Source organism: Streptomyces griseocarneus, assembly GCF_014655595.1.
GTDB classification, from domain to species: domain Bacteria; phylum Actinomycetota; class Actinomycetes; order Streptomycetales; family Streptomycetaceae; genus Streptomyces; species Streptomyces griseocarneus.
Genome location: NZ_BNBL01000009.1, coordinates 1 through 54,509 on the forward strand (window position 1 = coordinate 1; position 54,509 = coordinate 54,509).

The 54,509-nt window shown below is 72.6% G+C and carries 59 protein-coding genes and 1 riboswitch (1 of these 60 running past the window's edge); of the genes, 24 read left to right on the forward strand and 35 right to left on the reverse strand.

The features are described 5' to 3' along the window. Window positions 1-310 precede the first annotated feature (310 nt). Window positions 311-973, reverse strand: coding sequence for a DNA-3-methyladenine glycosylase (locus IE295_RS22020; protein WP_190065452.1), 663 nt, complete (start codon window positions 971-973; stop codon window positions 311-313). Between the two features lie 61 nt (window positions 974-1,034). Here IE295_RS22020 and IE295_RS22025 point away from each other — a divergent pair, with 61 nt between their 5' ends. After that, a complete protein-coding gene (locus tag IE295_RS22025) occupies window positions 1,035-1,817 on the forward strand; it encodes a sporulation protein (RefSeq protein ID WP_190065453.1) in 783 nt (260 codons plus the stop codon). A 92-nt stretch (window positions 1,818-1,909) separates the two neighbouring features. Here the strand turns inward: IE295_RS22025 and IE295_RS22030 are convergent, their stop codons facing one another. Together IE295_RS22030 and IE295_RS22035 are read right to left on the reverse strand one after the other, a co-directional pair. Then, complete coding sequence (locus tag IE295_RS22030) at window positions 1,910-2,338, reverse strand: barstar family protein (protein ID WP_190065454.1); 429 nt, start codon at window positions 2,336-2,338, stop codon at window positions 1,910-1,912. Then, window positions 2,335-2,745, reverse strand: coding sequence for a guanyl-specific ribonuclease (locus tag IE295_RS22035; protein WP_190065455.1), 411 nt, complete (start codon window positions 2,743-2,745; stop codon window positions 2,335-2,337). Before IE295_RS22035 ends, IE295_RS22030 begins: the two co-directional genes overlap by 4 nt. Before the next feature lie 195 nt (window positions 2,746-2,940). On the opposite strand from IE295_RS22035, the gene IE295_RS22040 reads away from it, so the two are divergent. Beyond that, window positions 2,941-3,480: a YbhB/YbcL family Raf kinase inhibitor-like protein gene (locus tag IE295_RS22040; protein WP_190065456.1), complete on the forward strand. Its 540-nt coding sequence runs from the start codon at window positions 2,941-2,943 to the stop codon at window positions 3,478-3,480. A 299-nt stretch (window positions 3,481-3,779) separates the two neighbouring features. Here the strand turns inward: IE295_RS22040 and IE295_RS22045 are convergent, their stop codons facing one another. The 4 genes from IE295_RS22045 to IE295_RS22060 form a co-directional block, all read right to left on the reverse strand. Then, on the reverse strand, window positions 3,780-4,553 hold the full coding sequence (locus tag IE295_RS22045; protein ID WP_190065457.1) for a sulfite exporter TauE/SafE family protein: 774 nt from the start codon (window positions 4,551-4,553) through the stop codon (window positions 3,780-3,782). Window positions 4,554-4,675: 122 nt separating this feature from the next. Next, window positions 4,676-5,629, reverse strand: coding sequence for an SPFH domain-containing protein (locus tag IE295_RS22050; RefSeq protein ID WP_190065458.1), 954 nt, complete (start codon window positions 5,627-5,629; stop codon window positions 4,676-4,678). A gap of 127 nt (window positions 5,630-5,756) precedes the next feature. Next, a complete protein-coding gene (locus tag IE295_RS22055) occupies window positions 5,757-6,206 on the reverse strand; it encodes an NfeD family protein (protein ID WP_190065459.1) in 450 nt (149 codons plus the stop codon). 43 nt (window positions 6,207-6,249) lie between these two features. Further along, window positions 6,250-7,059 (reverse strand): ABC transporter ATP-binding protein, encoded by an 810-nt coding sequence (locus IE295_RS22060; RefSeq protein WP_190065460.1) that lies wholly within the window; start codon window positions 7,057-7,059, stop codon window positions 6,250-6,252. A gap of 91 nt (window positions 7,060-7,150) precedes the next feature. On the opposite strand from IE295_RS22060, the gene IE295_RS22065 reads away from it, so the two are divergent. Beyond that, the gene (locus tag IE295_RS22065; protein WP_190065461.1) at window positions 7,151-7,957 is read left to right on the forward strand and encodes an Rv1486c family protein; all 807 of its coding nucleotides are present in this window, start codon (window positions 7,151-7,153) and stop codon (window positions 7,955-7,957) included. A 96-nt stretch (window positions 7,958-8,053) separates the two neighbouring features. Here the strand turns inward: IE295_RS22065 and IE295_RS34295 are convergent, their stop codons facing one another. The 4 genes from IE295_RS34295 to IE295_RS22085 all read right to left on the reverse strand — a co-directional run bounded on the left by IE295_RS34295 (window position 8,054) and on the right by IE295_RS22085 (window position 10,875). Continuing rightward, entirely contained in the window at window positions 8,054-8,452 is a 399-nt protein-coding gene (locus tag IE295_RS34295; RefSeq protein ID WP_190065462.1) for a chaplin, read from the reverse strand. Window positions 8,453-8,642: 190 nt separating this feature from the next. Continuing rightward, window positions 8,643-8,888, reverse strand: coding sequence for a chaplin (locus IE295_RS22075; protein WP_224322852.1), 246 nt, complete (start codon window positions 8,886-8,888; stop codon window positions 8,643-8,645). 177 nt (window positions 8,889-9,065) lie between these two features. After that, on the reverse strand, window positions 9,066-9,716 hold the full coding sequence (locus IE295_RS22080) for a response regulator (RefSeq protein WP_190065464.1): 651 nt from the start codon (window positions 9,714-9,716) through the stop codon (window positions 9,066-9,068). Beyond that, window positions 9,709-10,875, reverse strand: a complete 1,167-nt coding sequence (locus tag IE295_RS22085) for a GAF domain-containing sensor histidine kinase (RefSeq protein ID WP_190065465.1) — start codon at window positions 10,873-10,875, stop codon at window positions 9,709-9,711. The genes IE295_RS22080 and IE295_RS22085 overlap by 8 nt, the downstream gene beginning before the upstream one ends. Window positions 10,876-11,018: 143 nt before the next feature. Here IE295_RS22085 and IE295_RS22090 point away from each other — a divergent pair, with 143 nt between their 5' ends. Together IE295_RS22090 and IE295_RS22095 are read left to right on the forward strand one after the other, a co-directional pair. Beyond that, window positions 11,019-11,717, forward strand: a complete 699-nt coding sequence (locus IE295_RS22090) for a nitroreductase family protein (protein ID WP_190065466.1) — start codon at window positions 11,019-11,021, stop codon at window positions 11,715-11,717. Between the two features lie 374 nt (window positions 11,718-12,091). After that, on the forward strand, window positions 12,092-12,811 hold the full coding sequence (locus IE295_RS22095; RefSeq protein WP_190065467.1) for a transglycosylase SLT domain-containing protein: 720 nt from the start codon (window positions 12,092-12,094) through the stop codon (window positions 12,809-12,811). Between the two features lie 97 nt (window positions 12,812-12,908). Here IE295_RS22095 and IE295_RS22100 read toward each other — a convergent pair whose 3' ends face one another. After that, on the reverse strand, window positions 12,909-15,467 hold the full coding sequence (locus tag IE295_RS22100) for an ABC transporter ATP-binding protein/permease (protein WP_190065468.1): 2,559 nt from the start codon (window positions 15,465-15,467) through the stop codon (window positions 12,909-12,911). 240 nt (window positions 15,468-15,707) lie between these two features. Here IE295_RS22100 and IE295_RS22105 point away from each other — a divergent pair, with 240 nt between their 5' ends. Then, window positions 15,708-17,342 carry a streptophobe family protein gene (locus IE295_RS22105; RefSeq protein WP_190065469.1) on the forward strand — a complete coding sequence of 545 codons (1,635 nt, stop codon included), beginning with the start codon at window positions 15,708-15,710 and terminating at the stop codon, window positions 17,340-17,342. Between the two features lie 80 nt (window positions 17,343-17,422). After that, window positions 17,423-18,655, forward strand: coding sequence for a phosphoserine phosphatase SerB (serB, locus tag IE295_RS22110; protein ID WP_190065470.1), 1,233 nt, complete (start codon window positions 17,423-17,425; stop codon window positions 18,653-18,655). A gap of 49 nt (window positions 18,656-18,704) precedes the next feature. Here serB and IE295_RS22115 read toward each other — a convergent pair whose 3' ends face one another. The 6 genes from IE295_RS22115 to fabG form a co-directional block, all read right to left on the reverse strand. Next, on the reverse strand, window positions 18,705-19,223 hold the full coding sequence (locus tag IE295_RS22115; protein WP_190065471.1) for a SixA phosphatase family protein: 519 nt from the start codon (window positions 19,221-19,223) through the stop codon (window positions 18,705-18,707). 86 nt (window positions 19,224-19,309) lie between these two features. Next, a complete protein-coding gene (locus IE295_RS22120) occupies window positions 19,310-19,453 on the reverse strand; it encodes a hypothetical protein (RefSeq protein ID WP_190065736.1) in 144 nt (47 codons plus the stop codon). Between the two features lie 316 nt (window positions 19,454-19,769). Continuing rightward, window positions 19,770-19,892, reverse strand: coding sequence for an SGM_5486 family transporter-associated protein (locus tag IE295_RS34180; RefSeq protein WP_263453089.1), 123 nt, complete (start codon window positions 19,890-19,892; stop codon window positions 19,770-19,772). Window positions 19,893-19,925: 33 nt separating this feature from the next. Further along, window positions 19,926-20,270 (reverse strand): hypothetical protein, encoded by a 345-nt coding sequence (locus tag IE295_RS22125; RefSeq protein WP_190065472.1) that lies wholly within the window; start codon window positions 20,268-20,270, stop codon window positions 19,926-19,928. Between the two features lie 129 nt (window positions 20,271-20,399). Further along, window positions 20,400-21,170, reverse strand: coding sequence for an enoyl-ACP reductase FabI (gene fabI / locus IE295_RS22130; protein ID WP_190065473.1), 771 nt, complete (start codon window positions 21,168-21,170; stop codon window positions 20,400-20,402). A 5-nt stretch (window positions 21,171-21,175) separates the two neighbouring features. Further along, complete coding sequence (gene fabG / locus IE295_RS22135; RefSeq protein ID WP_190065474.1) at window positions 21,176-21,895, reverse strand: 3-oxoacyl-[acyl-carrier-protein] reductase; 720 nt, start codon at window positions 21,893-21,895, stop codon at window positions 21,176-21,178. A 190-nt stretch (window positions 21,896-22,085) separates the two neighbouring features. On the opposite strand from fabG, the gene IE295_RS22140 reads away from it, so the two are divergent. From IE295_RS22140 to tyrS, 3 genes are all read left to right on the forward strand, one after another. Further along, the gene (locus IE295_RS22140; RefSeq protein ID WP_190065475.1) at window positions 22,086-23,612 is read left to right on the forward strand and encodes a TldD/PmbA family protein; all 1,527 of its coding nucleotides are present in this window, start codon (window positions 22,086-22,088) and stop codon (window positions 23,610-23,612) included. Then, window positions 23,609-25,015 carry a metallopeptidase TldD-related protein gene (locus IE295_RS22145; protein WP_190065476.1) on the forward strand — a complete coding sequence of 469 codons (1,407 nt, stop codon included), beginning with the start codon at window positions 23,609-23,611 and terminating at the stop codon, window positions 25,013-25,015. Before IE295_RS22140 ends, IE295_RS22145 begins: the two co-directional genes overlap by 4 nt. A gap of 76 nt (window positions 25,016-25,091) precedes the next feature. Beyond that, entirely contained in the window at window positions 25,092-26,495 is a 1,404-nt protein-coding gene (gene tyrS / locus IE295_RS22150; protein WP_190065477.1) for a tyrosine--tRNA ligase, read from the forward strand. A 114-nt stretch (window positions 26,496-26,609) separates the two neighbouring features. On the opposite strand, the gene IE295_RS22155 is transcribed toward tyrS, so the two are convergent. Next, window positions 26,610-26,888: a GlsB/YeaQ/YmgE family stress response membrane protein gene (locus tag IE295_RS22155; protein ID WP_190065478.1), complete on the reverse strand. Its 279-nt coding sequence runs from the start codon at window positions 26,886-26,888 to the stop codon at window positions 26,610-26,612. A gap of 222 nt (window positions 26,889-27,110) precedes the next feature. Between IE295_RS22155 and IE295_RS22160 the strand changes: the two genes are divergently transcribed. Both IE295_RS22160 and IE295_RS22165 read left to right on the forward strand, forming a co-directional pair. After that, on the forward strand, window positions 27,111-27,485 hold the full coding sequence (locus tag IE295_RS22160; RefSeq protein WP_190065479.1) for a DUF3099 domain-containing protein: 375 nt from the start codon (window positions 27,111-27,113) through the stop codon (window positions 27,483-27,485). A 205-nt stretch (window positions 27,486-27,690) separates the two neighbouring features. Then, window positions 27,691-27,912, forward strand: a complete 222-nt coding sequence (locus IE295_RS22165) for a hypothetical protein (RefSeq protein ID WP_190065480.1) — start codon at window positions 27,691-27,693, stop codon at window positions 27,910-27,912. 24 nt (window positions 27,913-27,936) lie between these two features. Here the strand turns inward: IE295_RS22165 and moaA are convergent, their stop codons facing one another. From moaA to IE295_RS22180, 3 genes are all read right to left on the reverse strand, one after another. Further along, window positions 27,937-28,926 (reverse strand): GTP 3',8-cyclase MoaA, encoded by a 990-nt coding sequence (gene moaA, locus IE295_RS22170; RefSeq protein ID WP_190065481.1) that lies wholly within the window; start codon window positions 28,924-28,926, stop codon window positions 27,937-27,939. Window positions 28,927-29,040: 114 nt separating this feature from the next. Then, window positions 29,041-30,690, reverse strand: a complete 1,650-nt coding sequence (locus IE295_RS22175) for a monocarboxylic acid transporter (protein ID WP_190065482.1) — start codon at window positions 30,688-30,690, stop codon at window positions 29,041-29,043. Continuing rightward, complete coding sequence (locus tag IE295_RS22180; protein WP_224322902.1) at window positions 30,687-31,004, reverse strand: DUF485 domain-containing protein; 318 nt, start codon at window positions 31,002-31,004, stop codon at window positions 30,687-30,689. Before IE295_RS22180 ends, IE295_RS22175 begins: the two co-directional genes overlap by 4 nt. A gap of 618 nt (window positions 31,005-31,622) precedes the next feature. On the opposite strand from IE295_RS22180, the gene IE295_RS22185 reads away from it, so the two are divergent. After that, complete coding sequence (locus tag IE295_RS22185; RefSeq protein ID WP_190065484.1) at window positions 31,623-33,176, forward strand: S8 family serine peptidase; 1,554 nt, start codon at window positions 31,623-31,625, stop codon at window positions 33,174-33,176. Here IE295_RS22185 and IE295_RS22190 read toward each other — a convergent pair. Then, entirely contained in the window at window positions 33,137-33,877 is a 741-nt protein-coding gene (locus tag IE295_RS22190) for a lysoplasmalogenase (RefSeq protein WP_190065485.1), read from the reverse strand. The genes IE295_RS22185 and IE295_RS22190 overlap by 40 nt on opposite strands. Continuing rightward, a complete protein-coding gene (locus tag IE295_RS22195) occupies window positions 33,874-34,782 on the reverse strand; it encodes a sterol desaturase family protein (protein WP_190065486.1) in 909 nt (302 codons plus the stop codon). Before IE295_RS22195 ends, IE295_RS22190 begins: the two co-directional genes overlap by 4 nt. 222 nt (window positions 34,783-35,004) lie before the next feature. Here IE295_RS22195 and IE295_RS22200 point away from each other — a divergent pair, with 222 nt between their 5' ends. The 4 genes from IE295_RS22200 (at window position 35,005) to IE295_RS22215 (ending at window position 39,539) form a co-directional block, all read left to right on the forward strand. Next, window positions 35,005-36,003 carry a DEDDh family exonuclease gene (locus tag IE295_RS22200; RefSeq protein ID WP_190065487.1) on the forward strand — a complete coding sequence of 333 codons (999 nt, stop codon included), beginning with the start codon at window positions 35,005-35,007 and terminating at the stop codon, window positions 36,001-36,003. Window positions 36,004-36,067: 64 nt separating this feature from the next. Next, window positions 36,068-36,955, forward strand: coding sequence for an SURF1 family cytochrome oxidase biogenesis protein (locus IE295_RS22205; RefSeq protein ID WP_190065488.1), 888 nt, complete (start codon window positions 36,068-36,070; stop codon window positions 36,953-36,955). Between the two features lie 29 nt (window positions 36,956-36,984). Further along, window positions 36,985-38,778, forward strand: coding sequence for a glycoside hydrolase family 15 protein (locus IE295_RS22210; RefSeq protein WP_190065489.1), 1,794 nt, complete (start codon window positions 36,985-36,987; stop codon window positions 38,776-38,778). A gap of 5 nt (window positions 38,779-38,783) precedes the next feature. After that, window positions 38,784-39,539: an SDR family oxidoreductase gene (locus IE295_RS22215; protein WP_190065490.1), complete on the forward strand. Its 756-nt coding sequence runs from the start codon at window positions 38,784-38,786 to the stop codon at window positions 39,537-39,539. Between the two features lie 9 nt (window positions 39,540-39,548). Here the strand turns inward: IE295_RS22215 and amaP are convergent, their stop codons facing one another. The 8 genes from amaP to IE295_RS22255 form a co-directional block, all read right to left on the reverse strand. After that, a complete protein-coding gene (amaP, locus tag IE295_RS22220; RefSeq protein ID WP_190065491.1) occupies window positions 39,549-40,145 on the reverse strand; it encodes an alkaline shock response membrane anchor protein AmaP in 597 nt (198 codons plus the stop codon). Window positions 40,146-40,152: 7 nt separating this feature from the next. After that, window positions 40,153-40,779: a DUF6286 domain-containing protein gene (locus tag IE295_RS22225; protein WP_190065492.1), complete on the reverse strand. Its 627-nt coding sequence runs from the start codon at window positions 40,777-40,779 to the stop codon at window positions 40,153-40,155. Further along, window positions 40,776-41,129 (reverse strand): Asp23/Gls24 family envelope stress response protein, encoded by a 354-nt coding sequence (locus IE295_RS22230; protein ID WP_224322853.1) that lies wholly within the window; start codon window positions 41,127-41,129, stop codon window positions 40,776-40,778. Before IE295_RS22230 ends, IE295_RS22225 begins: the two co-directional genes overlap by 4 nt. A 4-nt stretch (window positions 41,130-41,133) precedes the next feature. Beyond that, entirely contained in the window at window positions 41,134-41,319 is a 186-nt protein-coding gene (locus tag IE295_RS22235) for a hypothetical protein (RefSeq protein ID WP_190065493.1), read from the reverse strand. 28 nt (window positions 41,320-41,347) lie between these two features. Beyond that, on the reverse strand, window positions 41,348-41,815 hold the full coding sequence (locus IE295_RS22240) for an Asp23/Gls24 family envelope stress response protein (RefSeq protein ID WP_190065494.1): 468 nt from the start codon (window positions 41,813-41,815) through the stop codon (window positions 41,348-41,350). 90 nt (window positions 41,816-41,905) lie between these two features. Beyond that, the gene (locus tag IE295_RS22245; protein ID WP_190065495.1) at window positions 41,906-42,697 is read right to left on the reverse strand and encodes an enoyl-CoA hydratase/isomerase family protein; all 792 of its coding nucleotides are present in this window, start codon (window positions 42,695-42,697) and stop codon (window positions 41,906-41,908) included. Window positions 42,698-42,811: 114 nt separating this feature from the next. Next, window positions 42,812-43,033 carry a helix-turn-helix domain-containing protein gene (locus IE295_RS22250; protein WP_030366669.1) on the reverse strand — a complete coding sequence of 74 codons (222 nt, stop codon included), beginning with the start codon at window positions 43,031-43,033 and terminating at the stop codon, window positions 42,812-42,814. 369 nt (window positions 43,034-43,402) lie between these two features. Beyond that, the gene (locus tag IE295_RS22255; RefSeq protein ID WP_190065496.1) at window positions 43,403-45,001 is read right to left on the reverse strand and encodes an ABC-F family ATP-binding cassette domain-containing protein; all 1,599 of its coding nucleotides are present in this window, start codon (window positions 44,999-45,001) and stop codon (window positions 43,403-43,405) included. Between the two features lie 191 nt (window positions 45,002-45,192). Here IE295_RS22255 and IE295_RS22260 point away from each other — a divergent pair, with 191 nt between their 5' ends. Next, the gene (locus tag IE295_RS22260) at window positions 45,193-45,336 is read left to right on the forward strand and encodes a hypothetical protein (RefSeq protein WP_190065497.1); all 144 of its coding nucleotides are present in this window, start codon (window positions 45,193-45,195) and stop codon (window positions 45,334-45,336) included. A 19-nt stretch (window positions 45,337-45,355) separates the two neighbouring features. Beyond that, a complete protein-coding gene (locus IE295_RS22265; RefSeq protein ID WP_190065498.1) occupies window positions 45,356-45,778 on the forward strand; it encodes a VOC family protein in 423 nt (140 codons plus the stop codon). A 27-nt stretch (window positions 45,779-45,805) separates the two neighbouring features. On the opposite strand, the gene IE295_RS22270 is transcribed toward IE295_RS22265, so the two are convergent. The 3 genes from IE295_RS22270 to IE295_RS22280 form a co-directional block, all read right to left on the reverse strand. Next, entirely contained in the window at window positions 45,806-47,194 is a 1,389-nt protein-coding gene (locus IE295_RS22270; RefSeq protein WP_190065499.1) for a hypothetical protein, read from the reverse strand. A 111-nt stretch (window positions 47,195-47,305) separates the two neighbouring features. Next, window positions 47,306-48,430 (reverse strand): alpha/beta hydrolase, encoded by a 1,125-nt coding sequence (locus IE295_RS22275; protein WP_190065500.1) that lies wholly within the window; start codon window positions 48,428-48,430, stop codon window positions 47,306-47,308. Window positions 48,431-48,524: 94 nt separating this feature from the next. Continuing rightward, window positions 48,525-49,223: a class II aldolase/adducin family protein gene (locus tag IE295_RS22280; RefSeq protein WP_190065501.1), complete on the reverse strand. Its 699-nt coding sequence runs from the start codon at window positions 49,221-49,223 to the stop codon at window positions 48,525-48,527. 112 nt (window positions 49,224-49,335) lie between these two features. Between IE295_RS22280 and IE295_RS22285 the strand changes: the two genes are divergently transcribed. From IE295_RS22285 to IE295_RS22305, 5 genes are all read left to right on the forward strand, one after another. Beyond that, entirely contained in the window at window positions 49,336-50,589 is a 1,254-nt protein-coding gene (locus tag IE295_RS22285; RefSeq protein ID WP_190065502.1) for an inorganic phosphate transporter, read from the forward strand. Between the two features lie 18 nt (window positions 50,590-50,607). Then, window positions 50,608-50,850, forward strand: a complete 243-nt coding sequence (locus IE295_RS22290) for a hypothetical protein (protein WP_190065503.1) — start codon at window positions 50,608-50,610, stop codon at window positions 50,848-50,850. A 138-nt stretch (window positions 50,851-50,988) separates the two neighbouring features. After that, window positions 50,989-51,112: riboswitch (cobalamin riboswitch) on the forward strand. A 128-nt stretch (window positions 51,113-51,240) separates the two neighbouring features. Continuing rightward, window positions 51,241-52,200: a cobalamin biosynthesis protein gene (locus IE295_RS22295; RefSeq protein ID WP_190065504.1), complete on the forward strand. Its 960-nt coding sequence runs from the start codon at window positions 51,241-51,243 to the stop codon at window positions 52,198-52,200. Next, window positions 52,197-53,717: a cobyric acid synthase gene (locus tag IE295_RS22300; RefSeq protein WP_372478770.1), complete on the forward strand. Its 1,521-nt coding sequence runs from the start codon at window positions 52,197-52,199 to the stop codon at window positions 53,715-53,717. Before IE295_RS22295 ends, IE295_RS22300 begins: the two co-directional genes overlap by 4 nt. A 52-nt stretch (window positions 53,718-53,769) precedes the next feature. After that, on the forward strand, window positions 53,770-54,509 hold the 5' portion of the coding sequence (locus IE295_RS22305; RefSeq protein ID WP_190065506.1) for a putative cobaltochelatase. 1,348 nt of this gene lie beyond the right edge of the window; the window shows 740 of its 2,088 coding nt (coding positions 1-740); its start codon is at window positions 53,770-53,772; its stop codon lies beyond the right edge, outside the window.

The following is a 54,509-nucleotide window of genomic DNA, read 5'->3' on the forward strand; positions in this document are numbered from 1 at the left end:
TTCCTCCGGGCGCTTCCCTTCGTTGTTTCCAACCTTACCAGATCCGTTTTCCAGTCCGTTTCCGGTCCGAATTCCGTTTCCGGCCCCCTGTTGGAGCGGGGTGTTTCGCGCCTTCCGGCGTGACCGCTACGTTAGCGGATTTCCCTTGCGGCTCCTAATCGAGCCGATCGTCGTCATATTTCGGCGCACCGAAATAGATCCCGATCCGGGAAGTCCTCGCAGTAGTGGTTGTCGCCGCCCAGTAGGTACGCGCTCACAGCGCTGCCCGTCTCAAGCGGCTTGCCTACGTTAGGCCCTCTTGACGTCAGAGTCAAGCACCGTCTGAGCTCGCCTGCTTGCGCCGGTCACGCGGCACGTGGGCGCGGTAGGGACTGACCGTCGGGTCGCCGTCCGCCCAGAAGCGCCACGGGTGCGTGGCGCCCTCGCCGCCGACTCCCGTGCGCGGGCCGTTGCGTACGAGGTGTGCCGGGACGGGGTGGCCCTGCAGGACCGACAGGGGGGCGCCCGGGCCTGCGCAGACGTCCGTTCCGTTGAGTGCCCGGTCGACGTCGAGTGCCGTCGCGAGGCGGGCGGGGCCCTGGGCCAGCTCGCGGTCGCGGCGGGCCTTGGGGCGGCGGGCGCGGGCCAGGTCGGCGCCCTTGATGATCTCGCCGCCGCGGAGGAGGACGCCGCTCGCGGTGCCTTCGGGGCCGCAGACGAGGTTCAGGCTGAACCACATCCCGTAGATGAAGTAGACATAGGCGTGTCCGGGCGGCCCGAACATCGATGCGTTGCGCTCCGTGCGGCCGCGGTAGGCGTGCGAGCCGGGGTCGGATTCTCCGGCGTAGGCCTCGACCTCCGTGATGCGGAGCTCGATCCGGCCCTCGGGGGCCGTACGGACGAGCGTGCGGCCGAGGAGCTCGGGTGCGACCTCCAGCACGGGACGGTCGAAGAACTCTCGAGCCAGTGGCATACGGTCAGGCGCGGCGATCATGCCGGTCGAGCGTAGTGGAAGGGTCGGGCTCGGTCCCTGGCCCGGGGAGGTTGAAACAGCGATGGTGTTCAAGAAGCTCATGGCGAGCCTGGGCGCGGGCGGCGCGTCGGTCGAGACGGTGCTCTTCGAGGAGAACGTCGTCCCGGGCGGTGTGGTGCAGGGCGAGGTGCGCATTCAGGGCGGCTCGGTCCCGCAGCGGATCGAGGGGCTCTCGGTGGGGCTGCAGGCGCGTGTCGAGGTGGAGGGCGAGGACGGCGAGTACAAGCAGGACGTGGAGTTCACGCGCGTCCAGCTCGGCGGGGAGTTCGAGGTCCAGGCGGGGGCGGTGCACGTGGTGCCGTTCGGGCTGCAGATTCCCTGGGAGACGCCGATCACGATGTTCATGGGCCGGCACCTGACCGGGATGAGCGTGGGGGTGACGACTCACCTGGCGATCGCCCGCGCGGTGGACTCGGGTGACCTCGATCCGGTGAACGTGCACCCGATGCCGGCGCAGCAGGCGATTCTCGACGCGTTCGGGCAGCTCGGTTTCGCCTTCAAGTCGGCGGACCTGGAGCGTGGCCACATCAGCGGGACGCGGCAGCGGCTGCCGTTCTACCAGGAGATCGAGTTCCACGCTCCGGCGCAGTACCGGGGGCTGAACGAGGTCGAGCTGTCGTTCGTCGCTGACGACCGTCAGATGGACGTCGTTCTGGAGATGGACAAGAAGCCGGGCCTCTTCAGCTCGGGCAGCGACACGTACCGGTCGTTCACGGTCGATCTGCAGTCGTTCGGGGACACCGACTGGGCTGCTTATCTGAACCAGTGGCTCGCGGAGGTCGGCGGCCAGCGCAACTGGCTCTGAGCCGGACGGGCCGGGGCGCGGGCTTGCGGGCCCGTGCCCCGGCCGTCGCGTTCCCGGCCACCGTGTTCCCGGCCGCCGGCCGGCACCGCGCGTCAGCCGAGGAGGACGACCAGGGGTGACTCGGTGCCCGACCAGTAGTCGACGGCGTCGTGGAGTACGGCGAGGGCGGTGCGGGCGTCGTCCGGTGCCGATGTGGTGAAGGTGTCCCAGTCCTCGGCGAGGAGCAGGTAGCCGCGGAACTTGCCGGATCCCCACCAGGACAGGTCGGTGAGGCAGTCGGCGAGGGCGTCCCAGTTGTGGCCGAACCACTGGGGGAATTCCAGGTCGGTCGCGCACCGGTCGAGGAAGGCGGCCTTGTCGTGGACGCCGGTGAGGCGGAGCCGGGATGCCCGCCAGTCGGCCTCGGCGGCGAGGGCCGGGACGTCCTCGGGGGCGTCGGCGGGGGGCAGGCGGTAGACGCCGGGGGGCGTGGCTCCGTTGAGGAGGCCGGAAAGTCCGGGGGCGGGCAGCGGGCCGGTCATGGTTGCACCACCGCTTCGAAGGTCTGGTAGTGGTCGCTGGTGTAGTAGCGCTCGGCGTGTTCGCCGGTGATGATGCGGCGGGCGCCGCGGTTGCGGGCGCCGGGGGTGGGGACGGTGTACTCGTGGTAGTAGCCGCGGGCCTGCTTCGGGAGCCGGTTCTCGTAGTTGCCGAAGACGCTGCCGTCCTTGTCGTAGGGGAAGGGGCCGCCCTTGGCGATGAGTTCGAGGGTACGCCGGGCCTCGGGCGGCAGTCTGTCCTCGCGGACTGTCTTCATGCCCTTCGCCCAGGACGGTGCGGCCGTCGTGGCGGTGGAGGCCGGGGCCTTCTCCGTCTTCTGACCGCCCGACGAGCAGGCCGGCAGGAGCAGGAGCGGGAGGGCGGCCAGGAGGACGGCCAGCGCACGCATCACGCGACCCGCCGGTCGTCGTGGTCCCCCTCGTCGTGACCCCGGTCGTCCGTCGTGGCGAATGTGGCGGATATGACGAATGTGGCGAAGTACATGAAGCACACTCCATATGGTCGCAGTCCGGTCTCCGGCCGTGTCCCGGTGGCCTCGTTAGGCTGGCGCTCTCACCCGTCCGCTCGTACTGGAGGTGTCCCAGTGTCAGACCAGAGCAAACCGCCTCTCCCCCACGATTTCTTTCCTCCCATTCCGTCGTTCACGGTGGAGAGCGAGGACGTGACGCCCGATGCCCGGCTGAAGGGTGATCAGGTGTTCTCCAGGGGCAACGCGTCGCCGCACCTGCGCTGGGAGGGTTTCCCGGCGGGAACGAAGAGCTTCGCCGTGACGTGCTTCGACCCGGACGCGCCGACCGGCAGCGGTTTCTGGCACTGGGTCCTGTTCGACGTCCCGGCCGACGTGACCGAGCTGCCCGCCGGTGCGGCGAGCGGTGACATGAAGGAGCTGCCGGCGGGCGCGGTGCACGCGCGCAACGACTACGGGAGCAAGGACTTCGGCGGTGCCGCGCCGCCGCCCGGGGACGGCCCGCACCGTTATGTGTTCAACGTGTACGCGGTGGACCAGGAGAAGCTGGGGCCGGACGCGGACGCCTCGCCGGCCGTGGTGGGTTTCCACCTGCGGTTCCACTCGCTCGCGCGGGCGCAGCTGATCGGCGTGTACGAGGTGCCGGCCGAGGGCTGACGTCCGTACGCCCCGTCAGGCGTGCGTGCGCGACCTGAAATTCCGTTGCGCCCCGCCGCCCCGGACCGCACAGTGGTGGTGCTTGGCTGACGGCTTCGCATGCGGCCGTCGGGCAGCGGATACCGCAGTGGCGGGGGCGGCGGGGCGCACGCGCGCCGGCCGTCTGCCGGAGGCCGGTTCTGCGCCGGGTGACCGCGTCCGCTGTCATACGCTCCGGGCCCGTGTTCGATACGGGGGAAGGGCCCGGAGCGTTCCCCCCGCCCTCCCTCCCGTTCGGCGGCCAAGCCAACCGCGGATGGCTACTTGAGCAGCATCTGCGCGATCGCGACGACACCGACCGCGACGATGACCGCGCGCAGTGCCGTGGGCGGCAGGCGGCGGCCGACCTTGGCGCCTATCTGGCCGCCGACGGCGGAACCGGCGGCGATGAGCAGGACGGCGAGCCAGTCGACGTCGGCGACGAAGACGAAGAAGAGCGCGGCGACGCCGTTGACGATGACGGCCAGGACGTTCTTGAGGGCGTTGACGCGCTGGAGTTCGTCGTGGAGCAGTACGCCCATGAGGGAGAGGTACAGGACGCCCTGGGCTGCGCCGAAGTAGCCGCCGTAGACGCTGGAGAGCAGCAGTCCGGCGAGCAGGGCGACGCCGCCGTCGGTGGGGGCCTCGGTGCCGTTGCGTTCGCGGCGGCGGGCCAGGGCGCGGGCGAGCCGGGGCTGGAGGACGACGAGCACCAGGGCGAGGGCGATGAGCGCGGGGACGATGGCGTCGAAGGCCGCCGACGGCAGGGCGAGGAGCAGGATGGCGCCGGCGAGCCCGCCGACGAGGGCGGTCAGGCCGAAGCGCAGGATCCGGCCCTTCTGGCCCCGCAGTTCGCGGCGGTAGCCGATGGCGCCGCTGATGCTGCCGGGGACGAGGCCGAGGGTGTTGGAGACGTTGGCCGTGATCGGGGGCAGTCCGGTGGCGAGGAGCACCGGGAAGGTGATGAGGGTGCCGGAGCCGACGATGGTGTTGATGGTGCCGGCGCCGATGCCGGCCGCGAGGATCGCGAGTGCTTCCCAGATGGACAACGCCATCTCCTTACGTCAGTGTGTCGCCTCCCCGCCGTCAGAGGTCGGGGGGCCGCACTGATCATGCACGAGACGGGTCGCGTCGCGACAGGCCGTCGGGGCGTCAGGTGGGGAGCCCGTTCGGCGCGCTAGTCGATGGGGGGCTGCTCGCGGCGCGGGCGGGGGCTCTCCTTGGTGGTCCTCGGGGCGCTGCCGCCGCCCGAGCCCATGGGGCCGAAATTGCCGACGGCTCCGCTGAGGCCCTTGAGGGCGTCGCCGATCTCGCTGGGCACGATCCAGAGCTTGTTGGCGTCGCCCTCGGCGATCTTCGGGAGCATCTGGAGGTACTGGTAGGCGAGCAGCTTCTCGTCGGCGTCGCCGGCGTGGATGGACTCGAAGACCGTGCGGATCGCCTGGGCCTCGCCCTCGGCGCGCAGCGCGGCGGCGCGGGCCTCGCCCTCGGCCCGGAGGATGGCGGACTGCTTCTCGCCCTCGGCGGTGAGGATCTGGGACTGGCGGATGCCCTCGGCGGTGAGGATGGCGGCGCGCTTGTCGCGGTCGGCGCGCATCTGCTTCTCCATCGAGTCCTGGATGGAGGTGGGGGGCTCGATGGCCTTGAGCTCGACGCGGTTGACGCGGATGCCCCACTTGCCGGTGGCCTCGTCGAGGACTCCGCGCAGGGCGGCGTTGATCTCCTCGCGGGAGGTGAGGGTCCGCTCGAGGTCCATGCCGCCGATGATGTTGCGCAGGGTGGTGACGGTGAGCTGCTCGATGGCCTGGATGAAGCTGGAGACCTCGTACGTCGCCGCGCGGGCGTCGGTCACCTGGTAGTAGATGACGGTGTCGATGTTGACGACGAGGTTGTCCTGGGTGATCACCGGCTGCGGCGGGAACGGCACGACCTGCTCGCGGAGGTCGATGCGGTTGCGGATGGAGTCGATGAAGGGGACGACGATGTTCAGGCCCGCGTTGAGGGTGCGGGTGTAGCGGCCGAAGCGCTCGACGATGGCGGCGCTGGCCTGCGGAATGACCTGAACCGTCTTCATGAGGGCGATGAAGACGAGCACCACCAGGATGATCAGGACGATGATGATCGGTTCCATCGTGGCTCCAGCTCCCCGTGCCTGTGTCGTTGCCTGTGTCGTTGGACTTGATCAGTCTTTCAGAACACGGTCCCGCCGTGCAGGCGTTGGCCGCAGGTCGTCCGTAAGGCACCTCTTCGACGGCGGGTCACATCACCACGGCCGTCGCACCGTCGATCTCGACGACGTCGACCTGCTCGCCGACCTCGTGGACCCGGCCCGGGTCGAGGGAGCGGGCGGACCAGATCTCGCCGGCGAGCTTGATGCGGCCGCCGCTGCCGTCGACCTGTTCGAGGACGACGGCCTGGCGGCCCCTGAGGGCGTCGATGCCCGATTTCAGCTCGGGGCGGCGGGAGCGCTGCCGGTTGGCGAGGGGGCGCACGACGGCGATGAGGGCGACGGAGACGACGGCGAAGACGACGACCTGGGCCACCATGCCGCCGTGCAGGGCGGCGGTGACCGCGGCGGCGACGGCTCCGACCGCGAACATGCCGAACTCCGGCATGGCGGTCAGCACCAGCGGAATACCCAGCCCGACGGCGGCTACGAGCCACCAGACCCATGTGTCCACATGGTCATGGTAGGGGCGGGGGCCCATCGCCGGACAGGGCGCCGGGGCGCCCTGTCGCGGCCTCCGGCCGTCAGGACATCGGCAGACCCTGGGCGGTCCACCGGTCGCCGCGGCGCTCGACGACCAGGGGCAGGCCGAAGCAGTGCGAGAGGTTGCGGGAGGTGAGCTCGAGCTCGATGGGGCCGGCGGCGAGCACCTTGCCCTGGCGGATCATCAGGACGTGGGTGAAGCCGGGGGCGATCTCCTCGACGTGGTGGGTGACCATGACCATCGAGGGGGCGAGGGGGTCCCGGGCGAGCCGGCCGAGGCGGCGGACGAGGTCCTCGCGGCCGCCGAGGTCGAGGCCGGCGGCGGGCTCGTCGAGCATGAGCAGCTCGGGGTCGGTCATCATCGCGCGGGCGATGAGGGTGCGCTTGCGCTCGCCCTCGGAGAGGGTGCCGAACTTCCGGTCCAGGAAGTCCGTCATGCCCAGCACGTCGAGGAAGGCGCGGGCGCGCTGCTCGTCGACCTCCTCGTAGCTCTCCTGCCAGTGGGCCGTCATGCCGTAGGCGGCGGTGAGGACGGTCTCCAGGACCGTCTGGCTGCGCGGCAGCTTGTCGGCGAGGGCGATGCCCGCCATGCCGATGCGGGGGCGCAGGTCGAAGACGTCGACGGCCCCGAGCTTCTCACCGAGGATCCGGGCGGTGCCCTTGGTGGGGAACAGGTAGCTGGAGGCGACATTGAGGAGGGTGGTCTTGCCGGCACCGTTGGGGCCGAGGATCACCCAGCGCTCGCCCTCCTTGACCGACCAGGAGACCTGGTCCACCAGAGCCCGGCCCTCGCGGACCACGGATACGTCCACCAGTTCCAGCACATCGCTCATGAGCGCGTTGTCTCCCATTGCAGTCGCGTCGTCGCTTGCGCCTGTCGGCGCAGCCCCCAAGGAAAACCTACGCCACCGGTTGTGGATGGCAGTCCCTAGGCTGGGGGCCATGCTCGATGAACCTCGCTCAGGACGGCTCGCCGCATGGGGAAATGCCCTGCTTGCCGGATTTGCCGCCCCGGATGACGCGGCCCACCACATCACCGGACGTGACGCGGTCCACCGTGTCACCGGTCTGCCCGGCGAGTCCGGGCCCGTCGGCCTGACCCTGGCCCTGGGGCGGCTGCGTACCCTCGGGGCGACGGGGCTGCGCCTGGCGCTGCCGGCGCCCGGGCACCCGCTGGGGCTGAGCGGGCCCCCGGAGTTCAACGCGCGCGCCCTGGAGGCCGGGGAGGCCGTCGTCGCCTCGGGCGCGGCGCTGGGGCTCGTACCGGAGGTGTACGAGGCGGGGCCCGAGGGCGATGTGCACGTGGAGGTCCTCTGGCACTGCCTGCCCGTGCGGGAGGCGCCGCCCGCGGACGTGCCGTCGCTGTCGGAGGCCGAGCGGGAGCTGGCCGAGGCGATGCGCGAGGCGACCGAGGTGCTCATCCGGCTGGACGTGGCCGGCTCCGGGCCGGTGGCCCAGGCGGCGCTGGAGGCCTACCGGGCGCGGGCCGAGCGCGGGGGCGAGGTGCTGGCGCCCGGCTACCCGCCGCGCGCGGTGCGGGTGCTGGAGCTCGCCCGGCGGGTGGGGGCGCTGATCTCCATCGCCTACGAGCCGGGGGACCGCGAGGGCCGTGAGCACGGCGGCGCGGTGAGCGCCTCGGAGATCGCGGCGCGGTCGGCCGCGCTGCGCCCTGTGGAGCGCACCGCCCGGCGGGCCCAGGTGGCCGCGTACAACGCCATGGTGGAGGAGCGGGACCGGCACCGGGGCTGACGGGCACCGGCGCCGGGCACGGGAAGGCCCCGCGGACCGCGGTCCGCGGGGCCTTCCCGCCCGTGCGCTCATGCGCCCCCTCGGGGACGCAGAGCGTCAGTGGTCGTGGTGGTGACCACCGTCGTGGTGGCCGTTGTCGTGGTGGCCGCCGTTGTCGTGGTGGCCGCCGTCGTGGTGGTGACGTCCGCCCTCGTGGTGCTCGTGGTGCTCCTCGTGGGTGTAGCCGTGCTTGACGCCGTCGTTGACGCAGGTGTTCCCGAAGGTCGGGTTCAGCAGGCCGACGATGTCGATGGTGTTGCCGCAGAGGTTGATCGGGATGGCGATCGGCACCTGGATGACGTTGCCCGAGACGACGCCCGGGGAGCCCTTCGCGACGCCCGAGGCCAGGGCCCCGCCGAAGCCGTCGTCGCCGTGGGCCAGGGCGGGCGCCACAGAGGCGCTGAGGGCGACGCCTGCGGCGGCCAGAGCGAGGGCGGCCTTCTTGGCACTGTTCATGAGGTGGTCTTCCTTTGAGATGACTGACCTTGCCGGCCCCTGCCATGGGGTCGTGCACTGATGAACGCCAGTGCACCGCCGATGGCACGGCCATCGGCGGTGTTTGCCCTCGTTCGGACGATTGATCACCCCTCGGATGTCGGCTCCACAGGGGCGGAGCCGGCCGGACCGCGAGGCGGGATCGCGCCGGTTACTGGTTGACGCAGGTGTTGCCGAGCGCCGAGTTGAACAGCCCGACGACGCTGATGGTGTTGCCGCAGACGTTCACGGGGACGGAGACCGGCGCCTGGACGACGTTGCCGGAGACGACGCCCGGGTTGCCCTTCGACTCGGCGCTCGCGCCGTGCCCGCCGTGCGCGGAGGCGGCACCGGCGCCGGCCAGGGCGAGACCGCCGACGGCGAGGGTGACGGCAGCGGCCTTCTTCATGTTCTTCACTCTTTCTGTGACCTTCCTGGGAGTGTTTCCGGAGCGTCGCCACGACCGGCTGCCGCGGTTACGCCATGGAAAACGCCCCTGGGCCATTCGGGTTGCGCCGGCGGGCGGCTTATCACACGACCGCATGAATCGCTGATCAGAACGTGACGTTCAGCTACCGCCCGGTACGGCGCGGGCTCAGGCCCCGATCCCGTGGCGGACGGCCCACAGCGCCGCCTGGGTGCGGTCGGCGAGGTCGAGCTTCATCAGGATGTTCGACACGTGCGTCTTGACGGTCTTCTCCGACAGCACGAGCGCCCGCGCGATCTCGCGGTTGGAGCGGCCGTCCGCGATCAGGGCGAGCACCTCGCGCTCCCGGTCGGTGAGCGAGCCGCCCCGTCCCTGCCCGCCGTTGCCGGCCTCGTCCTGGGAGAGCAGGGCGCCGGCCACCTCGGACTGGAGCAGCACGTGCCCGGCGTGCACGGACCTGATGGCGCCGGCGAGGGCGTCGGGGTCCACGTCCTTGTAGACGTAGCCCGCGGCGCCGGCGCGCAGGGCGGGGACGACGGTCCGCTGCTCGGTGAAGCTGGTGACGATCAGCACCCGGGCGGGGTTGCCGAGCTCCCTGAGCTTGCGCAGCGCCTCGATGCCGTCCATGCCGGGCATCTTCACGTCCATCAGGACGACGTCCGGCCGCAGCTCCTCGGCGCGCTCGACGCCCTCCTCGCCGTTCGCGGCCTCGCCCACCACCTCTATGTCGTCCTGGACCTCCAGGAACGTGCGCAGCCCGCGCCGGACGACCTGGTGGTCGTCGACCAGCAGGACCTTCACCACCTTGGCCTCAGCCACCGGGCACCTCCATCTCGATCGCGGTGCCCTTGCCGGGCTCCGAGTCCACGGTCAGCCTGCCGCCGACCCCGTCCGCGCGGTCGCGCATGGACACCAGCCCCAGGTGGCGGCCGGCCCGGCGGACGCCCGAGGGGTCGAAGCCCCGTCCGTCGTCGCGCACGCGCAGGGCGGCGCCGTGGCCGAGGCGGGTGAGGGTGACCTCGACGGCCGAGGCGCCGGAGTGGCGCAGGGCGTTGTGCAGCGCTTCCTGCGCCACGCGCAGCAGGGCCTCCTCCTGGGCGGCGGGCAGCGCCCGTACGCCGTGGGCGGCGAAGGTGACGTGGGCGGCGTGGGCCCGGTCCAGGACCTTGACGTGGGTGCGCAGGGTGGCGACCAGGCCGTCCTCGTCGAGGCCCGCGGGGCGCAGCTCGACGACGGCGGCGCGCAGTTCGTCGGCGGCCTCCGCGGCCAGGCGGGCGACTTCGTGCAGCTCGCCCTTGGCGCGGGCGGGGTCGCGGTCGACGAGGGCGGCGGCGGCCTGGGCGGTCAGGCGCAGGGAGAAGAGCTTCTGGGAGACGGCGTCGTGGAGCTCGTGCGCGAGGCGGGCGCGCTCGCCGGCGATGGTCAGCTCGCGGCTGCGTTCGTAGAGCCGGGCGTTGGTGAGGGCTATGGCGGCGTGCTGGGCGAGGACGGCCAGGAGCTGCTCGTCGTCGGCGGTGAAGCCGCAGCCGGTGCGGCGCTCGCCGGGGGTGTCCCGGGTGGTGTCCCGCTTCTTGTTGGCGAGGAACAGGGCGCCGAGGATGTCCTCGCCGTCGGCGACGGGCATGCCGAGGAAGTCGCTCATGTCGGGGTGGGCGTCGGGCCAGCCCTCGAAGCGGGGGTCCTGGCGGACGTCGGCGAGGCGCTGGGGGGTGGCCTCCTGGAGCATCGCGGCGAGGATGCCGTGCTGGCGGGGCAGGGGGCCGATGGCCTTCCACTCCTCGTCGCTGACGCCGTCGACGACGAACTGGGCGAAGCCGCCGTGGTCGTCGGGGACGCCCAGGGCGGCGTACTCGGCGTCCAGCAGTTCACGGGCGGAGACGACGATCGTCTTGAGGACGTCGCGCACCTCCAGGTGGCGGCTCATGGCGAGCAGTGCGGTGCTCACGGCCGTGAGGCCGGAGCGGGGGCCGTTGGTCATGGGATCACCGTATCCAGCGCCGCCGGGCCGGGGATCGGGCCCGGGGCGGCCGCGGCTGGGTCGTCGGGCTTAGGCCGGTGGTCGGGGCCGTTCGGCCCGCACGGGCACGACTGGCCGTGGCCCGGCGGGGGAAGACTCCCGCCATGTCTATACCAATGCAGTGGACGCCCACCCACGGCGAGCCCTACCGGCCCGTGCCGTACCGGCCGGAGCGGATGCCCGCCGAGGAGTCGCTGGCCCGCGCCGCCGAGCTGCGGGAGCGGATGGGGCGCCGGCGGACGGTGCGGCAGTTCTCCGCCGAGCCCGTGCCCGAGCAGGTGGTGAAGGACGCGATCGCCTGTGCCGCCACGGCGCCCTCCGGGGCGCACCAGCAGCCGTGGACGTTCGTCCTGGTCAAGGATCCGCAGGTGCGGCGGCGCATCCGTGCGGCCGCCGAGGAGGAGGAGCGGATCTCCTACGAGGGGCGGCTGGGCGAGGAGTGGCTGGCGGCGCTGCGGCCGCTGGGTACGGACGGGGTCAAGCCGCACCTGACGGACGCGCCCGCGCTGATCGTGGTCTTCCAGCAGCGCTACTGGCTGGGCGAGGACGGCGTCAGGCGCAAGCACTACTACGTGGACGAGTCGGTCGGCATCGCAGTGGGGATGCTGCTGTCCGCGCTGCACCTGTCGGGGCTGGCGGCGCTGGTGCACACGCCGAGCCCGATGCGGTTCCTGTCCGAGGTGCTGGGGCGGCCGGCGAACGAGAAGGCGTTCGCGGTGATCCCGGTGGGGTATCCGGCGGGGGACTGCCGGGTGCCGGACCTGGTGCGCAAGACGCTGGAGCAGGTGCTGGTCGAGATCTGAGCGGTCCCAGCCACCCGAGCAACGTTGCACCGTTTTTGATCGCAAACGCTACGCACTGATTCGCTCACACCGGGTGAGGGAGCGCCACCCCCGGTGTGAGCCCGCTCATGGGACGCAGGTCACGTACGAAGCGGCCTAGTGGAGGCCTAAAGCGGTCATAAGCATCGCCCCGAGCAGGGAGCGAGCCGTTTTGCCAGGCCCTTGGTCCCGCCGCTCGCAACGAAGCGGGATAGTACGTCACACCTTTGCCACACCTTTTTGCAGCCGCTAAGAATTGCCCCCGTCGCACGGCGCCGTCGATCGAGACGCGGCGCTTACTTCGCGCCGATCCGGGCCTGATGCGACTCAAGCGACTGGAAGAGGTTCAGCTCAGCATGCGCTCCCCCATCTCCGGCTATTCCCGCCTGACCAAGGTCCACAAGTTCTCCGCCGCCGGCATCGCCGCGGCCGGTGCCGCCGCCCTGGTGTTCGCGGCCGTTCCGAGCGGCTCCGCCGACGCCGAGCAGTCGGCCGCCGTGAAGCCGGTCGCCTGGAACGCCTCCGCTTTCGGTGAGACCCAGCAGGACGAGCTGACCAAGCAGTCGGACAACGCCGCCAAGCAGGCCAAGGCCGAGGCCGAGGCCAACAAGAAGAAGGCCGAGGCGGACGCCAAGGCGAAGGCCGACAAGGAGCGCGCCGAGAAGGAGGCCGCGAGCCGTTCCCAGGAGCGCAAGCCGGTCCAGGCCGCCCCCGCCGCTCCGGCTCCGGCCCCGGCCCCGGCCCCGAAGACCTACGCCAACAACCTTGACGGCTGGATCAAGGAGGCGATGGACATCATGAAGGCCAAGGGCATCCCCGGCTCGTACAACGGCATCTACCGCAACATCATGCGGGAGTCCACGGGCAACCCCAACGCCATCAACAACTGGGACTCCAACGCCGCCGCCGGCATCCCCTCCAAGGGCCTGCTCCAGGTGATCGACCCGACCTTCAAGGCGTACCACGTCGACGGCACCTCCTGGAACATCTACGACCCGGTCGCCAACATCACCGCCGCGTGCAACTACGCGTGGAAGGTCTACGGCTCCATGGACAACGTCAACTCGGCGTACTGATCAGCCCAGCCCTCCTGAGGGCGGCGGACAGCGCATGCGCCGAAGGGCGGCACCCGCGAACCGGGTGCCGCCCTTCGGCGTGTGCGCGCTGTGGCGACTACTTGCGCATGACCTCGGGCTCGTGGCGGCGCAGCAGGCGCGCGACCGCGAAGCCGCAGGCGACGCCGATCGCGATGAGGGCGATCATGTCGAGGCCCCACGTCGCCGCGCTGTGCTCCCACAGCGGGTCGAGGTTCTTGGGGTTGCCCTTGTCCATGGGCGCCATGATGTGGGACAGGTCCAGCGTGGCACCGGCGGCGCCGATGGCCCAGCGGGAGGGCATCAGCCAGGCGAACTGCTCGATGCCCGGCGAGTCGTAGATCTTGAACATGATGCCGGTGAAGACGACCTGGACGATCGCGAACATCACCAGCAGCGGCATGGTCTTCTCGGCGGTCTTCACCAGCGAGGAGATGACCAGGCCGATCATCATCGAGGTGAAGCCCAGCGCGATGATCACCAGGCAGAGCTCGGCGGCGGGCAGGGCCTTGATGATCACGCCCTCGTCCGGCAGCGCGCGGATCGAGAAGCCGATGGCGCAGATGACGACGCCCTGCACCGCGGTGATCACGCCGAGGACGATGACCTTGGACATCAGGTACGCCGAGCGGGACAGGCCGACGGCCCGCTCCCGTTCGTAGATGACCCGTTCCTTGATCAGCTCACGGACGGAGTTGGCCGCGCCGGAGAAGCACGCGCCGACCGCGAGGATCAGCATGATCGTGCCGGCGTCCTGGTTGAAGTGGCCCTTGCTGGGCGCGCCCAGTCCGAAGTCGGACGGGATGACGGTGCTGACGCCGCCGAGGACGGCGGGGAGGAGCAGCATCAGGGCCAGGAAGCCGCGGTCGGAGGCGATGACCGAGGAGTAGCGGCGCATCAGCGTCCACAGCTGGGAGCCCCAGCTCTGCGGCACCGGCGGCCGGACCATCTGCGGCTGGACGTGGACGGACTGCGGGGCGACGGCGTCGATGTCGGCCGCGTACATCTGGTAGTGCTGCGAGCCCTTCCAGCGGCCCGCCCAGTCGTAGTCGCGGTAGTTCTCGAACGCCGAGAAGACGTCGGCCCAGGTCTCGTAGCCGAAGAAGTTGAGCGCCTCCTCGGGCGGGCCGAAGTAGGCCACCGAGCCGCCCGGCGCCATCACCAGCAGCTTGTCGCACAGCGCCAGCTCGGCGACGGAGTGGGTGACCACCAGGACCGTGCGGCCGTCGTCGGCCAGGCCGCGCAGCAGCTGCATGACGTCGCGGTCCATGCCCGGGTCGAGGCCCGAGGTGGGCTCGTCCAGGAAGATCAGCGACGGCTTGGTCAGCAGCTCCAGGGCGACCGAGACGCGCTTGCGCTGGCCGCCGGAGAGGGCGGTGACCTTCTTGTCCTTGTGGATGTCGAGCTTGAGCTCGCGCAGCACCTCGTCGATGCGGGCCTCGCGCTCGGAGGCCGCGGTGTCGCCGGGGAAGCGGAGCTTGGCGGCGTAGCGCAGCGCCTTCCGGACGGTGAGCTCCTTGTGCAGGATGTCGTCCTGCGGGACCAGACCGATGCGCTGGCGCAGCTCGGCGAACTGCTTGTACAGGTTTCGGTTGTCGTAGAGGACGTCACCCTGGTTGGCGGGCCGGTAGCCGGTGAGCGCCTTGAGGAGGGTGGACTTGCCGGAGCCGGAGGGGCCGATGACGGCGATCAGCGACTTCTCGGGGACGCCGAAGGAGACGTCCTTGAGGATCTGCTTGCCGCCGTCGACGGTGACCGTCAGGTGGCGCGCGGAGAAGGAGACGTCACCGGTGTCGACGAACTCCTCGAGCCGGTCGCCGACCAGCCGGAAGGTCGAGTGACCGACACCGACGATGTCGTTGGGGCCGATGATCTGCTGGCGGACCGGCTGACCGTTGACGTAGGTGCCGTTGTGGCTGCCGAGGTCGACGATCTCGAAGCCGCCGGCGGTGGCCCGGAACTCCGCGTGGTGGCGGGAGACCTGGAGGTCGGAGACGACCAGCTCGTTGTCGAGGGCACGACCGATGCGCATCACGCGGCCGACGGCCATCTGGTGGAAGCTGGTCGGGCTGCGGTCGCCGTAGACGGGCGGGGCGGCGCCGCCGGCGGGCGGCTGCGCGGGCTGGGCCTGCTGCGGGACGTACGCCTGCTGCTGGGGCTCCTGCCATCCCTGCTGCTGCGGGGGCTGCTGGTACTGCTGCTGTCCGGGCCACCCCTGGCCGCCGGACGCCTGGCCCGGCTGCTGGTACTGCTGCGGGGGCTGCTGTCCGTGCTGCTGCACGGGCGAGGCCAGGGCGGTGTGCGCGCTGTACAGGTCGGCGGCCGGGGCCCCGGGAGCACCGGAGAAATTCAGCCGCGGGCCGTCCGTCGCGTTGCCGAGGTGCACCGCGGAGCCGGGACCGATCTCGGTCTGGTGGATCCGCTGGCCCTGGACGAAGGTGCCGTTGGTGCTGCCGTGGTCCTCGATGATCCAGCCGCGTCCGCCCCAGCGGACGGTGGCGTGCCGCCATGAGACCCGGGCGTCCTCCAGCACCATGTCACCCTGCGGATCACGTCCGAGGGTGTATGCCCGGGACGGGTCCAACGCCCAGGTCTGTCCATTCAATTCCAGTACGAGTTCCGGCACTCCATGCCCCACTACTTGTCCCCCGATGAGCCCCCTGCACGGGGAGTCTAGGGATGGCGAACATCGGGAGGAACTATTTCAGGCGCAGTCCCTCAACCGAAAGTCGGGAGTGACGCGACCGTGTACCGGCCCTGTAACAGGCGCCGTTGACCGATGCGAAACACGCCCTGACAGTAGTAACCGCCCATGGATGCGGTGGATGCGTACGGATCATGAACATCCGGGGCAACTGGTATGGACCGGGGGGCCGTGATGACCATGACCGGTGGCAGCCGCGCGGCACGGGGCGCGGATCTGCTCCTGACCGCGATCGCCGCGGTGAGCTGGGCGTTCCTCGCGATGGCCGGGGTCGCGGCGCTGGGCCTGCACCTCCTGGGGGCGGACACGGCCGGATCCCTGGGCCCGATGACGGCCGCCGTGGTCGTCCTCGCGGTCGGCGGATCGGTCACCCCCTCGGGCTCCGTCGAAGCATTCGGCCTGACGGGCGCGGGGGCGCACACCACCATCGACATCGCGCCACTGGGCGTCGCCCTGGTGGGGGCGCTGCTGCTCGGCTGGGTCTTCGCCCGTTCGCTGCGCGCCCTGGGCCCGAGCGTGGGCGGCGCGGAGCTGGCGGCCCGGGCAGGGGCGGTCGTCGTCCTCTTCCTCCTGATATTGGGCGCTCTCGCCTGGGCGGGCTCCTCCACCGTCACCTTCGACGGGAGCGGGCTGGGACTGCCCGGCGCGTCCGGCGGTGGCGGGCCCGGCCTGGAGATACCCGGCCTCGGCGACATCGGGGACATCGGCGGCGGTCTCACCGACCGCCTCAAGGACCTCGCCGACGCCAAGGCCTCCGTCGGCTTCTCCGTACGCACCGGCCCCTCGCTGTTCGGCGGGCTGGCATGGGTGCTCGGTGTGCTGCTGATCACGCTGGTCTCGGCCCGCCGGGCCCCGCTGCCGCGCGGCTGGGAGGCCCTGCACCGCGGCGTCCGCCCGGCGGCCTCGGCGCTGCGCGCGGTGCTGGTGCTGGCGGTCGTGGCCGGGCTAGCGGCCGCGGCGGTCGCCGGCGCGAGTGACGGTCACCCCGGGCGGGTGGCCGGTGCCGCGCTGCTCGGGGCGCCCAACGGGGTGTGGCTGGGGGTGCCGCTGGGGCTGTTCGTGCCCCTGCGGGGGGTGGCGAGCGGGTCGCTGCTGCAGGTGCTGCCCCACCCCCTGGACGACCTGCTGCGGATGAGGGCCGGGCAGGACGTGTCGGTTGCCCGCCTCGCCGAGCTCGAGCCGGGCGTGTGGCTGCTGCCCATGGGGTGCGGGCTGCTGATGGTGACGGCCGGGGTGCTCACGGCGGCCCGTACGCCCCGGGGGACGGCGGGCGCGGTGGGCTTCGCCGGGCGGTGCGGGCTGGCGCTGGGCGCGGCCACGGCGGTGGCGCTGCCGCTGCTGGTGCTGGCGACGCGGGTGAAGGCGGACGCGAGCCTGTCGGTGCTGGGCATCGACGCGATGGGGGCGGGGCTGGAGCTGAGCGGGAGCGCGCCGGCGGCCGCGCTGCTGGGCGCGGTGTGGGGGTTCGTGGCGGGGGTGGCCGGGGGGCTGCTGGCGTACGCGACGGGGGCGGCGGGGCGCCGGGCGGCACCGCTCGCGCGCGGTGCGGTGGCTGCCGGGGGCGGTGCGTACCCGGATCCGGCGTACCTGCCGGGGCCGTACAACCCCTCGCCGGGCTACCGGCCCGCGCGGGCGGAGACCAATCCCTACCTGCGGCAGCCGGGGGACGACCCGTTCAGCGCACCCACGCAGACGAGCCGCTCGCCGTTGCGGCCGCCGCCCCGCCCGCCCCGGCAGCCGGGCTACCGCTACGGGTCCTCGCCCGTGCCCCCGCCGGACGAACCGCCTCCGCCACGGGGGCGCGGCTAGGGCCCGCGGGGCCGGGGGGCCGTCCGCCGGTCGGGACACCTGTGCGGGTCCGGCGCGGGGGCGGATACCGTAGGAACACCATGAGTGCATCGCAGACCCCGCCTGCCACCGCCGTCACCGGCGACGCCGACCCGACCCTGCTCGTCAAGATCTTCGGTAAGGACCGGCCGGGCATCACCGCCGGGCTCTTCGACACCCTCGCCGCCTACGCCGTGGACGTCATAGACATCGAGCAGGTCGTCACGCGGGGCCGGATCACCCTCTGCGCGCTGGTCACCGCTCCCTCCGGGGGCGCGGCGACCGAGGGCTCGCTGCGGGCGACCGTGCACAGCTGGGCGGAGTCGATGCACCTGCAGACCGAGATCATCTCCGGCCGGGGCGACAACCGGCCCCGCGGCACGGGCCGTTCGCACGTCACCGTGCTCGGCCACCCGCTCACCGCCGAGTCGACGGCCGCCATCGCCGCCGCCATCACCGACACCGGCGGCAACATCGACCGCATCTTCCGCCTCGCCAAGTACCCCGTCACGGCCGTGGAGTTCGCGGTGTCGGGCACGGACACGGAGAAGCTGCGCACCGCGCTGGCCATCGAATCGGCGGCGCTCGGCGTGGACGTGGCCGTCGTGGCGGCCGGTCTGCAGCGCCGGGCGCAGCGGCTGGTGGTGATGGACGTGGACTCCACGCTCATCCAGGACGAGGTCATCGAGCTGTTCGCGGCCCACGCGGGCTGTGAGGCGGAGGTGGCCGAGGTGACCGCGCGGGCGATGCGCGGCGAGCTGGACTTCGAGCAGTCCCTGCACGCGCGGGTGGCGCTGCTGGCGGGGCTGGACGCGTCGGTGGTGGAGAAGGTGCGGGCCGAGGTGCGGCTCACGCCGGGCGCCCGCACCCTGATCAAGACCCTCAAGCGGCTGGGCTTCCAGGTCGGCGTGGTCTCCGGCGGCTTCACCCAGGTCACCGACGACCTGCGGGAGCGGCTGGGCCTGGACTTCGCCTCCGCCAACACCCTCGAGATCGTGGACGGGAAGCTGACCGGCCGGGTGACCGGGGAGATCGTGGACCGGGCGGGCAAGGCCCGGCTGCTGCGCCGGTTCGCGGCCGAGGCCGGGGTGCCGCTGTCCCAGACGGTGGCGGTCGGGGACGGCGCCAACGACCTCGACATGCTCAACGCGGCGGGCCTGGGCGTGGCGTTCAACGCCAAGCCCGTGGTCCGCGAGGCCGCGCACACGGCCGTGAACGTGCCGTTCCTGGACACCGTGCTCTATCTGCTGGGCGTCACCCGGGAAGAGGTCGAGGCGGCCAACACCCACGAGTGAGGCCGCCGAGCCCCGGCATCCGTCGGGCAGCCCCCGCGGACGGCCCCGGTCAGGCGTGCGGAGTCCAGAAGGCGATCAGCCGGCCCACGCCGTGCTCGACGCTCTTCCACGAGCCGCCGAAGGCGAGCACCGCGATCGCCGCGGTGGGGAAGCCGGAACGGTTCATCCGGGCCAGCAGGTCGCCATCCGCCTCGCCGGCCAGGGCGTCGGCCAGGGCGTGCATCCCGGGGTTGTGACCGATGAGCACCAGGTCGCGCACCTCGTCGGAGACCTCGTTGAGCAGCGCGATCAGCTCGCCGAGGGAGGCCTCGTACATCCGGTCCTCGTAGACCGTCCGCGGGCGCTGCGGCAGCTCATGGACGGCGAGCTTCCAGGTCTCACGGGTCCGTGCGGAGGTGGAGCACAGGGCCAGGTCGGGGCTGATGCCGGAGCCGGCGAGCCAGCGCCCGGCGACCGGGGCGTCCTTGCGGCCGCGCTCGGCGAGCGGACGTTCGTGGTCGTCCACGTCGGACCATTCCGCCTTGGCGTGCCGGAGGATGACAATCCTGCGGGTGTCGGAGGAGCTCATGTCGTCCAGCTTCGCACGAAACCCATGGCGAGGCGCGGGGTGTTGGCAGGCTTGACCCCGCAGGGTGGCGCCCCCGCGGACGGCGCTCACGGCGCCCAGTGCCCCGCCGAGTACTGGACGAGCTGCACCACGCGCGCCAGCGTGCTCCCGCCCGGCGCGGCGCCGCCGTCCGCCGCGGCGGGCGAGGACAGCAGACAGAAGAGGGTCACGAACGCGACGGCGGGAAGCACGAGGGCCCACCACGGCAGCCTGGTCTGCGGCCCGGGCCGGGCGCCGGCGTGAAGCCGTGCACCGGCGTGAACGGGAGCCTGCCTGCCGGCGGACATGGGATCGCCTCCGAGGGTCGGTGCACCGCCGCGTCGCGGTGTACTACGAACCTACGGAGAGCGGGGGCCGCCGCCCATCCGGCAACCCACCCACTCCTCCCTGACCCTGACCCCCTAGGGGATGGTGGGGCTGTCCCCACCATCCCCTAGGGGGAGGGGCGGGGAGGGGGCGGGGATGCGGCACAGCGGCCCCGGCGCCCCGGCTCAGGAAGAGCCCGGCTCAGGGGGAGGCGATCGTCGCGATGACGGCGATGACGACGGTGATGCCGAGCATCACGCCGAGGATGGTCAGCAGGGCCTTCTGGCCGTTCTTGGGGTTCGGGTTCTCGTCGAGGACGGGCATGGCGACAGTCTCCCATCCCGCTCCCGGCGGCCGTCATCCGGGCGTGTGGGTCACCCACGCCTTGCGGACCTCCAGCCAGCAGCGCTGGGTGAGGGTGACGTGGCCGGCCGGCCCGACGGTGACCGGGGCGGTGTCCATGGCGGGATCCCACCAGCGGGCGCACATCACGTGCAGCTGCACGCGGTCGGGGCGGGAGTCGCCGTTGAAGCAGTCGGACCGGGCGTGGGAGCCCAGGACGCGGGTGTGGCACTCCGCCTCGCGCCGCGGCTCCAGCACGCGGGAGGCGTGCCCGCCGTGCCCGGCGGCCGTCGCCTGGGCACCGGACAGAGCGGCGGTCGCCAGCAGCAGCGCCGCCGCGCCGCATATCGGGAAGCGCATCAGCCGGTACCTCCTCCCTGCCCCCAGTGTGCGGGCGCGGGCCGTCCCGCACGACCCGGGAACGCGCGATGCCCGCCCCGGCGGGTGCCGGAACGGGCATCGGGATGCGCTGGGAATGCGCTGCGGGCGTCAGGCACCCATCATGTGCACGCCGCCGTCGACGTGGACGATCTCGCCCGTGGTGCGGGGGAAGAAGTCCGACAGCATGCCGACGACACCGCGGCCGGCCGGCTCCGGGTCGGCCAGGTCCCAGCCGATGGGGGCGCGGTGGTTCCACACGTCCGCGAGCTCCTCGAAGCCCGGGATGGACTTGGCGGCCATGGACTTGATGGGGCCGGCCGAGACCAGGTTGCAGCGGATGCCCTTGGGGCCCAGGTCGCGCGCGAGGTAGCGGTTGGTGCCCTCGAGGGCGGCCTTGGCGACGCCCATCCAGTCGTACTTCGGCCAGGCGATCTGCGCGTCGAAGGTCAGACCCACGATGGCCGAGCCCTGCGGCATCAGCGGCAGCAGGGCCATGGCCAGCGACTTGTAGGAGTACGCCGAGACCTGCACGGCCGTCGAGACGTCCTCCCAGGAGGCCTCGAGGAAGTTGAAGGCGCCCTGCGGGCCGAAGGCGATGGAGTGCACGATGCCGTCGAGGGGCACGTCGTCGCCGAGGTGCTCGCGGACCTTGTCGGCGAGCCCGTCGAGGTGCTCCTGGTTGGTGACGTCCAGCTCGATGACCGGCGCGGGCTTGGGCAGCCGCTTGGCGATGCGCTCGACGAGGGAGAGGCGGCCGAAGCCGGTCAGGATGACCTCGGCGCCCTCGTTCTGGGCGACCTTGGCGGCCTGGAAGGCGATCGAGGCCTCGGTGAGGACACCCGTGACGAGGATGCGCTTGCCTGCGAGGATTCCACTCATGTCGATCAGTGACCCATGCCCAATCCGCCGTCTACGGGAATGACGGCTCCGGTGATGTATGCGGCGTCCTCGGAGGCGAGGAAGCGGACCGAGGCGGCGATCTCCTCGGGCTGCGCGTAGCGGCCCAGCGGGACGTTGGCGACGATGCCGGCGCGCTGCTCGTCGCTGAGCACGCGGGTCATGTCGGTGTCCACGAAACCGGGCGCCACGACGTTGACGGTGATGTTGCGGGAGCCCAGCTCACGGGAGAGCGAGCGGGCGAAGCCGACCAGTCCGGCCTTGGAGGCGGCGTAGTTCGCCTGGCCCGCCGAGCCCATCAGGCCCACGACGGACGAGATCAGCACGACGCGGCCCTTGCGGGCGCGCAGCATGCCCTTCGAGGCGCGCTTGACGACGCGGAACGTGCCGGTCAGGTTGGTCTCCACCACCGAGGTGAAGTCCTCCTCGGACATGCGCAGCAGCAGCTGGTCACGGGTGACGCCGGCGTTGGCCACCAGCACCTCGACCGCGCCCTGCTTGTCCTCGATCTCCTTGTAGGCCTGCTCGACCTGCTCCGGGTCGGTGATGTCGCACTTGACGGCGAGGCACCCCAGGTCCAGGAGCTCGGCGGGCGGCTCCCCCGAGCGGTAGGTGAAGGCGACCTTGTCCCCCGCATCGGCGAAGGCGCGCGCGATGGCGAGGCCGATGCCCCGGTTTCCTCCGGTGACGAGAACCGAGCGGCTCACAGGATCACCCTTCCGTTTACGTATCCATAGGTAGTGCTGGACTACACCGAACGTATCGGTAGACGTCACCAAAGCGGCAATCGACCTGCGACAGGGGGGATGGGCGGTCACTGTTGGATCTCTACAGAACCGGGGTCCGGCGGCCGCGACCATGGTTCACTTCCGTCACATACGAGAAGGAGAGTGGACCGTGCCGCATGAGATCGATCCGTCATTCCTGGCGCTGCCGCTGCGGCCGCTGGCCGACGCCGCTCTCGCGCGCGCCCGCGCGCTGGGGTCCTCGCACGCGGAGTTCCGCTTCGAGCGGGTGCGCAGCGCGTCGTGGCGGCTGCGGGACGCCCGGCCGGCGGGTTCCTCGGACGACACCGACCTGGGATACGCGGTGCGTGTGGTGCACGAGGGGACGTGGGGGTTCGCGGCCGGCGTCGACCTGACGATGGACGCCGCCGCCCGGGTGGCCTCGCAGGCGGTGGCCATGGCCAAGCTGTCGGCCAAGGTGATCGCCGCCGCCGGGTCCGACGAGAGGGTGGAGCTCGCGGACGAGCCGGTGCACGCGGAGCGCACCTGGGTCTCGTCGTACGACATCGACCCCTTCCAGGTGCCGGACGCCGAGAAGACGGGGCTGCTCACCCAGTGGAGCGAGCGGCTGCTGGCGGCGGACGGGGTGGACCACGCGGACGCCACCCTGACGACCGTGCACGAGAACAAGTTCTACGCGGACTCGGCCGGCACGACCACCACCCAGCAGCGCGTGCGGGTGCACCCGCAGCTGACCGCCGTGGCCGTGGACCCGGCCACCGGCGACTTCGACTCGATGCGCACCCTCGCCCCGCCGACCGGGCGCGGCTGGGAGTACCTGACCGGCGCGGGCGGCTGGGACTGGGACGCCGAACTGGCCGGGATGCCGGAGCTGCTGGCCGAGAAGATGCGGGCGCCGAGCGTCGAGGCGGGCACGTACGACCTGGTGGTGGACCCCTCCAACCTGTGGCTGACGATCCACGAGTCCATCGGCCACGCCACCGAGCTGGACCGGGCGCTCGGCTACGAGGCCGCCTACGCCGGCACCTCCTTCGCCACCCCCGACCTGCTGGGCACGCTGAAGTACGGCTCCCCCGTCATGAACGTCACCGGCGACCGCACCGCCGAGCACGGCCTGGCGACGATCGGCTACGACGACGAGGGCGTGGCCGCCCAGTCCTGGGACCTGGTCAAGGACGGCATCCTGGTGGGCTATCAGACCGACCGGCGCATCGCCCGGCTGACCGGCCAGGGCCGCTCCAACGGCTGCGCGTTCGCCGACTCGCCCTCCCACGTGCCGGTGCAGCGGATGGCCAACGTCTCGCTGCGGCCGGCGGACGGCGGCCCGTCGACCGAGGAGCTGATCTCCGGGGTGAAGAACGGCATCTACGTCGTCGGCGACCGCTCGTGGTCGATCGACATGCAGCGCTACAACTTCCAATTCACGGGGCAGAGGGCATACGCAATCCGGAACGGCCGCCTTCAGGGGCAGGTCCGGGACTTTGCATACCAGGGGATCACGCCTGAGTTCTGGGGCTCGATGAAGGCCGTGGGCGGCCCGCAGACCTATGTGCTGGGTGGCGCGTTCAACTGCGGCAAGGCCCAGCCGGGGCAGGTCGCGGCGGTCTCGCACGGCTGCCCGTCGGCCCTCTTCGAGGGCGTCAACATCTTGAACACCACGCAGGAGGCCGGTCAGTGAGCCCGCGGAACACCAGCAAGCCCCACGAGATCGTCGAGCGCGTCCTCGAGCTCTCGCGTGCCGACGGCTGCGTCGTGATCGCGCGCGAGGAGTCCACCGCCAATCTGCGCTGGGCCGGCAACGCCCTGACCACCAACGGCGTCACCCGCGGCCGGAGCGTCACCGTCGTGGCGACCGTCGACGGGGCCGAGGGCACGGCGTCCGGCGTGGTCTCCCGGACCGCCGTCACCGCGGACGACCTGGAGCCGCTGGTACGGGCGGCGGAGGCGGCGGCCCGCGAGGCGGGGCCGGCGGAGGACGCCCAGCCGCTGGTGACGGGCGTGCCGCACTCCCCCGGCTTCACCGACGCGCCCGCCGAGACCTCCTCCGCCGTCTTCGACGCCTTCGCGCCGGCCCTCGGCGAGGCCTTCGCCCGGGCCCGCTCCCAGGGCCGCGAGCTGTACGGCTTCGCCCGCCACGAGATGGAGTCCAGCTACCTCGGCACCTCGGCGGGGCTGCGGCTGCGCCACGACCAGCCCACCGGCGCCCTCGAGCTGAACGCCAAGACGCCGGACCGCACCCGCTCGGCGTGGGCGGGCCGGGCCACCCGGGACTTCACCGACGTGGACCCCGGCGCGCTGGACGCCGAGCTCGCCGAGCGGCTCGCGTGGGCGGACCGCCGGCTCGAGCTGCCCGCCGGGCGCTACGAGACGTTGCTGCCCCCGACGGCCGTGGCGGACCTGCTCGTGTACCAGCAGTGGTCGGCCACGGCCCGGGACGCGGCCGAGGGCCGCACCGTCTTCTCCCAGCCCGGCGGCGGCACCCGGATCGGGGAGAAGCTGTCGGACCTGCCGCTGACCCTGCGCAGCGACCCGCACGCGCCGGGCCTGGAGTGCGCGCCGTTCGTGCTCGCGGGCAGCTCGGGCGACGACGCGTCGGTCTTCGACAACGGCCTGCCGGTCACCGCCACCGAGTGGATCCGCGAGGGCGTGCTCGAGCACCTGCTGACCACGCGGCACAGCGCGGGGCTGACGGGCCTGCCGATGACCCCGTACACCGACAACCTGATCCTGGACGGCGGCGGCACCCGGTCGCTGGCGGAGATGGTCGCCGCGAGCGGCCACGACGGGCCGGTCCTGCTGCTGACCTGCCTGTGGTACATCCGCGAGGTGGACCCGGCGTCGCTGCTGCTGACCGGGCTGACCCGGGACGGGGTGTACCTCGTGGAGAAGGGGGAGGTCGTCGGCGAGGTGAACAACTTCCGCTTCAACGAGTCCCCGGTGTCGCTGCTCTCCCGGGCCACCGAGGCGGGCCGGACCGAGCCGACGCTGCCGCGCGAGTGGGGGGACTACTTCACCCGGGCGGCCATGCCGGCCCTGCGGATCCCGGACTTCAACATGAGCTCGGTCAGCCGGGGCGTGTGACCGGCGGGGAAGGAAGTCCGCCGAGCAAATAGACTCGACCTGTCCTTTGTCCGACAACCACTACAGGAACGCCACGATGACACGCCTCGGCGACTCCGTCGCGCGCGCCAGCGCCCTGCTGGCGCAGGACCTCTCCACCGACTCCACCGTGGAGCAGCTGCTCACGGAGACGAAGGCGAGGCGCTATCTGGACCTGACGGATCTGTCGGCGAAGGACCAGGCCGAGCTCATCGCCTCCCGTACGGTCGAGGTGCTGCCCGGCGTGGCCAAGCTGGCCGAGCGGATCGAGCTGCGCCGGTCCGAGGGCAAGGGCCTGGCCATCAAGCTGGGCATCGACCCCACGGCCGCCGACGTGCACCTCGGTCACGCGGTGCCGGTGATCATCCTCAGCCGCTTCCAGCGGATGGGCCACGACGTCACCCTGCTCATCGGCGACTTCACCGCCAAGATCGGTGACCCGACGGGCCGGACGGCGGAGCGCCCGCCGCTGACCGACGAGGACATCGCCGCCAACCTCGCGGGCTACCGCGAGCAGGTGCGGCCGTTCTTCGACTTCGAGAAGGTCACGTTCGTCCAGAACAGTGAGTGGCTGGCCCCGTACACCTTCCCGGAGCTGCTCGGTCTGCTCTCCCAGGTGCCGGTCTCGCAGCTGCTGCAGCGCGAGGACTTCCGCAACCGCCTGGCGTCCGGCTCGGGCCTGACGATGTCGGAGCTGCTCTACCCGATCGCGCAGGGCCTGGACTCGGTGGCGCTGAACTGCGACGTGGAGCTGGGCGGCGCGGACCAGCTGCTCAACCTGCAGATGGGCCGCAAGCTGATGGAGCTGCGGGGCCAGAAGCCGCAGCTCGTCGTCACGATGCCGCTGATCGAGGGCACGGACGGCACCGGCGCGAAGATGTCCAAGTCCAAGGGCAACTACGTCGGGCTGACCGCGCCCGCCGACGACGTCTTCGGCAAGATCATGTCGGTGCCGGACCGGCTGATGGAGCCGTACCTCAAGGCCTGGACGGAGTGGACGGACGCGGAGATCGCGCTCGCGCTCTCCCGCATCGAGGAGAAGTCGCTGCACCCGATGGACCTGAAGAAGGTCCTGGCGGGCGAGGTCGTGGCCGCGCTGTACGGCCTGGAGGCGGCGATGGCGGCGCGTGCCGGCTTCGTCGCGCAGTTCTCGAAGAAGAGCTTCACCGACGTCGAGACGCCGGTGGTGGACCTGGCCGAGCACGGCGAGGAGCCGGCCACGGCCGTGCTCAGCAAGGTGCTGGGCTTCCAGCCGAGCGCCTCGGCCGCCCGCCGGGTCGCCAAGCAGAACGGTCTGCGGCTGGTCCTGGAGGCCGACGGCGGCCAGGAGGCCGTGGTGCTGGCCGAGGCCGACGCCATCCGGCCGCTGGGCGAGGTGGCCCGTGAGCTGCTGGCCGGGCGCGCGGTGAGCGGGGTCTACCTCAAGGCCGGCCGCAAGATCGCGGAGCTGCGCGGGCTGTAGTCCGCCGCCTTCCCTCTCCAAGGCCCCGAGGCGGCCGGTGCGCTTCCCGCGCACCGGCCGCCTCGTTTCGCGACCGCGTCATGGCGTGGGGGGCGTGGCCGGGCGTGGCGGGGATCAGGTGACGCGGTGCCGGTCGCCCCGCATGCCCACCCACAGCCGGTCGCCGATGGCGACGACGATGACCGCGCCGATGAGCTGCAGCACGTGGCGGATCCAGTCGATGCCCTTGGTGTCCTCGACGCCCAGCGCGGTGGCGGCCCAGTTGCCGAGCAGGCTGCCGGCCATGCCGCAGAGGATCGTGAGCCAGATCGGGATCTGCTGCTTGCCCGGGATGATCGCCTTGGCGATCAGGCCCAGGACAAGGCCGACGATGATTGCCCACAGCCAGTCCATGCCGCCTCCTCGTTCCGGGCGATGTGGCGTGCTCCGCCATTGTGGGTCCGCCGCCCCTACGGCGCACGTCGGAGTGGTCCGTACGCCGTGAGCGCACGTCGGGCGCCCGTGCGTGAGCCACCGGGTGGACGACCCGGTCTCGTCCGCGGGACGGGCGCGGCGTAACGTTGGATGCGTAGAAGCCCGAAGGGCGTCGGCGCGGCAGTCGGGTGGTGGAATGTGATGCGGAAGCTGGGCGGTAACGAGGTCTTCCGGATCACCGGGGCCCGTCAGGGACTGGCGGAGGACGTCCGCGGCCGGCAGCGCCGGTACGTGATCTCCATGGGCATCCGCACCCTCTCCGTGGTGCTGACCGTGATCCTGTGGAACATCGAGCGCTACGTGGCGGTGGGCACCCTGATCCTGGGCGCGGCGCTGCCGTACGTGGCCGTCGTGATAGCCAACGCGGGCCGGGAGAACGCCCCTTCGCTGCCGGGTACGTTCGTTCCGGCGCCCACCAGGCCGGTGCTGACGGCGGGTCCTCCGGCGGGCGGGGCGGAATCCGTCCCGGAAGCCGATCGCTCCCCCGGGCAGGATCAAGAACCCGGCCAGCGCTGACCCTCCGCTTCCGGGCGGGTGCCCGCGGAGCGGTGTGACAAGCTCAAGAAAACCTCAGATCAATCATGTGGATCGGTGCCCCCGGCCGGGCCCCCCGTGACATACTTCGTAGGCGCTCCGCATCCCCCGTCGGAGCGACAGACCGACGCCGGGCGGCTCCCCCCGTGGCTGCCCGGCGTCGCCGTGTCCACGTAAGGTTTGCGGTGTGAACTCCCCCGAAACCGCCGTGATCTGCTCCGCCAAGGGCTGCCGTGCCGCAGCGGTGTGGGTGCTCGCGTGGAACAACCCCAAGCTGCACACGCCGGAGCGGCGCAAGACGTGGCTCGCGTGCGACGAACACCGCGAGCACCTGTCCAACTTCCTCGCGCTGCGCGGTTTCCTCAAGGACGTGGTGCCGCTCGAGGAGTGGGAGAGCCGCAACGGCTGACGGCCGGGCCGCGAGCGGCGGTGCTCAGCCGCCGATCGCCGACATGGGGCGGCTCGGCTGGAGGAACGCCGGGTCGTCGAGGCCCGAGCCCGCCTTCTTGCCCCACATGGCCGTCCGCCACAGGTCCGCGATCTCCTCGTCCGGCGCCCCCGCGCGCAGCGCGCCGCGCAGGTCGGACTCCTCGCGCGCGAAGAGGCAGGTGCGCACCTGCCCGTCCGCGGTCAGCCGGGTGCGGTCGCACGCCCCGCAGAAGGGCCGGGTGACCGAGCCGATGACGCCGACGCGCCCGGGGCCGCCGTCGACGAGCCAGCGCTCGGCGGGGGCGGAGCCGCGTGCCGCGTCGCCCTCGGGGGTGAGGGAGAAGCGGGTGCGCAGGCTCGCCAGGATCCCATCGGCGGTGATCATGCCGTCGCGCTTCCAGCCGTGCTGGGCGTCGAGGGGCATCTGCTCGATGAAGCGCAGCTCGTAGTCGTTCTCCAGCGCCCAGGCGAGCAGGTCCGGCGCCTCGTCGTCGTTGTGGCCGGGCATCAGCACGGCGTTGACCTTCACGGGGGTCAGTCCGGCGGCGCGGGCGGCGGCCAGGCCGTCGAGGACGTCCTGGTGACGCCTGCGGCGGGTGAGGTCGGCGAAGACGTCGGGGCGCAGGGTGTCGAGGGAGACGTTGACCCGGTCCAGGCCCGCGGCCTTGAGGGCGCCGGCGGTGCGGGCCAGGCCGATGCCGTTGGTGGTCAGCGACAGCCGGGGGCGGGGGGCGAGGGCGGCGCAGCGCTCGACGATGGAGACCAGGCCGGGGCGCAGCAGGGGCTCTCCGCCGGTGAAGCGGACCTCGGTGACGCCGAGGGAGGTGACGGCGACGGAGACGAGGCGGACGATCTCGTCGTCGGTGAGCAGGTCGGGCTTGGCGAGCCAGGCGAGGCCCTCTTCGGGCATGCAGTAGGTGCAGCGGAGGTTGCACCGGTCGGTGAGGGAGACGCGCAGGTCCGTGGCGACGCGCCCGTAGGTGTCGATGAGCACGGTGTGGGCCCCTCCCGCGGACTGGAACAGTCGTTCAATAACTCCGCAGCGTACGCGATCGCCCGGGCCTTCAACACTTCGTTGAAGGCCCGGGCGGACGGTCGTACCGACGGATCAGTGCGCCCCGAAGCCGGTGAGGGAGCGGACCTCCAGCTCGGCGTACTTGCGCTCCTGGTCCGGCGCCGGCCGGGACAGCAGCGAGCCGGCCCAGCCGAGCAGGAAGCCGAGCGGGATGGAGACCAGCCCGGGGTTGCCGAGCGGGAAGTAGTCGAAGGCCAGGCCGGGGAAGAGGGCCTTGGGGTTGCCGGAGACCACGGGAGAGAGGATCACCAGGGTGACCGAGGAGATCAGTCCGCCGTAGATCGACCACAGCGCGCCCTGGGTGGTGAAGCGCTTCCAGAAGAGGCTGTAGAGGATCGTGGGGAGGTTGGCCGAGGCCGCGACGGCGAAGGCGAGGGCCACCAGGGCGGCGGCGTTGAGCCGGTGGGCGAAGATGCCCAGCGCGATGGAGATCGCGCCGATGACGATCGCGGCGATCTTGGCGGTGAGGATCTCCTCCTTCTCGCTCGTCCTGCCGCGCCGGATGACGTTGGCCCACAGGTCGTGGGCGAAGGACGCGGAGGAGGCGAGGGTCAGGCCCGCGACCACGGCGAGGATGGTCGCGAAGGCGACGGCCGAGATCACGGCGAGCAGAATCGCTCCGCCGGTGGAGCCGGCGCCGCCGCCGACCTCCTGGGCGAGCAGCGGGGCCGCGGTGTTGCCGGACTCGTTGGAGGCCGTGATCGCCTTGGGCCCGACCAGGGCCGCCGCCCCGAAGCCGAGGGCGATGGTCATCAGGTAGAAGGCGCCGATGATGCCGATCGCCCAGTTCACCGACTTACGGGCGGCCCGGGCGGTGGGCACCGTGTAGAAGCGGATGAGGATGTGCGGCAGCCCGGCGGTGCCCAGGACGAGCGCCAGGCCGAGCGAGACGAAGTTGAGCTTGGAGGTGCCGTCCTTGCCGTACTGCAGGCCGGGCTCCAGGAAGGCACTGCCCTTGCCGCTCGCCTCGGCGGCGCGGCCCAGGAGCGTGGAGAGGTTCCAGTGGAACTTGTTGAGCACCAGCACGGTGATCAGCAGGGTGCCCGCGATGAGCAGCACCGCCTTGACGATCTGCACCCATGTGGTGCCCTTCATCCCGCCGATGGTCACGTAGAGCACCATCACCAGGCCGACCAGGACGATGATCCAGCGCCGCGACCCCTCGCCGGTGGCGCCCAGCAGCAGGGCCACCAGGGCGCCAGCGCCGACCATCTGGGCGAGCAGGTAGAAGATCGAGACGACGATGGTGGAGGTGCCGGCGGCGGTGCGCACGGGCCGCTGGCTGAGGCGGTGGGCGAGCACGTCGGCCATCGTGAAGCGGCCGGAGTTGCGCAGCGGCTCGGCGACGAGCAGCAGCGCGACCAGCCAGGCGACCAGGAAGCCGATGGAGTAGAGGAATCCGTCGTAGCCGAAGAGGGAGATGGCCCCGGCGATGCCGAGGAAGGACGCGGCGGACATGTAGTCGCCGGAGATGGCCAGGCCGTTCTGGAAGCCGGTGAACGAGCGGCCGCCGGCGTAGAAGTCGGTGGCGTCCTTGGTCTGCCGGCCGGCCCAGACCGTGATGCCCAGCGTGATGGCGACGAATACGGAGAACAGGGTGATGATCAGAGTGCGGTGCTCGCCGGCGCCCCCGGCGGCCAGCGGATGTGCCACGGCGCTCGCGATGGTGGTGCTCGTGCTCATTCCCCCGCCTCCATACGGGCCTTGAGGGCCTCGGCCTTCGGGTCGATCTTCGCCGCGGCGTGCCGCGCGTACCACCAGGCGATGAGGAAGGTGGTGAGGAACTGCGCCAGCCCGAACACCAAGGCGATGTTGATGTTTCCGGCCACCTTGGTGTCCATGAAGTCGCCCGCGTAGTTGGACAGCAGGACGTAGAGCAGGTACCAGGCGATGAAGGCCACGGTGAGCGGGAAGGCGAAGGAGCGGTGCGCCCGGCGCAGTTCGCCGAATTCCTCGCTGTTCCTCACGTCCGTGAAGCGGTCGGGCTGTGCGGGAATGGCGGGACGAACGGGCTCGTCCGGGCCCTTGGCTGTGGTCGGTGGGGTGCCCACGGCCTCTTCTGAGTCCACGGTCTCTCCTGACGGGTGAATACGGAGCGCGAGCCGAGCCTGTGACTGGGATCACGCATCGTAGAGCGACACCGCAGTATGCGACAGGGGGCGGTTCACCGAATGTCGCAGCGGCCGCCGCCGGGGGCAAAACCGCCCGCCGCCGCCCTCGTTGACCCTGGTGTGAGCACTGCCCCACCTCCCGGCCGGTCCGCCGGCGGCCGACGCCCGTTCGGGAGCGTCAGGTTGACGGCGCCGGTGCGGGTCGTCGGTACGGGCCGGCCGCCCGCCGCCGTGGCGCCGGGCCGCTGGTACGGGCCCCGGGTGCCGCTGCCGCCGCTGAGCATCGACACCCTGCGCGGCGGGGGCACTTCGCCCCGAAAGGGCGTTACGCCGGGGCCGTAAGACACCCAACTGCCCTCTTCTGGCGCGGAATAATTCCTTCCGATGTTATTTCTGGGTGAATTCGTTGCCCTGGGCCATGATCGGCGCTAGCTTCACTCGTCATGTACCCGCCCACGCGCACCCATGCGCCCGGGCGGACTTCCTGGATGATGTGGAGAACCCATGGCTCAGCTGCGTCCCAGACGCCGGCACGCCCTGCTGGCGGCCCCCGTCGGACTGGCGCTCACCGCCTCCCTCGGCTTCCTGCCCGGCGCCGCCTCGGCCGCCCCGCAGGACACCACCGCCGTGCGGGCGGCCACCACCGACGGTCCGCTGCTGTCGTACGTGGTCAACACCGCGACCGACCGCGGCACTCTGACCAAGGTGAAGAAGGCCGTCAAGCAGGCCGGCGGCACCGTCGTGGTCTCCTACGACAAGCTCGGCGTCGTCGTCGCGCACTCCAGGAACCCGGAGTTCGCCAAGGCCCTGCGCGCGGTCCCCGGCGTGCAGTCCGCCGGCGCCACCCGCACCGCCCCGCTGAAGGCGGCGGCCACCACCCAGTACGGCAAGCCGGAGAAGCTGAAGCTCTCCAAGGACGGCGCCAAGTCCCTCGCCGCCCGCTCGGCCGCCACCGGCAAGGAGCCCCTCGAGGGCCTGCAGTGGGACCTGCCCGCCATCGGCGCCGACAAGGCCGCCAAGATCAACCCGGGCAGCAAGAACGTCACCGTCGCCGTCATCGACACCGGCGTGGACGACACCCACCCCGACCTCGCCCCCAACTTCTCCGCGAGCCAGTCCGCCAGCTGCGTCTCCGGCAAGGCCGACACCAGCCCCGGCGCGTGGCGTCCCTTCGACCCGAAGACCGACTACCACGGCACCCACGTGGCCGGGTCCATAGCCGCGGCCCGCAACGGCGTCGGCGTGGCCGGTGTCGCCCCTGGCGTGAAGGTCTCCGGCATCAAGGTCAGCACGCCCAAGGACAGCTTCTTCTACGCCGAGAGCGTGGTCTGCGCCTTCGTCTTCGCCGCCGACCACGGCGCCGCGGTGACGAACAACAGCTACTACGTCGACCCGTGGCTGTTCAACTGCCCGGACAACCTCGACCAGAAGGCGATAGCCGACGCGGTCGGCCGGGCCGCGCAGTACGCCCAGAACAAGGGCGTCGTCAACGTCGCCTCCGCGGGCAACGACAACTTCGACCTGGCCGCCGACAAGATCGTCGACACCAGCAGCCCGAACGACACCGGCTCCAAGCCGCCGGCCCGCACGGTCGACCCCAAGGTCTGCCTCGACGTCCCGGCCCAGCTGCCCGGCGTCGTCACCGTCTCGGCCACGGGCGTGAAGTCCGCCAAGTCGTTCTACTCCAACTACGGCCTGAAGGCCGTCGACGTCGCGGCCCCCGGCGGCGACACCATGCAGGTGCCCGACGCCCCGGCCAAGGAGGGCGGCATCCTCTCCACCATGCCGGGCGGCGACTGGGCCTACCTGCAGGGCACGTCCATGGCCGGACCGCACGTGGCGGGCGTGGCGGCGCTGCTGAAGAGCACGCACCCCAAGTCCAGCCCGCAGGAGATCCAGTGGCTCCTGAAGGCCCAGGCCAAGAACCCCGGCTGCCCGACCGCGGCGTACGACCCGGACGGCACCGGTAAGTGGAAGGCCGCCTGCACGGGCAACAAGAACGTCAACAGCTTCTACGGCTACGGCATCGTCGACGCCCTGTCGGCGGTCCAGGACTGACGTCCGCGTCGAGCGGCGAAGGGGCCGGGCGGCTTCCGCCCGGCCCCTTCCGTCTGCCCGTCCGCCCGCACGCGCGTCAGCAGCCCGTGCGCCAGCAGGTACTGCGCGGCGGCATACGTGAGCATGATCCAGAACTGGGGCACCGGCGCCTGCGGCCAGCCGGCCAGGCCGCCGGCGATGAGCGTGTCCGACAGCAGGAACAGCACCCCGCCCGCCCCGGCCCACGCCCCCACGCCGGTCGCGCGCAGCGCCGTCACGGTCAGCAGCAGGCTGTAGAGCGCGACGGGAACCCTCAGGTCCGCCTCCAGGCCGGGCCACAGCAGCGCCAGGACGGCGATCCAGACGGCGGCGTAGGCGGCCGTGAGGCGGTACGCGCGGGCGCCGGCCCTCCTGCCGTGCCGGGCGAAGAGCACGAGGTAGCACACGTGCCCGGCCGCGAAGGAGCCCATCCCCACCAGGAAGAGGGACTCCCGGCCGGTCTGCAGCAGGGTGTCGCCCCCGCACCCGAGGAGCAGGGCCACGGCGAGCAGCCGGGGACCGCCGCGCACCAGGACGTACGCCGCCAGCAGCGGCATCAGCGCGGGCTTGGTCACGTGGGCGGCGGTCGTGGCGCCGGCCAGGAGCGCCCCCAGGTGAACGGCCGCCACCACCGCCAGGACGACGGCGGACACGGCCGGCGCGGCCGCGCGGGCCCCTCTCACGCGGCCCGCCCGCTCGCCGGTGCGGGCGCGGCGGCCGGGGCGGCGGCCGGGGCGTCCGCGCGCGGCGGGGACACCGACGGCGGCTGCCAGCCCGGGCCGCGGAAGACGCGCCCGGCCCGCTCCCGCCAGGTGCGCGCCGCCTTCAGGTCGCGGGCGATGGCCGCGTACTCGTGGGTGGCCACGCGCAGCGGGTTGTAGGTGTCGATGTTCTTCGTCAGGCCGTAGACCGGACGCTCCCCTTCGGGGACGAACGAGCCGAACATCCGGTCCCAGACGATGAGGATGCCGCCGAAGTTGCGGTCCAGGTAGCCGCCCTGCGAGGCGTGGTGGACGCGGTGGTGGGAGGCGGTGTTCAGGACGTACTCCACGGGCCGGGGCAGCTTGCCGACCCGCTCGGTGTGCACCCAGAACTGGTAGACGAGGTTGACCGACGAGCAGAAGGCCACCGCCGCCGGGTGCACGCCGAGCGCGATCATCGGCACGTAGAACGGCCAGACCGTCAGCGACGTCCACGGCTGGCGCAGGGCGGTCGTCAGGTTGAACCTGCGGCTGGAGTGGTGCACCACGTGGCAGGCCCACAGGATCCTGACGACGTGGTGGCCGCGGTGCGACCAGTAGTAGAAGAAGTCCTGCGCGAGGAGCATCAGCGGCAGCGTCCACCACAGGACGGGCACGCGCAGGGGGGTGAGCTCGTAGACCGCCGTGTAGACGGCGACGATCGGGATCTTCCAGAGCGCGTCGAAGAGGAGGCTGCCCAGCCCCATGCCGATGCTGGTCGCCGCGTCCTTGGCCTCGTAGCCCTCGGAGCGGTCGTCGGGGTGCAGCCGGTAGCTCACCAACTCCAGTGCGGTGAGCAGGACGAAGGCGGGAACGGACCACAACACGACATCGGGAAGGTGCGGCATGGCGGCACCATAAGCGTGCCGACGGGGGTGCCGCTAGGGGTTGTTACCCTCGGGTACCGAAGAGCGTTACCCCGAGTTCGGTGGCAGCACCACCGACAGCGGCGGGGCGGCGGTGTCCACCTTCCGGGTGACAGGGATCTGGCTTGATCCACCCCGTCCGGTTCCGTCCGGTCCCCGGCCGGATTGCGGCGTTGTCAGCGGGGGCCCTTAAGCTCTTGGACCATGCTCGAAGACCGCACCGACGCCGCATCGCCCACCCCGTGGCCGGCCGCGTATCCGGAGGGATACGCGGTCGTCGACGTGGAGACCACCGGGCTCGCCCGGGATGACCGGATAGTGTCGGCCGCCGTCTATCAGCTGGACGCCCGCGGCCGGGTGGAGGACCAGTGGTACACGCTGGTCAACCCCCAGCGGGACCCCGGCCCGGTGTGGATCCACGGACTGACCTCCGAAGTCCTCGCCGACGCTCCGCTGTTCCCGGAGATCGCCGACGAGTTCGCCAAGCGCCTGGACGGGCGGGTGCTCGTCGCGCACAACGCGGCCTTCGACTGGTCGATGATCGCCCGCGAGTACGCCCGCGCCCGGGCGACCGCCCCGGTGCGCCAGCGGCTGTGCACCATCGCACTGTCGAAGGAGCTGCGGCTGCCGCTGCCCAACCACAAGCTGGAGTCGCTCGCCGCGCACTACGGCGTCGTGCAGCAGCGCGCCCACCACGCGCTGGACGACGCCCGGGTGCTGGCCGAAGCGTTCCGGCCGAGCCTGCGGCTGGCGGCCGAGGCGGGGATCCGGCTGCCGCTGCTGGCCTGCCAGCCGCTGACCGAGTGGTCCGACGGGCCGTCCGCCCCGGCCCGCCCGGCCAGGGTCGGGTATCAGCCGTCCTACCGGTCGGCGACCTGGCGGCCCAGCCGCAAGCGCCCGGCCTGCCCGTACCCCAACCCGGGCCGCTACGTCCCCGGCGGTCAGCTGACGCAGGGCATGCGGGTGGCGTTCTCGGGCGACACATCCGTCGACCGGGAGCTGCTGGAGGACCGGGCGGTCGAGGCGGGGCTGCACGTGGCCACCAGCGTCTCGCGGCTGACCAGCCTGCTGGTCACCAACGATCCCGAGGCGCCCACCTCCAAGACGGTCAAGGCGCGCTCGTTCGGCACGCCGGTGGTCGACGAAGCGGCCTTCATACAGCTGTTGTCGCACGTGACCCCCGCCGGGACAAAAGAGGCATAAGGCGCATGGGGATCGGGTGACACCCGCTCGCCGGGGGGCGAACCCCACCAGGTACCGTCAAAGCGTGTACCGCTTCCTGTTGTCCCGGCAGTGGGTGATCACCACACTCGTGGCGCTCGCCCTCATCCCGGCGATGATCCAACTGGGCTTCTGGCAGCTGCATCGCCACGAGCACCGGGTAGCGCGGAACGATCAGATCGCCCGGAGCCTGTCCGCCGCCCCCGTGCCCGTGGCCGAGCTCACCGGGCCCGGGCGCACGGTGGCGCGCGACGACGTCTGGCGCACGGTCACCGCGAGCGGTACGTACGACCCCAAGGGCGAGGTCGTGGTGCGGATGCGCACCGACGACGACGGCAACCAGGGCTACTTCGTCCTCACGCCGCTGGTGATGGCGGACGGCCGTGCCGTCCTGGTCAACCGCGGCTGGATTCCGGCCAACGGCGACCTGACCAAGTTCCCCGAGGTGCCCGCCGCCCCGGCGGGCCGCGTCACCGTCACCGGCCGGCTCAGGGCCGACGAGACCACGGCCAGCGGCATCAAGAACACCGCGGGCCTGCCGCCGCGCCAGGTGATGCTCATCAGCAGCGAGCAGCGCGCCAAGGAACTGCACCGCACCCTGCTCGGCGGCTACGTCGAGCTCACTTCCCCCGCCGACACCGGTCAGCCGCGGCCCCTTTCGGCCCCCGACCACAGCAGCATCGGCCCGCACATGGCCTACGCCGTGCAGTGGTGGCTGTTCTCCGCCTTCGTGCCCGTCGGCTGGTTCATCCTGGTCCGCCGTGAGCGCCGCGACCGCGCCGAGGCGGCAGCGGCGCAGGAGGCGGCAGCGGCGCAGGAGGCTGAGGCTGCGGAGGAGGCGGCGACGGAGGGCGGCGACGGGCGCGCGCCCGCGCCCGGCAGTGCTTCCGGGGACACCGCCGGCGTCGCCCGGACGGCCTCCGGCCCCGAGTAGCCCCCCGCCGGTCAGGGAAGACGCCCCGCGTGGCACTCATCGAGGACTACGCACTCATCGGCGATCTGCAGACCAGCGCCCTGGTCGGCCGCGACGGCTCGGTCGACTGGCTGTGCCTGCCCCGCTTCGACTCCCCCGCCTGCTTCGCCGCGCTCCTGGGCGACGAGGACAACGGCCACTGGCGGCTCGCCCCCGCCGGGGCCGGCGCCTGCACCCGGCGCGGTTACCTCGAGGACTCCCTGGTCCTGGAATCCGTGTGGGAGACCGGCGACGGCACCGTCAAGGTCACCGACTTCATGCCGCAGCGCGACCGCGCCCCCGACCTCGTACGCATCGTCGAGGGCGTCAGCGGCAGCGTGGAGATGCTGAGCGTGCTGCGGCTGCGCTTCGACTACGGCGACATCGTCCCCTGGATACGCCGCACCGACGGCCACCGCGTCGCCGTCGCCGGCCCCGACTCGGTCTGGCTGCGCAGCGAGCCGCCCGTGCACACGTACGGTGAGGACTTCAGCACCCGCTCGGAATTCACCGTGGAGGCCGGGGAGACGGTCGCCTTCGTCCTCACCTGGCACCCCTCCCACGAGGCCCGGCCCCGGCTCGTCGACCCGCACGAGTCCCTGCGGCACAGCCTGGAGGACTGGCGCGAGTGGGCCTCGCGCTGCCGCTACCGGGGGCCGCACCGGGAGGCCGTGATCCGCTCGCTGATCACCCTCAAGGCCCTCACCTACGCCCCCACCGGCGGCATCGTCGCCGCCCCCACCACCTCCCTCCCCGAGGAGATCGGCGGCGTCCGCAACTGGGACTACCGCTACTGCTGGCTGCGGGACTCCACCCTCACCCTGAACTCCCTGCTCTCCCTGGGCTACGAGGACGAGGCCGCCGCCTGGCGGGACTGGCTGCTGCGCGCCGTCGCCGGCGACCCGAACGACCTGCAGACGATGTACGGGGTGGCGGGCGAGCGGCGGCTGCCCGAGCGGGAGCTGCCCTGGCTGCCGGGATACGAGCGGTCGTACCCGGTGCGGACCGGCAACGACGCCGTCGGCCAGCTGCAGCTCGACGTCTACGGCGAGGTCATCGACTCCCTGTACGCGGCCCGCAGCGGCGGGCTCGGCGGCAGGCCGCACGCCTGGAACATCCAGCGCTGCTTCCTGGACTTCCTCAAGGACCACTGGCGCGAGCCGGACGAGGGCCTGTGGGAGATCCGCGGCCCGCGCCGCCACTTCGTGCACTCCAAGGTCATGGCCTGGGTCGCCGCCGACCGGGCCGTGCGCGCCCTGGAGCACGACCCGCGGCTGCCGGGCGACCTCGAGGGCTGGCGCGCGATGCGCGACGAGGTCCACCGCGAGGTCTGCGAGAAGGGCTACGACGGGGAACGCAACACCTTCACCCAGTACTACGGGTCGCGCGAGCTCGACGCGGCCACCCTGCTCATCCCCCGCGTGGGCTTCCTGCCGCCCGACGACCCGCGCGTCGTCGGCACGATCGACGCGGTGCGGCGGGAGCTGAAGCGCGACGGGTTCATCCGCCGCTACAGCCTGGACGAGAGCCCGCACGACACGTCCGTGGACGGGCTGCCGGGCGGCGAGGGCGCGTTCCTCGCCTGCTCGTTCTGGCTGGCCGACGCGCTGTGCATGACCGGACGGGAGAAGGAGGCCCGCGAGGTGTTCGAGCGACTGCTCGCGGTCCGCAACGACGTCGGCCTGCTCGCCGAGGAGTACGACCCCCGGGCCGGAAGGCACCTGGGGAACTTCCCCCAGGCCTTCAGTCACATCGGCCTCGTGGGCACCGCCCTTCTCCTGGCCGGGGAGGACACGGCACACTGACCCTCATGGATCTTGGACTCAAGGACAGGGTGTACGTGGTGACCGGCGCGAGCCGCGGGCTGGGCTTCGCCACCGCCCGCGAGCTGGCGGCCGAAGGCGCCCGGGTCGTCGTCTCCGGCCGGGACGCCGCCGCCGCGGCCGCGGCGGCCGAGAAGATCGGCCCCGGCGTGATCGGGGTGGGCGCCGACAACGCCGACCCCACGGCGGCCGAGCGCCTGGTCGCCACCGCCCGGGAGCACTTCGGGCGCTTCGACGGCGTGCTGATCAGCGTCGGCGGCCCGCCGCCCGGCTCGGCGGCCGACAACGACGACGCCCAGTGGCAGGCGGCCTTCGAGTCCGTCTTCCTGGGCGCGGTCCGGATGGCCCGCACGGCGGCCGCGGAGCTGGGCGAGGGCGGGGTGATCGGCTTCGTGCTGTCGGCGTCGGTCCACGAGCCGATCCCCGGCCTCGCGATCTCCAACGGCCTGCGCCCGGGCCTGGCGGGCTTCGCCAAGTCGCTGTCGGTGGACCTGGGCCCGCGCGGCATCCGCGTCGTGGGGCTGCTGCCCGGCCGCATCGACACCGACCGGCTGCGCGAACTCGACGCGCTCTCGGGCGACCCCGAGGCGACGCGGGCCCGCCGCTCGGCGGCCATCCCGCTCGGCCGCTACGGCAACCCGGAGGAGTTCGGCAGGACGGCGGCGTTCGTCCTGTCCCCGGCGGCCTCGTACGTCACGGGCGTGATGCTGCCCGTCGACGGCGGCGCCCGGCACGGCTTCTAGGCCGCGCCCTCAGCCCACCCGGCGCGCGCGGTGGCGCACCGTGCGCAGCCGCACCTCCGCCGGCAGGCGGAGCAGGCCGGCCGAGGTCCTGGCGTGGCGCAGGACCTCGGCGTCCAGCCGTCGCAGGGCCCCGGCGGGCCGCGCGTTCGGGGCGAGGGTCAGCCCGATGCGCGCCCGGGGGGCCGTGCGCCGCCCGGTCAGGGTGATCACGGCGTCCTCCACGCCCTCGAGCGCCGCCGCCTCGGCCGCCAGCGCCTCCTGCAGGGCCCGGCCGCGCACCACGACCGTCTCGCCGTCGCCGCTGTCGACGCCCACCTCGCGCAGCCGGTGCCGGCGCGCCTGGGCGAGCAGCCATGCCAGGGACAGCACCACGACGGCGCCCAGTCCCCCGATGAGCGTGGGCCACCACCACGTCTGCCGGCTCCACCCCCGTCGGCGGGCGGCGCTCAGCGGCACGTCGTCCGGCCCGGCCAGGGGCCACCCCGAGGGCAGCGCGAGGCCCCAGCGCCGCGGCAGGTCCAGCGCCCCGGCCAGCACGGCGGCCCCGAGCGCGACCAGCACCACGCCGGCCAGCCCCAGCAGGATGCGGTTGGCGGTCCTCAGCACCGGGTGCTCACCCCTTCGCGGGACGGTGGACGTGCACGGACAGCGACGCCCGGCGGGCCAGGCCCAGCTCTCTGACGCCCTCGGCCAGCACGGTGTTCACATCCGTGCGCACCTCGTCCAGGTCCCGGAAGTGGGACTGGGCGCGGACCCGGACCACGCGGCGGCGGACGTTCACCCGTACGGAGCGCACCCCGGCGACCTCCATGGCCCGGTCCCGCAGCACCAGCGCGGCCGCCGCCCGGTCCAGCCCGGCCCGTACGTCCGGTGAGGGGCGGCTCATGGGCAGCATCCGGCGCAGGCCCGGCGTGGCGGCCAGCACGATCAGCCAGAGGCCGAGCAGGACCGCCACGGCCGCGCAGGCGGCGATCCCGGGGTCGTCGAGGGGGCGGGTGGCCAGGGCGTGGGCCAGGCGGCGGCGCCAGGCCATGGCCGGGTGGCCGGACCGCACGGAGACGATGTCGTAGAGGAGGATCCCGGCGGCGCCCAGCACGGCGGCGGCCACCAGGGCGGCGGGCACCCGGCGGGCCGACCAGAAGCGGTGCGCCCCGATGTCGTGGGCGGGGACCTCCTCGGGGCCGGGGGCAGGGGCCTCCTCGGGGCCGGGGCTCTTCTCCGGTGGCCCGGGATCGCTCATCGCACCCGCTCCCCGCCCGGGCGGCCCGCGTGCGCGGAGTGCAGCCGCTCCACCGTGATCACCACCTCCGGGACCTCCATCCCCGCCAGTGTCCTGACGCGTTCGGTGACCCGCCGCCGCACCGCGCGGCAGCGGGCGCCGATGTCCGTCGGATAGCCGAGCTCCACCGAGACTCTTACCCGTGCGGAGCCGTCGTGCACGGTGACCCAGGCGCGCGGGGGCTCGTGGTCCTCCGGCGTCCGTGCGCCCAGTGCCTCGCGCGCCGCCTGCGCCGCGATCTTGGCGACGACCTGGTCGGCGATGCGGGTCGCGCCGCGCCGGGCCGGCTCCACCGCGGGTCCTGCCTCCACGCCGCTACCTCCCGCGTCCGTCGCGCGAGCGGAAGAAGTCGCCGGGCTCCAGGTCCCCGTCGAGGAACCGCCCCGCCACGAATCCGACGGCGCCCAGCGCCGCCACCAGTAGAAAGGCCCCGAACCCGCCGAAGTATCCGGCGAACCCCAGGGCCATGCCGGCGATCATCCCGGTCATGGCCATGCTCATCGCGCGCTCCTCACCCGGTCCCGCCGGCCTACTGGATCCTCGGCTCCGGCTCTTCCTCTTCCTCGTCCGGCAGCTTCACGTCGGTCACGGCGATGTTGACCTCGACGACCTCCAGGCCAGTCATCCGCTCCACCGCCGCGATGACGTTCTCCCGCACGGCGCGGGCGATCTCCCTGATCTCCACGCCGTATTCCATGACGAGCTCCAGGTCCAGGGCCGTCTGGACCTCGCCGACCTCGGCCTTCACTCCCCGGCTGGGGGATTTGCCGCCGCCGGGAACGCGGTCGCGCACGGCTCCGAACGTGCGGGAGAGCCCACTGCCCATGGCATGGACGCCGGGCACCTCCCGGGCGGCCAGGCCCGCGATCTTCTCCACGACGCCGTCGGCGATGGTGGTGCGGCCGCGGTCCGCGGGGGCGGCCTGCGGCTGCTTGCCCTGGCCGCCGCTCGGGGTGCTCTTTCCGGTCTGGGGGTTCGGGCTTACGGTGTCTGCCATCGTCGGTCGCCTTTCTTCCAGTCCTCTTCGCCACCATAGGCGGGGTCGGCGCACCCCGCCCGGGCGACGACGAAGACCGGAGGCGGCCGGCTACTCCCCGAGCCCCGCCAGGTCGCGCAGGCGGCGGCCCTGGGCGGCGCGCTCGGCGACGCGCTGTTCGTCGTAGGTGCGGCCGGCCGCGCCGCGCAGCAGGGCCTTGGTCTCGATGACGGCGTCGCGCGGGGCGGCCAGCAGGGCGGCGGCCAAGTCGTCGACGGCCGCGGAGAGTTCTGCGGCGGGCACGACCACGTTGGCCAGGCCCGTGAGCTCGGCCTCGGCGGCGGAGACGAAGCGTCCGGTGGCGCAGATCTCCAGCGCGCGGGCGTAGCCGACGAGGGACACCAGCGGCTGGGTGCCGCCGAGGTCGGGCACCAGGCCCAGGCTGGTCTCGCGCATCGCGAACTGGACGTCGTCCGCGCAGACGCGCAGGTCACAGGCCAGCGCGAGCTGGAAGCCGGCGCCGATGGCATGGCCCTGCACGGCCGCTATGGAGACGATGTCGTTGCGCCGCCACCAGGTGAACGCCTCTTGGTACGTGGCGATTTCGGCGTCGAGCGCCTCCTCGCTGCCGCGCGCGAGGTCGATGAAGGACGGCTCGCCGTCGAAGCCCTCGGGGGTGAAGGCCTGGCGGTCGAGTCCCGCGGAGAAGGACTTGCCCTCTCCCTTGAGCACCACCACCCGCACGGAACCCGGCAGCAGCCGGCCCGCCTCGGTCAGTGCCCGCCACAGCGCGGGCGACTGAGCGTTGCGCTTGGCGGGATTGGAGAGCGTGACGGTGGCAACCGTGTCGTCGACGGTGAGCTGTACGCCGTCCTGGTCGAGCAGGGTCCTGCGAGCAGTCATGGGGGCCTCCGAAATGGCCGCAGTCGCTTTGGTTGACTGCACAGTAACCACCCGGTCGGCCGGTCGGCCGACCGGGTGGGACTGTCCTGACTGCTGTGCTGGGAGTGCGCGGCGTCAGGCCGAGGCGGCCTTCTTGCCGCGCGTTGCTCCGCCGCGACCTCGCAGGATCACGCCGGATTCGCTGAGCATCCGGTGCACGAAGCCATAGGAGCGGCCGGTCTCTTCGGCCAGCGCCCTGATACTCGCACCGGAGTCGTACTTCTTCTTCAGGTCTGCCGCGAGCTTTTCGCGCGCGGCGCCGGTCACCCGGCTGCCCTTCTTCAGAGTCTCGGCCACCCGTGCCTCCTCATGGGAGATGCGCCTCTTGTCTCTCATGATCACCCCTAGGCGGCCTCCTGGCCACCCATTCGGCAAGGTCGATGCGAAGTCCGCGGGAAAGAGATCCCGGGATTTCCGGCCGGGACAGCCCTCGGAGCAGGCGATTCCATGCGATCCGGCTCGTACGGCCGTACGGGTGGCGAGGTGAAGCGGCAGGTCAGACGGTGCACTCCCCCGCACGGCGCGAACGGCGCCCGGCACCTCGCACAGCGCGTGCGCCGGGGCACCGGGAGGTGCGGGGGTACGAGCCGCCCTCACTCAGATGATGGATCACCCGTCGGCCGAATGATCGGGACCCCACTGATCAAGAAGCCGGTGACCGACCCGTCAGGCGAGGGCCACCAGGTCCGCGTAGTCCGGGCCCCACAGGTCCTCGACGCCGTCCGGGAGCAGGATGATCCGCTCCGGCTCGAGCGCGTCCACGGCGCCCTCGTCGTGCGTCACCAGCACGACCGCGCCCTTGTAGGTGCGCAGGGCGCCCAGGATCTCCTCGCGGCTGGCGGGGTCGAGGTTGTTGGTCGGCTCGTCCAGGAGGAGGACGTTGGCGGAGGAGACCACCAGCGTGGCCAGGGCCAGCCGGGTCTTCTCACCACCGGAGAGCACGCCGGCGGGCTTGTCGACGTCGTCGCCGGAGAAGAGGAACGAGCCCAGCGTCTTGCGGACCTCGACGAGGTCCAGGTCGGGGGCCGAGGAGCGCATGTTCTCCAGGACCGTGCGGTCCGGGTCGAGCGTCTCGTGCTCCTGGGCGTAGTAGCCGAGCTTGAGGCCGTGGCCGGGGGTGACCTGGCCGGTGTCGGGCTTCTCCGTGCCGGCGAGCAGCCGCAGCAGGGTGGTCTTGCCGGCGCCGTTGAGGCCCAGGATGACCACGCGGGAGCCCTTGTCGATGGCCAGGTCGACGTCGGTGAAGATCTCCAGCGAGCCGTAGGACTTCGACAGGCCCTCGGCGGTCAGCGGGGTCTTGCCGCAGGGCGCGGGATCCGGGAAACGGAGCTTGGCGACCTTGTCGGAGACGCGGACCTCGTCCAGGCCCTTGAGCAGCCGCTCGGCGCGCTTGGCCATGTTCTGCGCGGCGACGGTCTTGGTGGCCTTGGCGCGCATCTTGTCGGCCTGCGAATTGAGGGCCGCGGCCTTCTTCTCGGCGTTCTGGCGCTCGCGCTTGCGGCGCTTCTCGTCGGCCTCGCGCTGCTGCTGGTAGAGCTTCCAGCCCATGTTGTAGACGTCGATGACCGAGCGGTTGGCGTCGAGGTAGAAGACCTTGTTCACGACGGTCTCGACGAGGTCGACGTCGTGGGAGATGACGATGAAGCCGCCGCGGTAGGTCTTGAGGTAGTCCCGCAGCCAGGCGATGGAGTCGGCGTCGAGGTGGTTGGTGGGCTCGTCCAGGAGCAGCGTGTCGGCGTCCGAGAAGAGGATCCGGGCCAGCTCGACGCGGCGGCGCTGACCGCCGGAGAGGGTGTGCAGCGGCTGGGTCAGGATGCGGTCGGGCAGGCCCAGGCTGGCGGCGATGGTCGCGGCCTCCGCCTCGGCGGCGTAACCGCCCTTGGTCAGGAACTCCGTCTCCAGGCGCTCGTACTTCTTCATCGCCTTCTCGCGGGTGGCGCCCTTGCCGTTGGCCATCCGGTCCTCGTTCTCGCGCATCTTGCGCAGGACGGAGTCCAGGCCGCGCGCGGAGAGGATGCGGTCCCGGGCCATGACGTCGAGGTCGCCGGTGCGGGGGTCCTGCGGGAGGTAGCCGACCTCGCCGGAGCGGGCGATCGTGCCCGCGGCGGGGATGCCCTCGCCGGCGAGGCACTTGGTGAGGGTGGTCTTGCCCGCGCCGTTGCGGCCGACCAGGCCGACGCGGTCGCCCTTGGCGATGCGGAAGGAGGCGGACTCGATGAGGACGCGTGCGCCGGCGCGCAGCTCGATACCGGAGGCGGTGATCACGGGGGTTTCTACTCCTGGGCGAAGTGGACGGCGGTGGGACGGACTGGGGTCGCGATGACGCCGTCTAATGCGCGAGGAGGAATGCCATGCGGACCAGTCTAACGGGGGCGCGCAACCGGAATTCCGGGGTCGCGCGCCGCGCCCGGGCACGCCGGAGAGCGCGGGGAAGGGACGGTTCGCCGATACTCGGGGTGGACAGCCCTGGCTGGAGGGCCACGGGGCACCGGGGCCGGCCCGGCACGGTGAGCCCCGAGAAGTCCACGGGGCGGCCGCTGATGTGGTTCACCACCGGTTTCACCACGGGTGACCTGCGGCGCTGCGACACCTTCCGCTAACGCACGAGGAGCGAGCGTCATGACGGACACCCACACGGTCTCGCCGGCCATCTGCCCCGCCCTGCTGTACGACGACGCGCACGCGGCGATCCGCCAGCTGACGGACGCCTTCGGCTTCGCCAGGACCGCGCTGTACGAGAGCGAGGACGGCACCGTGCTGCACGCCGAGCTCGTCCACGGCAACGGCATGGTGATGGTCGGCTCCCGGGGGCGCGGCGGCATCTTCGACCAGGCGATGCGGCAGGCGGGACCGGCGGGCGTCTACGTCGTCGTCGAGGACACCGACGCCCACCACGCGCGGGCCGCGGAGCACGGCGTGGAGATCCTGATGCCCCCGACCGACCAGGAGTACGGCTCCCGCGACTACATGGCGCGGGACGTCGGGGGCAACATCTGGACCTTCGGCACGTACGCCCCGAAGGGACCGGAGATCATCGGCTGAGGCCGCCGGCCACCGCCCCGGCCCCGGTCAGGCGCCGCCCCGGTGCACCTGGAAGGCGGCCCGGCGCACGGCCTTGGCCAGCGCCGGGTCGGGGTGCGCGGCCGCCAGCGCGACCAGCACCTGGACCGTGCGGGGATGCCCCACGGCCCGTACCTCCTCCAGCAGGCCCGGAACCGTGCCCTGGACGGCCGAGTCGAGGTGCCGCACCAGCAGCCGGCTCTCCCCGTGGTCGGCGACGGCGGCGGCCGTGTCCACCCACAGCCACGTCGCCTCCTCGCGCGTGAGGACCTCCGCCGCCTCCTCGGGGTCGTGCCCCTCGTGCTCGGCGAGCCACAGCAGGGCGTACGGGCGCAGCACCGGCTCCAGGGCCACCGCCCGCACCGCGGGCTCGGCGGGGGCGCCGACCGCCCGCAGGGCCTCGAAGGCCAGGCCCCGGACCATGGCGTCGTCGGCGCGGGCGGCGTCCAGGAGCTCGGCGACGGCGCTGCGCACGGGCCGGGCGGCCAGCCAGGCGCGGTACTCGGCGCGGGCGGGCCCGGGGGTGAGGTCGGCGCAGCCGCGCAGCATGGCCTCGGCGGACAGCTCGATGTTGCCGGCGGGGCTCTGGGCCGCGACGCAGATCTGCTCGAGCTTGACCCACACCGCCCAGTTCCCCAGCGGGGTGAGCAGGGCCTCGGCCCGCGGCCCGGCGTCGCCGCGCATGACGAGCGCGCCCACCGAGGCGAGGCCGCGCAGCGCCCAGTCGAGCAGTTCGGGGAGCGGGTCCCCGGTGACCGGGGCGGGGGCCGGGGTCGTGGCCGGCTGGGTGCCGTAGGGGACCTCGCAGCGCTCGGCGCGGATCTCCGCGACGCGCTGCTGGAGCAGGTCGAGCAGCATGGCCACGGAGACCGGGCCGGCCGACAGGTGCATGACGGACAGCAGCTGGGGCGCGGCCTCGACGACCTCGGCGGCGAGGGTCGGATCGGTGCCGGCGGGCTCGGGGTGGGCCAGGGACCAGGCGTCGAAGAGGGCGACCCAGCCGCGCAGCACGGCGCTGTCGTCGCGGTCCCAGGCCTGCAGCCGCCAGCCGGGGCGGGCGGCGCCGTCGTGGAGCTCGAGGAGCCCGGCGAGGCGGGCGCGGTCCCAGTCGGAGCGTACCTGGCCGGTCGTCAGACCCAGTGCGGCGGCGGCCCGGTCGACGGTCTCGTCGCACAGCCCGCCGCCGCGGGCGCACTCGTCGGCGGCCCAGCGGGCCAGCCGGACCGTGCCGGCGAGACCTGCTCTGGCCTGCCGGGCCAGTTCCGGCCGGGCCGGGGTGCCTGCGGGCGGTCGGGGCGCCGGGCGGGAGCCTCGGTTCGCCACGGCCCGGCGGGCGGCGGCGATCGGCTGTCGGGGGACGAGTCTGAGCCGGGAGTCGCGCGGAGTACGGGACGTCACAGGAGCAGTCTTGCCGTTCACGCTCCGAAAACCCAATCGGAATCAACTATCCGGCCGCGCGCACCCCGTGGGGGGAAGCCGCAGGCAGGGCGCGGGCGCCGTGCGCGCCCGCTACATCAGGGGCACCAGGAAGCGCCGCAGGGCCTCCTCGTAGCCCACCGGATCGGCGTTCCAGGAGCCCGCGTGGCCGGCGCCGCGGACGATCCGCAGGGTGATCAGTTCCGGTCGTCCGGCGGCGAGTTCGCGGGAGTGCCGCAGCGGCGCGAGGGGGTCGTCGGTGCCGTGCACCACGAGGGTGGGCACGGTCACGCCGGCCGGGTCGGCGGCGTCCAGCAGGCTGCCGGGGGCGAGGCCGATCCTGCCCTCGGTCGCCCGGACCGCAAGCGGAATGAGCGGCGCCGGGACGCGGTGGGCGGCGAGGGCGCGCAGCGCGGCGGGCCAGTCGAGGAGCGGGGAGTCCAGGACGAGGCCGCCGATGTGGCGGCTGAGCGAGGACTCCCGGGCGGCGAGCAGGGCCATGGTGGCGCCGGTGGACCAGCCGTGCAGCACGACGCGGCGGGCGCCGTTGCGCAGGGCGTAACGGAGGGCGGCATCGAGATCCCGCCACTCCCTCGCACCGAAGTGGCCGATTCCGTGCGCCGGCCGGGGCGCTCCGGGGTCACCCCGGTAGGTGACGGCGAGCACGGGGAGCCGCTGCGCGTGGAGGAACGGCAGGAGGTTCATGGCGTGCTCGCGCGTGGTGCCCAGGCCGTGCACGGTGATGACCCAGGTGTCGCGGGCCGCGGGCACGAACCAGGCGGGCAGCGGCCCGAGCTCGCCGGGCACGTCCACGTCGGCGTGGTCGAGGCCGAGCGCGTCGCGCGGGTTGCCCGCGTACACCCGCGGGGTCAGCCAGACGTGGTCGCCCTGCCGCGGGCTGCCGTGCGCGACGCGCTCCAGGCGCCTCACCACGCAGTGGTGGGGGTGCGAGACGTCGGCCACCACGCCCCCGACCACGGCGTGCAGGCCGCGCCCGGTCAGGCCGTAGGTGCCGGGGCGCAGCGCGGCGGGGGTGCGGGTGAGGGTGACGGTGCCCGGGCCGGTGTCGTGGACGGCGATCCTCGGCTCGCCGGGCGGCGGCCGGCCGGGGCCGGCCTTGAGGGCAGCGTCACCGGCGTACCGTCCGGCCGCCACCGCGGCCGCTCCGGCACCGATCACAGTGGCGGCGGTCAGGGCCGCCGCCCGGCGCGGGCCCATCACCCCCAGTGTGGGCTCGGGCCCCGGCCACGGCCAGTGGGCGTGCCGTGCCCGGCGCGCCGCGCCCGCGGGACGTGCGCGCCGGGGCCCGGGGTCACTCCCGCCGCTGTCCGTAGCCGCGCAGGGCGGCGGCCGTCTCGTCCAGTTGCCCGGGGGTGAGCAGGGCCGGGGTGTGGCCGGGGACGGTGGCGGCGGTGAGCCAGACCCTGCACATCCACTCGAGCTGGGCGGTGCGGTCGTAGGCCTGCTCGAGAGTGGCGCCGTGGGTGAGGGTGCCGTGGTTGCGCAGCAGGCAGCCGCTGCGGCCGTCGAGGGCGCGCAGGACGTGGGCGGCCAGTTCGTCGCTGCCGTAGCGGGCGTAGGGGGCGACGCGGACCGGGCCGCCGAGGGCGGCGGCCATGTAGTGGATCAGCGGGACCTCGGTGACGAGGGTGGAGACGGCCGTGGCGTGCACCGCGTGGGTGTGCACGATCGCGGCGGCGTCGGTGGCGCGGTAGACGGCGAGGTGCATGGGCAGCTCGCTGGTGGGGGTCAGCTCGCCGATCACCTGGCGGCCCGAGAGGTCGACGCCGGTGATGTCGGCGGGGCCGAGACGGTCGTAGGGGACGCCGCTGGGCGTGACGAGCACCACGTCGCCGACCCTGGCGGAGACGTTGCCGGAGGTGCCGACGACGAGCCCCTCGGCCGTGGTGCGGCGGGCCGTGGCGACCACCTCCGCCCAGGCGCGCCTTGGGTCCTGGCCCGCCGCGCCGGCTCCGCTCCCGCTGCCGCCGATCTCTTCGTGCGCACTCATCGGTCGTCGCCTCCGGTTCGCGTCATGGTTCCGCTCGGCCCAGTTCACCTTCCGTTCACCCTGAGTCCCTACGGTCGCCGCGTACTGACCATCGAGCTGATTGCCTGGGTGAATGGAAAACATCACGCTTCTCATCGGGATCGTGATCGTCACGGCCTTGGTGTTCGACTTTACGAACGGCTTCCACGACACGGCCAACGCCATGGCCACCACCATTTCCACCGGGGCGCTCAAGCCCAAGGTGGCAGTGGCCATGTCGGCCGTGCTCAACCTCGTCGGCGCGTTCCTGTCCGTGGAGGTCGCCAAGACGATCTCCGGCGGGATCATCGACGAGACGGCCGGCATCAGGCCAGAGGTGATCTTCGCCGGACTCGTCGGCGCGATCGTCTGGAACCTGCTGACCTGGCTCGCGGGCCTCCCCTCCAGCTCCTCGCACGCCCTCTTCGGCGGCCTGATCGGTGCCACGGTCGTCGCCGTCGGCTTCGACGCGGTCAACACCGACAAGGTCGTGATGAAGGTCCTCATCCCGGCCGTCGCCGCGCCGCTGGTGGCCGGCATCGCCGCCTGGTGCGCGACCCGGCTCACCTACCGCCTGGCCCGGGGCCGCGACGAGCAGGAGACCGCCAAGGGCTACCGCGCCGGGCAGATCGCCTCGGCCGCCCTGGTCTCCCTCGCCCACGGCACCAACGACGCCCAGAAGACCATGGGTGTGATCACCCTCGCGCTGGTCGCCGGCGGCGTCGTCGCCCCGCACTCCGACCCGCCCATGTGGGTCATCGTCTCCGCGGGCCTGGCCATCGCGCTCGGTACGTACCTCGGCGGCTGGCGCATCATCCAGACGCTCGGCAAGGGCCTGACGGACATCAAGCCGGCCCAGGGCTTCGCCGCCCAGACCGGCGCCGCCACCGTCATCCTCGCCTCCTCGCACATCGGCTTCGCGCTCTCCACCACCCAGGTCTGCTCCGGCTCGATCATGGGCGCCGGCCTCGGCCGCAAGGGCGGCGTGGTGCGCTGGTCGACCGCCGGCCGCATGGTCATGGCCTGGGGCCTGACCCTGCCCGCCGCGGGCCTGGTCGCCGGTGGCGCGGCCCTCCTCGCCGACCAGGGCGACTGGGGCGTGGCCGCGGTCGCCGTCCTCGGCCTCGGCGTGTCCGGCGCGATCTGGCTGGCCTCGCGCCGCAAGCCGGTGACGCACGACAACGTCAACGACCTCAACCAGCCGCAGGGCGTGGACGCCGAGCCCCTCGAGCCCGCCGGCGTCATCACCGCCGCCCTCCAGGCCGTCGCCCCGCCGCCGGCCGGCAACCTGGCCGCCGCCCCGGCGGCCAGCTCCTCCGCCGCCCCCGCCGCCGCGGCGACGAGCTAAGGAACCAAGGAACCCGTCATGCAGATCAACTGGGAAGCCCTCGGCCAGGTCTTCGGCGTCAGCCTCGTCGTGACCGTCGCGCTCGTCGGCGTCTTCACCCTCGGCATCGTCGGCACCGCGCCCCGCAAGCCCCAGGAGCAGCCGGACGGCACCGTCGCCGCGCCCGCCGCCCCCAACGCGCTGATGCGCACCGGCGCGTACGCCTGCTTCGCGCTGTGCGCGGCGGCCGTCGGATACGGCATCTTCCTCATCGTCTCCTAAGGCCCCTCCGGGCGCTCCCGGGCGCCCGGAGCACCTCCGCATACACCTCCCACGGCCCGGGAAGGCCGCAGGTCAGCTGTGAGTTGACTGCCCTTCCCGGGCCGTGGTGGACTTCCCCGAGCCAAACGGCGACAGCAGAGGAAGCCGGTGCGAATCCGGCGCGGTCCCGCCACTGTCACCGGGGAGCGTCCTCCACCGAGGGCCACGGCCCGCCCCGCGGGCTGGAAGGCCGGAGCGACGCCGATCCGGGAGCCAGGAGACTCTGGTCGCCGGTCACGTCGAGCCAGGGCGCGGACCCTGAGTGAGGACACATCGCCATGCCCGGCCGCCGTCGCATACCGCCCGCCCCCTCCCGCACCTTCCTCCGAGGCACGACGGCGGCCTGAGCCGATGCGTGCCGATCACCTCGGTTTCGCGTGCGGTGCCGCGCTCGGCTTCGCCGGCGACCTCCTCCTCGGCGACCCCCGCCGCGGCCACCCCGTGGCCGCCTTCGGGCGCGCCGCGCACGCCGTAGAGCAGCGCCTGTGGCGCGACCACCGCGGCACCGGCGCCCTGCACACCCTGCTGTGCGCGGGCGGCGCCGTCGCCGGCGCCGGGCTGCTGGCCCGTACCGCCCGCCCCTCCCGTACCGCCCGCGTCGCCCTGACCGCCGCCGCCACCTGGGCCGTGCTCGGCGGCACCTCGCTGGGCCGCGAGGCGCGCGCCGTCGGCGGGGCGCTCGCCGCCGGCGATCTGGCGGCCGCCCGCGAGCGGCTGCCGCACCTGTGCGGCCGCGATCCGCAGGCGCTGGACGAGCAACAGATCGCGCGCGCGGTCGTGGAATCCGTCGCCGAGAACACCTCCGACGCCGTCGTGGGCGCGCTGGTGTGGGGAGCGCTCGGCGGCGTGCCGGGGCTGGTGGGCTTCCGGGCCGTGAACACCCTCGACGCCATGGTCGGCCACAAGTCCCCGCGCTACCGCCGGTTCGGCTGGGCCTCCGCCCGCCTCGACGACGTCGCCGGCTGGCCCGGCGCCCGGCTCACCGCCGCCCTCACCGTCCTCGCGGGCCCCGACCCACGCGGCGCCCTGCGCGTCGCCCGACGCGACGCCTCCCGCCACCCCAGCCCCAACGCCGGCCCGGTCGAGGCCGCCTTCGCCGGGGCGCTCGGGGTGCGGCTGGGCGGCACCCTCGCCTACGCGGGCCGCGTCGAGCACCGCCCCGTACTGGGCGCGGAGAACCGGCCGGTCGAGGTGGCGGACATCGAACGCGCGGTGCGGCTCTCGCGCCGGGTCTCGGTCCTGGCCCTGGGAACGGCCCTGCTGACAAGGACGGTCGTGGCGACCGTGACGAGGAGGAAGCGTTGTCGGTGACAGCTGGGAGGGGCGGGGGCCTGCTGGTGGCCGGCACGACCTCCGACGCGGGCAAGAGCGTGGTGACCGCCGGGATCTGCCGCTGGCTGGTCCGCAAGGGCGTCAAGGTCGCGCCGTTCAAGGCGCAGAACATGTCGCTCAACTCGTACGTCACGCGCGAGGGCGCGGAGATAGGGCGCGCGCAGGCCATGCAGGCCGCGGCCGCGCGCGTCGAGCCCAGCGCGCTCATGAACCCGGTGCTGCTCAAGCCCGGCGGCGACCGCAGCAGCCAGGTCGTCCTGATGGGCAAGCCCGTGGGCGAGCTCAGCGCGCGCGGCTACCACGCGGGCCGCCAGGAGCAGCTGTTCGGCACGGTGACGGAGTGCCTCGAGGAGCTGCGGCGTACGCACGACGCGGTCATCTGCGAGGGCGCCGGCAGCCCGGCGGAGATCAACCTGCGGCGCAGCGACATCGTCAACATGGGCATCGCGCGGGCGGGCCGGCTGCCCGTGGTCGTCGTCGGCGACATCGACCGGGGCGGCGTCTTCGCCTCCTTCTTCGGCACCACGGCGCTGCTCTCGCGCGAGGACCAGGAGCTGATAGCGGGCTACATCGTCAACAAGTTCCGGGGCGACGTGACCCTGCTGGAGCCCGGCCTGGACATGCTGCGCGACCTGACGGGCCGGCGGACGTTCGGCGTGCTGCCCTTCGCCCACGGCCTGGGCATCGACGAGGAGGACGGCCTGCGCGTGTCGCTGCGCGGCGCCGTACGGGAGTCGGTGGTGGCCCCGCCGCACGGCGCCGACGTGCTGCGGGTGGCGGTGTGCGCCGTCCCGCTGATGTCCAACTTCACGGACGTGGACGCACTGGCGGCCGAACCCGGCGTCGTGGTGCGCTTCGTGGACCGGCCCGAGGAGCTCGCCGACGCCGACCTGGTGGTCGTGCCGGGCACGCGCGGCACGGTCCGCGCGCTGGCGTGGCTGCGCGAGCGCGGGCTCGCCGACGCGCTCGCGCGGCGCGCAGCGGAGGGCCGCCCGGTCCTCGGCGTCTGCGGCGGCTTCCAGCTGCTGGGCGAGCGGATCGAGGACGAGGTGGAGTCCCGGGCCGGCGTCGTCGAGGGCCTCGGGCTGCTGCCGGTGCGGGTGCGGTTCGCGGCGGAGAAGACCCTGGCAAGGCCGGTGGGCACCGCCCTGGGCGAGCGGGTGGAGGGCTACGAGATCCACCACGGCGTCGCGGACGTCATGGGCGGCGACGAGCCGTTCCTCGACGGCTGCCGGGTCGGCGCCGTCTGGGGCACGCACTGGCACGGCTCGCTGGAGAGCGACGGCTTCCGCCGGGCGTTCCTGCGGCGGGTGGCGAAGGCGGCCGGACGGGCCTTCGTCCCGGCCCCGGACACGTCGTTCGCGGCCCTGCGCGAGGAACAGCTCGACCGGCTGGGAGACCTGATCGAGGAACACGCGGACACGGATGCGCTGCTGCGGCTCATCGAAAACGGGGTGCCGAGCGGTTACCCGTTCATACCGCCGGGGGCCCCATGAGCCTCCCCGGCCATATCGCGACCCGAATGCCACTCGAAGGAGCGACCACCCCATGAGCACCCCCTATCCCTTCGCCGCGATCGTCGGCATGGACAGTCTGAGGCTGGCACTGCTGCTGAACGCCGTCTCGCCCGCCGTGGGCGGTGTGCTCGTACGGGGTGAGAAGGGAACGGCAAAGACGACGACAGTCAGGGCCCTGTCCACGCTGCTGCCTCAGGTCGAGACGGTCGGCGGCTGCCGGTTCTCCTGCGACCCCGCGGCCCCCGACCCCGCCTGCCCGGACGGGCCGCACGAGGGCGGTGCTTCCGAGGTCCGTCCCGCCCGCATGGTCGAGCTGCCGGTCGGCGCCTCCGAGGACCGCCTCGTCGGCTCGCTCGACATCGAGCGGGCGCTGTCCGAAGGCGTGAAGGCGTTCGAGCCGGGCCTGCTGGCCGCCGCGCACCGAGGCGTGCTCTACGTCGACGAGGTGAATTTGCTGGGCGACCACCTCGTGGACGCCCTCCTCGACGCGGCGGCGACCGGAGCCTCCTACGTCGAACGCGAAGGCGTCTCCGTCCGTCACGCGTCCCGCTTCCTCCTCGTCGGCACCATGAACCCCGAAGAGGGCGAGCTGCGCCCACAGCTCCTGGACCGCTTCGGGCTGACCGTCGAGGTCGCGGCCTCCCGCGAGACCGACGAGCGCGTCGAGGTCGTCCGCCGGCGTCTGGCCTACGACGAGGACCCGGCGGCGTTCGCCGCCAAGTGGGCCGCCGAGGAGGAGGCCCTGCGCGAGCGCATCGCCGCCGCGCGGGC

Excerpts from the sequence above, each read along its gene's own strand:
- IE295_RS22025 (WP_190065453.1), top strand. The coding sequence starts at position 1,035 with ATGGTGTTCAAGAAGCTCATGGCGAGCCTGGGCGCGGGCGGCGCGTCG.
- IE295_RS22290 (WP_190065503.1), top strand. The coding sequence starts at position 50,608 with ATGCAGATCAACTGGGAAGCCCTCGGCCAGGTCTTCGGCGTCAGCCTC.
- IE295_RS22095 (WP_190065467.1), top strand. The coding sequence starts at position 12,092 with ATGCGCTCCCCCATCTCCGGCTATTCCCGCCTGACCAAGGTCCACAAG.
- IE295_RS22275 (WP_190065500.1), bottom strand. The coding sequence starts at position 48,430 with ATGGGCCCGCGCCGGGCGGCGGCCCTGACCGCCGCCACTGTGATCGGT.
- IE295_RS22115 (WP_190065471.1), bottom strand. The coding sequence starts at position 19,223 with ATGAGCTCCTCCGACACCCGCAGGATTGTCATCCTCCGGCACGCCAAG.
- tyrS (WP_190065477.1), top strand. The coding sequence starts at position 25,092 with ATGACACGCCTCGGCGACTCCGTCGCGCGCGCCAGCGCCCTGCTGGCG.
- IE295_RS34180 (WP_263453089.1), bottom strand. The coding sequence starts at position 19,892 with ATGCCCGTCCTCGACGAGAACCCGAACCCCAAGAACGGCCAGAAGGCC.
- IE295_RS22285 (WP_190065502.1), top strand. The coding sequence starts at position 49,336 with ATGGAAAACATCACGCTTCTCATCGGGATCGTGATCGTCACGGCCTTG.
- IE295_RS22235 (WP_190065493.1), bottom strand. The coding sequence starts at position 41,319 with ATGAGCATGGCCATGACCGGGATGATCGCCGGCATGGCCCTGGGGTTC.
- IE295_RS22085 (WP_190065465.1), bottom strand. The coding sequence starts at position 10,875 with ATGACCAACGGCCCCCGCTCCGGCCTCACGGCCGTGAGCACCGCACTG.
- IE295_RS22160 (WP_190065479.1), top strand. The coding sequence starts at position 27,111 with ATGCGGAAGCTGGGCGGTAACGAGGTCTTCCGGATCACCGGGGCCCGT.
- IE295_RS22030 (WP_190065454.1), bottom strand. The coding sequence starts at position 2,338 with ATGACCGGCCCGCTGCCCGCCCCCGGACTTTCCGGCCTCCTCAACGGA.
- IE295_RS22215 (WP_190065490.1), top strand. The coding sequence starts at position 38,784 with ATGGATCTTGGACTCAAGGACAGGGTGTACGTGGTGACCGGCGCGAGC.
- IE295_RS22155 (WP_190065478.1), bottom strand. The coding sequence starts at position 26,888 with ATGGACTGGCTGTGGGCAATCATCGTCGGCCTTGTCCTGGGCCTGATC.
- IE295_RS22245 (WP_190065495.1), bottom strand. The coding sequence starts at position 42,697 with ATGACTGCTCGCAGGACCCTGCTCGACCAGGACGGCGTACAGCTCACC.
- IE295_RS22295 (WP_190065504.1), top strand. The coding sequence starts at position 51,241 with ATGCGTGCCGATCACCTCGGTTTCGCGTGCGGTGCCGCGCTCGGCTTC.
- IE295_RS22175 (WP_190065482.1), bottom strand. The coding sequence starts at position 30,690 with ATGAGCACGAGCACCACCATCGCGAGCGCCGTGGCACATCCGCTGGCC.
- IE295_RS22225 (WP_190065492.1), bottom strand. The coding sequence starts at position 40,779 with ATGAGCGATCCCGGGCCACCGGAGAAGAGCCCCGGCCCCGAGGAGGCC.
- IE295_RS22280 (WP_190065501.1), bottom strand. The coding sequence starts at position 49,223 with ATGAGTGCGCACGAAGAGATCGGCGGCAGCGGGAGCGGAGCCGGCGCG.
- IE295_RS22195 (WP_190065486.1), bottom strand. The coding sequence starts at position 34,782 with ATGCCGCACCTTCCCGATGTCGTGTTGTGGTCCGTTCCCGCCTTCGTC.
- IE295_RS22065 (WP_190065461.1), top strand. The coding sequence starts at position 7,151 with ATGCTCGATGAACCTCGCTCAGGACGGCTCGCCGCATGGGGAAATGCC.
- IE295_RS22060 (WP_190065460.1), bottom strand. The coding sequence starts at position 7,059 with ATGGGAGACAACGCGCTCATGAGCGATGTGCTGGAACTGGTGGACGTA.
- IE295_RS22035 (WP_190065455.1), bottom strand. The coding sequence starts at position 2,745 with ATGCGTGCGCTGGCCGTCCTCCTGGCCGCCCTCCCGCTCCTGCTCCTG.
- IE295_RS22055 (WP_190065459.1), bottom strand. The coding sequence starts at position 6,206 with ATGGGCCCCCGCCCCTACCATGACCATGTGGACACATGGGTCTGGTGG.
- fabI (WP_190065473.1), bottom strand. The coding sequence starts at position 21,170 with ATGAGTGGAATCCTCGCAGGCAAGCGCATCCTCGTCACGGGTGTCCTC.
- IE295_RS22240 (WP_190065494.1), bottom strand. The coding sequence starts at position 41,815 with ATGGCAGACACCGTAAGCCCGAACCCCCAGACCGGAAAGAGCACCCCG.
- IE295_RS22045 (WP_190065457.1), bottom strand. The coding sequence starts at position 4,553 with ATGGCGTTGTCCATCTGGGAAGCACTCGCGATCCTCGCGGCCGGCATC.
- IE295_RS34295 (WP_190065462.1), bottom strand. The coding sequence starts at position 8,452 with ATGAACAGTGCCAAGAAGGCCGCCCTCGCTCTGGCCGCCGCAGGCGTC.
- IE295_RS22125 (WP_190065472.1), bottom strand. The coding sequence starts at position 20,270 with ATGCGCTTCCCGATATGCGGCGCGGCGGCGCTGCTGCTGGCGACCGCC.
- IE295_RS22050 (WP_190065458.1), bottom strand. The coding sequence starts at position 5,629 with ATGGAACCGATCATCATCGTCCTGATCATCCTGGTGGTGCTCGTCTTC.
- IE295_RS22020 (WP_190065452.1), bottom strand. The coding sequence starts at position 973 with ATGATCGCCGCGCCTGACCGTATGCCACTGGCTCGAGAGTTCTTCGAC.
- serB (WP_190065470.1), top strand. The coding sequence starts at position 17,423 with ATGAGTGCATCGCAGACCCCGCCTGCCACCGCCGTCACCGGCGACGCC.
- IE295_RS22200 (WP_190065487.1), top strand. The coding sequence starts at position 35,005 with ATGCTCGAAGACCGCACCGACGCCGCATCGCCCACCCCGTGGCCGGCC.
- IE295_RS22265 (WP_190065498.1), top strand. The coding sequence starts at position 45,356 with ATGACGGACACCCACACGGTCTCGCCGGCCATCTGCCCCGCCCTGCTG.
- IE295_RS22105 (WP_190065469.1), top strand. The coding sequence starts at position 15,708 with ATGACCATGACCGGTGGCAGCCGCGCGGCACGGGGCGCGGATCTGCTC.
- IE295_RS22185 (WP_190065484.1), top strand. The coding sequence starts at position 31,623 with ATGGCTCAGCTGCGTCCCAGACGCCGGCACGCCCTGCTGGCGGCCCCC.
- IE295_RS22090 (WP_190065466.1), top strand. The coding sequence starts at position 11,019 with ATGTCTATACCAATGCAGTGGACGCCCACCCACGGCGAGCCCTACCGG.